Genomic DNA, 55294 nt, shown 5'->3' on the forward strand with positions numbered 1-55294 from the left:
AGCTGCCGTCCACCAATATCGACCTGAGCCTGCCACCGGAAATGGTCCGCCAGCTGCAACCCATTGGCACGGTCCCGATCGTCAAGCGCGCCCCCTTGCTGCCGCCGTTGTTTGGCGAAAAACCCAAGGAAGAAAGCAAGTTCCAACTCAATGGCCGGCTGATTTCCAACGAAATGCAATTGCAGCTGCGCAATGAAGAACGCCGTGAAGTCGAAGGCGCAGCCCTGGAATTCCAGTTCATTCAGTAAAACCCGACGGCAGGTGTGACCCAGCGGCCTGACGCTTTGTCGCAAGACTGATCAGTCACGCGTATTTGCGCGAAAAACCCCTTTATGGCCAATTTCAAACGGCTGTTTAAGCGGGTACTCTAGTCCCCGTCCTTCCACACTCCCGAGGAGCTTGTCGTCATGAAATGCCGAGAAGGCTGTGGCGCCTGCTGCATTGCCCCTTCCATTAGTACACCGATTCCCGGCATGCCCCATGGCAAGCCCGCGGGCGAACGTTGTGTGCAACTGTCTGCCGATAATCTGTGCAGTCTCTTCGGCCAGCCCGAGCGTCCTGCCGTCTGCGGTGCGTTTCAGGCCGATATCGAGGTCTGCGGCAGCAGCCAGGAACAAGCCATCACGTTGATCGGCTGGTGGGAGAAAATGACCGCGGCGTAGTGTGTTCAACGAACGGAACGTCAACAATAAGGAACAAGACTATGGGTTCGCTGCATCGTATCGCTGTGTTGTGTGGACTGAGCACTTTAATGGCCTGCACGATGGTTCAGGCCGAAGACTGGAAAGTTGTCAAGAACGAAGACGGGATCAAGATCTCCCTGAGTGAAGTGTCGGGCTCCGATTACAAGTCCTATCAGGGCGTTACCCTGATGAAGACCACTGTCGCCAAACTGCGGGCGCTGCAGGACGACGTGGTCGGGGCCTGTGCCTGGATCCACGAGTGCAAGAGCCAGAAGTTGCTCAAGCACGAAGGTGACCAGAGCTGGACCTACAGCCAGTTCAATACCCCATGGCCGGTGACTGCGCGTGATTCGGTGCTGCATATCACCACGGTCGTGGGTGCCGATGGCAGCCTGACCCGCAACCTGGAAGGCCTGCCGAACTACATTCCGGAAGAAAAGGGGTATGTCCGGGTGACCGAGGTCAAAGGCTTCTGGAAGTTTGTGCCCAAGGGCGATCAGGTCGAAGTGATCTATCAAGTGCACACCGAGCCAGGTGGCAGTGTCCCGGCGATGGTCGCCAACAAGTTTGTGGTCGATGCACCCTTCAATACCCTCAAGGCCCTCAAGGAACGTGCCGAGAAGTAAGCACCGATTCCAGGGCATCGCAACAACAGGGTTGGCCATGCCAGCCCTGTTGCCAGTCGCCGGTTAAAACCAGCCTGAAAACGCCAGGTCGGCCACGGGGGCCGGCAGGTCTGGCCAGCCGGGTGCACGGGTATGCAGTACTTTGACTCGGATGACATCCAGCTCTTTGATGTAGGTGCGGATCTGCTCTTTGGTCAGCGTGTCCTCGGTTTCATGTTCCGGGAATACACCGCCGCTCTTCAGGGCGCCGTACCTTAATACGCCTTTGTCGCCCTCTGCCGACATCACCAGCACAGCGCCATACTTGATGACGCTGGAAACCGTGGTGACGTATTCCTTTCCTGTTTCAAACATGCTTCTCTCCTTGAAGTCGGTTGTTCAAAAAAACAGTTGTTGGGTTTAATGTGCCGTGCGCTCGTTGCCAGTTCAGTGTGGGCGCTGCGCAGCGTTAGAGTGAAGTTGTCGTGGCGTGCGGGGTGGTAATTAGTTACCTGCACGGGCCAATCTTCGGGGGACAGGGAACGAATGCCCGAAGGCCTGGGTCGAGATGGGAGTAAGCCCATTTACGGGTTTTATCGAGGAGGCACCGATGCAAAAGTGGGAAGTCACCTTTGTGGATGATCATGGTGTGCAAAGCGTCGAACGCTTCGACTGCGAGTACGAACCTGACATGGAAAAGGCTGCGCAATTGATTCGTGCCAAACTTCTCCCGGTCTCGGCCGAGCTGGATCTCAATGACCTGGAAGGTCGCACTGACGACCCAACGCTCAAGAGCCTCAAAGATCAGAACAGCATTCAAATCCTCAGCATCTCCCCGATCCCATAAACCCTTCTGTAACCAGGCCTTGGCACGCGCTCCGAGTTGGGGCTACTCTGCAAGCGAGATCAGCGAATGGATCGCTAAGGTCTGGTCTTGTCAGCTACATGCTTGTTTCCCGGCGGCAATCTGATTGCCGTAGCGCCTGCACCATTCGGTTGCAGGCGCGGGGAGTACGGAAAGTCTATCCATTGGAAGTAGGAGGACGTTTCATGAGCACAGCCTATCAAGAAGACATCAGCAGCAGCGTGCTGCGCCGCATGAAAGAAGGCGGTTTTGATTTTTCAAGGTTCCATCCCATCGAGTTCTACGCCATTTTCCCCGACGAGGAGGGGGCACGCAGGGCGGCAGGGCAGTTTCGCGGTGAGTCCTTGAATGCACAGATCAGTGTGCGCGACGACGGGGCCTGGTACCTGGAGCTGAGCAAGGTGATGTACGCCACCTATGGCGGCATCGGCGATTTTGAACAGGACTTCGAGGCGGTGGTCGAGCCTTTGGGGGGAATCATCGAAGGTTGGGGCGTCAAGCAGGAGGTACGAGGGCAACTCGCATAACACTATGAAGAGCGACAACACTCAGCGACGGCTGACCCTTGGGGTCGGCCGTTTTCATTTGGGCCGGAGCAAACGCCAGGCAAAAAAAAGCCACCTGAGCAGGTGGCCTAAAGGGAAGAGGGGTAGCCAGCAAGCGAGCAGTGCCGCTTGCTGCGTGATGGGCCAATTATCCGCGAGCCCGGGCGGGCGGTGAAATGAACTATGGCTATGCTGCTAATAGCCATAAGCATTGCTTCGCAATGAAGCGCGGACGATCAGGCGGGGGTGTTTGCTGCACGGGATTGGTGCAAAGCCTTCGGGGTGATAAACCAACTGATTGATATTAAAGGGTTTATGCCGCTGGCACGGGCCTTGCGAAGCCAAGGTGTCCGGGTGACAAGGAGTACGGCATGATCCGCACCTATTTTGATGAGATGTACGATGCCAGCGGCCAGGTCCGCGCGCATTATCGAGAATTCGCCCGTTGGCTGGCGGAAACGCCTGACGAGCTGCTGGCTCAACGCCGACGCGAGGCCGATCTGTTGTTTCATCGCGCCGGGATAACGTTCACCCTCTATGGCGACGAGCAGGGCACCGAACGCCTGATACCCTTCGACACCATTCCGCGCAGCATCCCTGCCAGCGAGTGGCGGATCGTCGAGCGCGGCTGCATCCAGCGGGTCAAGGCGTTGAACATGTTCCTCGCCGACCTCTATCACGAGCAGCGCATCATCAAGGCCGGCATCATTCCGGCCGAGCAGGTGCTGGCGAACGAACAGTACCAACTGGCCATGCAGGGCCTGGACCTGCACCGCGACATCTATTCGCACATCTCCGGGGTCGACCTGGTGCGCGATGGCGACGGCAGTTACTACGTGCTGGAGGACAACCTGCGCACCCCCAGCGGGGTGAGCTACATGCTCGAAGACCGCAAGATGATGATGCGCCTGTTCCCCGAGCTGTTCGCGGCCCAGCGCATCGCGCCCATCGATCACTACCCCAACCTGCTGCTCGACACCCTCAAAAGCTCCAGCCCCCTCGATAACCCCAGCGTGGTGGTGCTGACGCCGGGACGCTTCAACAGTGCGTTCTTCGAGCACGCTTTCCTGGCCCGGGAAATGGGCGTGGAGCTGGTGGAAGGTGCGGACCTGTTCGTGCGTGACGACAAAGTCTTCATGCGCACCACCGATGGCCCCAAGGCCGTCGATGTGATCTACCGACGGCTCGACGACGCCTTCCTCGACCCGCTGGCGTTCAACCCGGACTCGATGCTCGGGGTTCCTGGCCTGCTGGCCTCCTATCGCAGCGGCAATGTGGTGTTGGCCAACGCCATTGGCACCGGCGTGGCGGATGACAAGTCGGTGTATCCGTTCGTCACCGAGATGATCCGTTTCTACCTTGACGAGGAGCCGATCCTGAAAAACGTGCCGACCTGGCAGTGTCGCAATCCGGCAGAGCTGTCCCACGTGTTGGCCAACCTGCCCGAGCTGGTGGTCAAGGAAACCCAGGGCTCCGGCGGCTACGGGATGTTGGTCGGGCCGGCGGCGACGGCGGCCGAGATCGAACAGTTCCGTGCGCGAATCAAGGCCAAGCCCCATGCCTATATCGCCCAGCCGACGTTATCCCTGTCGACCTGTCCGACCTTCGTCGAGAACGGCATCGCCCCGCGGCACATCGACCTGCGTCCGTTCGTGTTGTCGGGCCGTGAAACCCGGGTGGTGCCCGGTGGCCTGACCCGCGTCGCCCTGCGCGAGGGCTCCCTGGTGGTCAATTCCTCCCAGGGTGGCGGTACCAAGGACACCTGGGTTGTCGAGGATTAAAGGAAGCTTGCCATGTTGAGTAGAACTGCCTCGGATCTGTATTGGATGTCGCGTTACCTGGAGCGGGCGGAAAACCTCGCGCGGATGCTCGACATCAGTTATTCGCTGTCGCTGATGCCACAGGATGGCCGCGGCGATGGCCTGCACGAACTGGCGATGCCCTTGCTGATCACCGGCACGCTGGATGACTACCTGGAGCGCCATGGCGCGTTGCACGCTGAGCGCCTGTTGCACTTCTTCGCCCTGGATGCCGCCAACCCGGCCAGTATCTACAGCTGCCTCGGGGCCGCGCGAGCCAGCGCCCATGCGGTGCGTGGCCGGATCACCGCCGACATGTGGGAAAACATCAACGCCACCTGGCTGGAAATTCGCGGCATTGCCGAGCAGGGCCTGGGGCGTTATGGCATGAGCCGGTTTTGCGAGTGGATCAAGGAGCGCTCCCATCTGTTTCGCGGGGCTTCCTACGGCACCATCATGCGCAACGATGCGTTTCGCTTCATTCGCCTGGGCACCTTCATCGAGCGCGCCGACAACACCTTGCGTCTGCTGGATGCACGCTACGAAATGGCCGGCGACCAGGGCGAGGCGGTCAGCGATGGCACCGCCCACGCTTATTACCAGTGGAGTGCGTTGTTGCGGGCCTTGTCGTCATTCGAGGCCTACACCGAAATCTACCGCGACGCGCCCGGTGCCCGGCAGGTCGCCGAACTGTTGCTGCTGCGCGCCGATGTCCCCCGTTCGTTGCGCGCCTGCACCGAGGAAATCGACCAGATACTCGCCCAGTTGCCGGGCGCCAATGGCCGTCCGGCCCAGCGCCTGGCGGCCGAAATAGACGCGCGTCTGCGCTACACCGGTATCCAGGAAATCCTCGACGAAGGCCTGCATGCCTGGTTGACCGAGTTCATCCCGCTGGTACGCCAGCTGGGCAACGCCATACACAGTTCCTACCTGGAGGCTGCATGAGACTTTCCATAAGCCACGAGACCACCTATCACTACGAGGATCAGGTGCGGGCGAGCATCCAGTATGTGCGGTTGACCCCCCACGACAGCGAGCGCCAGCACGTACTCAGTTGGCAGCTGGAGTTGCCGCGGCCGGTGCGTGCACAGCTCGACCCGTTCGGCAACATCCTGCATGTGCTGACCCTGGATGAGCCCCACGATGCCATCATCATCGGGGCGCGAGGGCAGGTGGACATCGATGAGTTGCGCGAGGCCGAGCACGAGAGCCAATCGGCCCTGCCATTCCTGCGCTTCACCCGCCTGACCGAGGCCGACGAGGCCCTGCAAGCCTTCGCCGCACAGCAGTGTCAACAGCGTCGCGACCGCAGCGCGCTGATCGACCTGATGCATGGCCTGAACCAGTACATCACCTACACCCCGGGCGCCACCGAAGTGCAAACCAGCGCCGCGCAAGCCTTCGCCGGCCGTGCCGGGGTCTGTCAGGACCACGCCCACAGCTTCATTGCCTGTGCCCGCAGCCTGGGGATTCCGGCGCGTTATGTGTCGGGCTACCTGTACAGCGAAAACAGCGAGCACCTGGCCAGCCATGCGTGGGCCGAAGCGTGGCTGGACGACGCCTGGTACAGTTTTGACGTGACCAACCAACTGGCCCGTCCCGAGCGCCACCTGAAGCTGGCGGTGGGCCTGGACTACCTCGACGCCTGTCCGGTACGCGGCATGCGCCGTGGTGGTGGCTTTGAACAGATGCACGCCAAGGTGTTCGTCTCGCCACTGCCGGCCCCGGTGATGTCGGTGCAGCAGCAGTAGGCGGCGGTAGCCCATCGCGATCAGACGGAACGCCGCCCGACTCGCTCCCACCAGGACTTTTGATCACCCCAAGAGCCAATGTGGGAGCGAGCTTGCTCGCGATGGGCCCATCTGTCAGGGCTTCACCTTGCGCCCTGCCATGTGCCGCAAATACGCCACCAACTGCGTCAACGCCTCATCTGGCAACACCGCCTGGGAGAACCCCGGCATCTTCGCCTGAGGCCATTGGCGCAGGCTTTGCGGGTCGCGGATATAACGCTCGAGAAACGGCGCGCCAAAATACTCGGTAGGGCTGAAGGGGATGTTCAGGTCCGGTCCGAACTGCGCGTCACCCGCGCCGTTGAGGCGGTGGCAGGCCAGGCAGTTTTTCTGGAACAGGGCAAAGCCCCGGTTGACCGGGTCATGGGCGGGGAGGGCTGGGTCCGGCAGCAGGGCCGGGAAGCGCTCGGCGACGGCGGCCAGGCGCTTGATGGTCGCCACCTGGAAAGGCCATTGTTCCGGGCTGATCCCAGCGGCCTGGGGGTGGGTCCACACCAGGTAGAACGGACCGGCGCTCGGTTTGCCGGGGGCCAGCGCCGGCCAGGGGTGCGCCGGGTCTTCAATGGCCAGCCAGGCCTGGGCGCCCTGTGTCGTGAGCAAGGGAGCCGCCGCCAGTTCGGCGGCAAATCCATCCAGGGCCACGGCCTGCAGGTGGTGCTCGGCCTTGACGCCCGTCAGCAGCGCCGCCAGTGGCACCGCGCGATAGTCCATGTCGCGCTTATAGGAAACGTCGTCAGCAACACGGATGGTTTGCGACTGCGGATGGTGCAACAGTTCCTCGGTCTGCCAGGTGCGGCTGTCAGGGCCCAGGTCGAGCGCCAGCTGTGCGGCATGTAAGGGCGAGCCGAGTAGCAGGGCTCCAAGCAGAATCAAGGCTTTCACGTCATTGCCATCCGGTAGTGGTCATGCCGCCAAGGTTGGCACACGCACACGAGTCCGAACAGTAAGGTGCCGCAAACCCTTGGCGCTGGATCAGCCAATCACCTTGGTCAGGTTGGGCAGAATCAACAGCAGGGTGGTGGCGAATAGAATGAGCCCGGCTTGCCGCACTTTCGATTGTTTGAACATGGCTGACCGCCTTTTTTGTTATTTCCTGAGCGTCGAATGCTTGCCTGCAAATGTCCATCGGCAAAGCGCTGTAGGGTCCAGCTAACGGGCGCCTCGGCAAAACCCGACGACAACCTCGTAAGCTTTACCTTAGGGGCCGCGCGGGCTATGACTTAGATCCATTTCATATCAGCTCATCATCAAAAACATCTAAAAAGGCATGAGGCTTATTGCCAGCTGCTTTGCCGCCCTTTTGCTAGACAGTTCGCTGACCTGAAACGGTTAACCCGATAGCTGACTACCGTTCGTCTGAGCGTGAGCGTCAAGGCCGTTGAGCGTATCGGTCATTGAATCCTTCGCCCCGCAGCCTAAGGTGGACACTCATTGATCTTTTACCTGCCCGGCAGTACGAGGATGTCATGACCCAAGCTTTGATTTTCGATGCGATACGCACGCCCCGTGGCCGCGGCAAGGCCGATGGTGCCTTGCACAGCGTCAAGCCGGTGAACCTGCTGGCGGGCCTGCTGAGGGCGCTGCAGCAACGGACCGAGCTCGACACCAGCCAGGTCGATGACATCGTGCTCGGGTGTGTGACGCCGGTGGGCGACCAAGGCGCCGACCTCGCCAAGACCGCCGCGCTGGTGGCCGATTGGGATGTCAGCGTCGCCGGCGTACAGATCAACCGCTTCTGCGCCTCGGGCCTGGAGGCGGTGAACCTGGGGGCGATGAAAGTGCGCTCCGGATTCGAAGACCTGGTGGTGGTCGGCGGTGTCGAATCCATGTCGCGGGTGCCGATGGGCAGCGACGGCGGCGCCTGGGCGCTGGACCCGCAAACCAACCTGCACACTCACTTCACCCCGCAAGGCGTGGGCGCCGACCTGATTGCCACGCTCGAAGGTTTCAGTCGCGAGGAGGTCGACACGTTCGCCCTGCAGTCACAACTCAAGGCCGCCCGGGCACGTGCCGCAGGCGCGTTCAACAAGTCATTGGTCCCGGTGCTGGACCAGAACGGCATCGTGCTGCTTGAACAGGACGAATTCATCCGCGCCGACACCACCCTCGAAGGCCTGGGCAAACTCAAACCGAGCTTCGAGATGATCGGGCAGATGGGCTTCGACGCCACCGCATTGCGGGTCTACAGCCACGTGGAGCGGATCCGCCACGTGCATACCCCGGGCAACAGTTCCGGAATCGTCGATGGGGCGGCGTTGATGCTGATCGGCTCCGAAGCCAAGGGCAAGGCGCTGGGCCTGCAGCCACGGGCGCGGATCGTCGCCACCGCAGTCACCAGCACCGACCCGACCATCATGCTCACCGGCCCCGCCCCGGCGACCCGCAAGGCCCTGGCCAAGGCCGGGCTGCGGGTCGAAGACATCGACCTGTTCGAGGTCAACGAAGCCTTTGCCTCGGTGGTGCTCAAGTTCATCAAGGACATGGCCATCGATCCCGCCAGGGTCAACGTCAACGGCGGCTCGATTGCCATGGGCCACCCGCTGGGCGCTACCGGCTGCGCGATTCTCGGCACGTTGCTCGATGAACTGGAAGCGCGTCAGCAGCGTTATGGCCTGGCCACGCTCTGTGTCGGTGGCGGCATGGGTATCGCCACCATCATCGAACGCCTCTGAGCCCCTGACTTCAAGGAAACATGTTCATGACTGATGCCATTCGTTACGAAAAAGGTCAGGACCGGATCGTGATCCTGACCATGGATATGCCGGGCCAGAGCGCCAACACCATGAATGCGCGGTACCGCGAGGCCATGGCCGCCTGTGTCGCGCGGCTGCTCGCCGAGCAGGACAGCATCGCCGGGGTCATCCTCACCTCAGCCAAGAAAACCTTTTTTGCCGGTGGCGACCTCAACGAACTGATCAAGGTCGGCAAGCCCGAGGCCAAGGCGTTCTACGCCATGGTCCTGGAGCTCAAAAGCCAGCTGCGCAGCCTGGAGACCCTGGGTAAACCGGTGGTCGCGGCGATCAACGGCGCGGCGTTGGGCGGTGGCTGGGAAATCTGCCTGGCCTGTCACCACCGGGTTGCCCTGGACCACAGTGCGGTGCAGATCGGCCTGCCGGAAGTGACCCTCGGCCTGTTGCCGGGCGGTGGCGGGGTGGTGCGCATGGTGCGCCTGCTGGGCCTGGAGAAAGCCTTGCCGTACCTGCTCGAAGGCAAGAAAGTCCGCGCCCAGCAAGCACTGCAAGCCGGGCTGATCGATGAGTTGGCGCTGGATCATGCGGACTTGCTGGCCAAGGCCCGGGCCTGGATCCTGGCCAATCCGGCGGCGGTGCAGCGCTGGGACGTCAAGGGGTACCAGATCCCCGGTGGTACGCCGGCCCATCCCAAGGTTGCACAGATGCTGGCCATCGCCCCGTCGATCCTGCGTAGCAAAACCCAGGGTTGCCTGCCGGCGCCGGAGAAGATCCTCTGTGCGGCTGTCGAGGGCGCCCAGGTGGATTTCGCCACGGCACAGCTGATCGAAACCCGTTACTTCACCGAACTCACCACCGGCCAGGTGGCGAAGAACATGATCGGCACCTTCTGGTTCCAGCTCAATCAGATCAATGCCGGCGGTTCGCGGCCAGGGGGGGGGGCGCCGTACCAGACGCGCAAGGTCGGGGTGCTGGGTGCGGGCATGATGGGCGCCGGTATCGCCTACGTCAGTGCGGTGGCGGGCATCGAGGTGGTGCTCAAGGACATCAACCTGGCAGCGGCCGAGAAGGGCAAGGCCCACTCGGCGACGTTGCTTGAGCAGAAGGTCGCCCGCGGCCAGTTGAGCGCCGAGCAACGCGACGCCACGCTGGCGCGGATCACGCCCACCGAACAGGATGCCGACCTGGCCGGTTGCGACCTGGTGATCGAAGCCGTATTCGAAGATCGCGAACTCAAGGCCCGGGTCTCGGCGGCCGCCCAGGCAGTGGTCGGTGCCGACGCGGTGATCGCCTCCAACACCTCGACCCTGCCCATCGGCGGCCTGGCGCGGGCAGTGCCGGACCAGGGCAAATTCATCGGCCTGCACTTCTTCAGTCCGGTGGAAAAAATGCCCCTGGTGGAAATCATCAAGGGTGCCCACACCCGCGATGAAACCCTGGCCCGGGGGTTCGATTTTGTCCTGCAAATCAACAAAACCCCGATTGTGGTCAACGACAGCCGGGGCTTCTTCACTTCGCGGGTATTTGGCACCTTCACCCACGAAGGCATTGCCATGCTTGGCGAAGGTATCGCCGCGCCGATGATCGAAACCGAAGCCCGCAAGGCCGGGATGCCGATTGGGCCCCTGGCGATCTCCGACGAGGTCTCCCTGAGCCTGATGAGCCATATCCGCCAGCAGACGGCCAAGGACCTGCAAGCCGAAGGCAAGCCACTGCCAGAGCATCCGGCGTTTGCCGTGATCGACCAGTTACTCAACGAGTACAAGCGGGCGGGCAAGGCCGCTGGCGGTGGTTTCTACGACTACCCGGCCGGCGCACCAAAACACCTGTGGGCGCAGCTGAAAACCCGTTTCGAGCGGGCTGACGGGCAGATTTCGCCACAGGACGTGCGCGATCGCCTGTTGTTTGTGCAGGCCATCGAGACCGTGCGCTGTGTGGAAGAGGGCGTGCTGATGTCGACCGCCGACGCCAACATCGGTTCGATTTTCGGCATCGGCTTTGCCCCATGGACGGGCGGGGCCCTGCAGTTCATCAACCAGTACGGGGTCAAGGATTTTGTTGCCCGTGCCCGCTACCTTGCCGAACAGTACGGTGAGCGCTTTGCGCCGCCGGCGCTGTTGCTGGAAAAAGCGGCCAAGGGTGAGCTGTTCTGAAGCGTTGAGGGTGCATCTCGGGGCTTGCCTTGCCAGGGGGTTTCAAGGCAGGCTCTGGGGTGTCAAATATTCCCATCATCGTGTCAGGTATTTTTTATGTCGCTACGCATCTGCATTCTGGAAACCGACATCCTGCGTCCAGAACTGGTCGATCAATACCAGGGTTACGGGCAGATGTTCCAGCGCCTGTTTTCCCAGCAACCGATCGCCGCCGAGTTCACCGTGTACAACGTGATGCAGGGCGAGTACCCCAGCGATGACCTGACATTCGACGCCTACCTGGTCACCGGCAGCAAGGCCGATTCGTTCGGTACCGATCCCTGGATCGAAACCCTCAGGACTTACCTGCTGACGCGCTATGAGCGCGGCGACAAACTGCTGGGCGTGTGCTTCGGCCATCAATTGCTGGCGCTGCTACTGGGGGGCAAGAGCGAGCGCGCAAGCCAGGGCTGGGGCGTGGGTACCCACAACTACAAAATGGCGGCCAAGGCCCCCTGGATGAGCCCGGTGCGCGAGGAGTTGACGTTGCTGATCAGCCACCAGGACCAGGTCACCGCGCTGCCGGCGAATGCCACAGTGATCGCTTCCAGCGATTTCTGCCCCTATGCCGCGTATCACATCAACGACCAGGTGTTGTGTTTCCAGGGCCACCCCGAGTTCATCCACGACTACTCGCGGGCGTTGCTGGACATTCGCCAGCAGTTTCTTGGCGAGCAGATCTACCAGCAAGGCGTGGCCAGCCTGGCCCAGGACCACCACGGCAGCACCGTGGCCGAGTGGATGATGCGGTTTGTCGCGCACAAGCCTGACACCCAGGCGTCCTGAGCACAGCGGTTAGCGCGGGGGTGGGTCATCCCGCCCTCAGTCTGAACCGCGACTGAACGCCCCCCCGCAACATCCAGATTCAAGGTTTACCCTGCTCAACGCGAGGCGTAAGCTGCGCGCGTTTTCATCCAATACGGAGACCCACAGTGGGTATTTGTTCGAGCGACAGTCGTCGGCCGGTTACGACAACCGGCACCGTCTCGGCAAGATAACGCGCAACCCGCTTGTGCCGTTGTCTCGCCGATAAACAGCGAGCAGCGGTTTCCTCCGATCACGGCCAGTCCTGGCCGTCGTGCGACACCCCTCTCATCGACACTGAACAGCCTGTGCTGGCCACCTGGGGTGGACATGACCGGCTGTCGACGTGCCAGTCTTTTGTCCGGCGCGTCCCCCCTGTCCTGGTTTTTACCGGGGCAGCGTTCGGTCGTACCGGCTTGATGGTCTTCCTGCACTTGGCAACCCAGTCAGGAAATCTACCTATGCAAGCACTCAACAACATCAATCTCGACTCACTGGTCGACACCCTGGTCAGCCTCAGCGCCGCCTTCATCCTGGGAGGGTTGATCGGCTTCGAGCGCCAGTACCGCCAACGCACGGCGGGTCTTCGCACCAACGTGCTGGTGGCCGTCGGCGCGGCCATATTTGTCGACATGGCCAACCGCCTGGCCGGCGCCGAGGGGGCCGTGCGCGTGGTGGCCTATGTGGTCTCCGGGATCGGCTTTCTCGGTGCTGGGGTGATCATGCGTGAAGAGGGCAATGTCCGCGGGCTGAATACCGCCGCGACGCTCTGGGCTTCGGCGGCAGTCGGCGCCTGTGCCGGTGCCGACCTGGTGCTCGAAGCGCTGCTGGGCACCTTGTTCGTGCTGGCGGCGAACACCTTGCTGCGGCCGATCGTCAATAACATCAATCGTCAGCCACTGGACGTGGTTTCGGCCGAAGTGACCAACATCGTCTACGTCATCGCCCAACGCTCCCGGCAAAAAGCTGTATTTGCCCTGCTCGAAGCCGAGCTGGAACGCAGCAACTACCCGGCCAGCGATGTCGACGTGCATGCCTTTGGCAGCGATGAAGTGGAAATCGAAGCGACCCTGGCCACCACCTCGGTAGACGGCGACGAACTGGACGCCCTGGTGGCGCGCTTGAGCCTGTCACCGCTGGTGCAACAAGCCTTCTGGAGCCCGAGCACCACCGAGTAATGGGGCCGCCCCGTGCACTGGGCGGGGAATGTTGCGGCCAGACGGGATATCATGGCGTTTTGCTTGGTCTGCAGGGGTCCCATGTACAAGGCATTGATCGTGGACGATCACCCGTTCATTCGGTCTTCAGTCAGGGTGCTGCTGGAGCAAGAGCAGTTTGCCGTGGTGGCCGAGGCGGGCAACGGTGCCGATGCCGTGCAACTGGCGCGCGAGCACTCGCCCGACCTGGTGCTGCTGGACATCGCCATGCCCAAGCTGGACGGCCTGGAGGTCATCAGCCGGATCAGCGCCCTGCGCCTGCCGATTAGAATCCTCGTGCTGACCTCCCAGGCCCCGCAGTTCTATGCCATGCGCTGCATGAAAGCGGGCGCCGCCGGCTACCTGTGCAAGACCGATGACGTCGACGAACTGCGCAAGGCCCTTGCCGCGGTGATGCACGGCTACACGTTTTTCCCCAACCTGGCGGACAGTTCGGTACGCCGCAGCGACGGCCAGACCAGCGAGTTGGAACTGATCCAGAGCCTGACCGACCGGGAGCTGAGCATTCTCCAGCAACTGTCCAACGGCTTGAGCAACAAGCAGATCGCCGAGGCAATGCTGCTGAGCAACAAGACCGTGAGCACCTACAAGACCCGCCTGATCGAGAAACTCAACGTCAAGTCGGTGGTGTACCTGGCGGCCTTCGCCAAACGTAATAACCTGCTGTAGATGAGGTCCATGGGAAGGTACCTGGGCGCCCTTGGCGTCGTGCTTGTCGTGTTCGCCAGCGCTGTACTGGCGGCCGAGCCGTTGACCTACAAGCTGCTGGGGCGCTCCACGGTCGAGGGGTATCAGGTCGATCTCGACGACAGCGACCGGCGCTGGTTACGCAGCCAGGGCACGCTGGTGCTCGGGGCATCGGAGCCGGAGTACCCACCCTTTGGCATCACCAGCAATGGCCGCGATTTTGAAGGCATCACCGCCGACTATGCGCAGTTGCTCGGGCAGTTACTGGGAGTCGAGGTCAACGTCCGCAGCTACGGCTCGCGGGGTGACGTGATCGCGGCACTCAAGGCGCACCAGATCGATTTTCTCGGCACCTCCAACGGCTTTGAGGTAGCCGATCCGCAGGTGGTGCTGTCCAATGCCTATGCCGACGACCAGCCGACCCTGGTCAGCCGTATCGATGCGCCCCGTGAAGTCACGCCGGACCTGGCGGGCAAGCGCTTGGCCATGGTCTATTACTACCAGCCCCCCGAACAGGTGCAGGCGTTCTACCCCAAGGCGCAGTTGCAACTGTACCCCTCGACCCTGAGTGCGATCGGCGCGGTCGCGTTTGGCCAGGCGGATGTCTACATCGGCGACGCCATCGGTGCCAACTACCTGATTCTGAAAAACTACCTGAACAACGTTCAGTTGGTCGATTTCTCGCGCATGGAGGTCAACGATTTTTCCTTCGCCCTGGCCCGGGACAACCCGCGCTTGTTGCGCATCATCAATGCCGCATTGGCTGCTATTCCCGCGGAAGAACGGCAGACCATCCTGCGGCGCTGGCATGCCGGCAGCGCCAGTCTCTCGGGGAAAAATCGAGTGCAGTTTACGGCCAGCGAACAGCGCTGGATGGACGCTCATCCCCGGGTGCGGGTGGCCGTCGACAGCAGCTTTGTACCGCTGTCGTTCTACAGCAGCGAGGGTGAGTTTCGTGGGGTAACGGCCGATCTGCTGGCCAAGATCAGCCTGCGCAGCGGCTTGAAGTTCGACATTCAACAAGGTTTTGCGGTGCCGGAGCTGGTCCAGCGGATCGAGTCGGGCCAGGCCGATCTGCTGGTGTCCCTGACCCCCAGTGCCGAGCGAGATGGCAAGCTGCGTTTCACCCGCCCTTATCTCAATACCCCCTACGTGCTGGTCAGCCGCACGGCCGACAATACGGCGGCGACCCTGGATGAACTGGACGGTCGGCGCCTGGTCCTGACCCAGGGCAGCGCGGTCAAGGACATGATCGCCACGCGTTATCCGGGCATTCATTTGCGCGAGGCGGACAATGCCCTGCAGGCCATGGCCATGGTGACCCGCGGCGAGGTGGATGCTGCGGTCAGCTCGCTGATCACCGCGCGCTACATGATTTCCTGGCAGTACCGCGATCAATTGCAGATCACCAGCACCGTCGGCACGTCTGCGGCCTATATGGCTTTTGCCACGGCGCGCGAGGCGCAGGAACTGCATTCGATCCTGGACAAAACGATGTTCAGCATCCCCCCGGAAGAAATGGACGAACTGACCAATCGCTGGCGCAGCGAGGTGGTGGTCGATGACAGTTACTGGCAGCGCTACCGTTCGACGATCATCCAGGGGTTTGCCATTGCCGGCCTGCTGTTGGTGGTGGCGCTGGTCTGGATCGGCTACCTGCGCCGCCTGATTCATAAACGCGAGCAGGCCGAGCGGGCGCTTGGCGATCAACTGGAGTTCATGCGCGTGTTGATCGATGGCACACCGCACCCGATCTATGTGCGCGATCGCCAGGGCTGCCTGATGGTTTGCAACAATGCCTATCTGCAGGTGTTCGGGGTTGAGCGCGAGTCGGTCGTCGGCAAGACTGTGATCGCCGGCAAGCTCAAGAGTGTGGTCGAGGCCAGGGTTTTTCACGAAGAATATCTGCAGGTGATGGCGCAGGGGCTGCCGCGGGTGCTCGACCGGCAACTGACTCTGTCGGCCACGGATGTGCGCACCATCTATCACTGGATGTTGCCCTACCGGGGCAGCGATGGCCGGGTCAACGGCATGATCGGGGGCTGGATCGACGTCAGCGAGCGCCAGCAGTTGCTGGAGCAGTTGCGCGAAGCCAAGGACGAGGCGGACGAGGCCAATCGGGCCAAGACTACCTTCCTGGCGACCATGAGCCACGAGATCCGCACCCCGATGAATGTGGTGATCGGCATGCTTGAGCTGGCAATGAAAAAGGCCGAGCAGGGGATCACGGACCGTTTTGCCGTCGAGGTGGCCTCAGGGGCCGCGCGGGGCCTGCTGGAGTTGATTGGCGACATCCTCGACATCTCGCGTATCGAGTCCGGCCACCTGTCGCTGGCCCCCGAGCGCGCCAATTTGCGCGCCCTGGTGGAGTCGGGCGCTCGGATTTTCGAAGGCCTGGCCCGGCAGAAGCAATTGCACCTGCACCTGGAGGTGGATGCCGCCGCCAATCAGGATGTGTTGATCGACCCGCTGCGCTTCAAGCAGATCATTTCCAACCTGCTGAGCAATGCCATCAAGTTCACTGAGCAGGGCCAGGTGCGCCTGCGTGTGCAGGTCACCCCGGACGGTGACAGCCAGGGGCTGACGGTGGTCGTCCGGGTGGAAGATTCCGGCAGCGGGATCTGCCTGGCAGACCAGCAACGCCTGTTCAACCCCTTCAGCCAGGCCAGCAACAACCTGCAGCCGGCACGCAGCGGCTCCGGCCTGGGCTTGATGATCAGTCGCACGCTGTGCGAAATGATGGGCGGCACCCTGCACCTGTCCAGCGTGCTGGGCCAGGGCACACAGATTGAAGTGAGCTTGCGCTTGCCGGTTCTCGAGCCCCTGGCCGCCCGCCTTGACGACAAGCAAATGCCCGCGGCGCAGGGCCAGGTGCTGAATATCCTGGTGATTGATGACTACCCGGCCAATCGCCTGTTGTTGTCCCAGCAACTGACTTACCTGGGGCATCGGGTCAAGGAGGCGCAGGACGGCGCCCACGGCTTGTGTGTCTGGCGTAGCCAGCATTTCGATGTGGTCATCACCGACTGCAACATGCCACTGATGAACGGCTATGAATTGACCCAGGCGATTCGCGCCGAAGAACGCGCCAGGGGGCTCGAACCCGGTCTGATCCTGGGCTTTACCGCCAACGCGCAGCCGGAGGAAAAGGTCCGCTGCCGCGAGGCAGGGATGGATGGCTGCCTGTTCAAGCCCATCAGCCTGCGGGACTTGAGCGCGTGCCTGGCCAGCGTGGCCCCGGACACCGTGCCGGTACCGACCCTCGAGGAGCGTCGCGAACCCACCGATGCCATCGATCTGGACAACCTCGAACAGTTGACCCGCGGTGACCGCGCATTGATCAGGAGCCTGCTGGGCGATCTGGCCAGTAGCAACGAAGAGGACATGTCGCGGCTACTGAAGTTGTTCACCCGCCATGATGTCAACGGTTTGGCAGACCTGGCCCACCGGGTCAAAGGTGGGGCGCGGATCATCAAGGCGCAAGGCCTGATTCACTGTTGTGAGCGTCTCGAGGCGGCCTGCGAGGGGGGCAATGAGGTGCAACTGACGGCGGCGGTGGATGCCCTGCAGCAGGCCATGGAGCGCCTGGGCGAGACCCTGGAACAACAGGTGGGCTGAAGGGCAAGGGGTTACACAGGTTTGAATGGGGGAATGGGCAACTCTGGGAAATTTCCTACAAGTTTTAGGACGTTTCCTAATTAAGTTCGGGAAGCGGGCGGCGATAATCAGGCAACTTTTCATGAAGCGGGCCGCCCAAATGATACTGCCGATCAGGGTTCTGGTACTCGAGGATCACCCCTTTGTACGCGCCGTAGCCGTCAAAATGCTCACGCAGTTGGGCTGCGAGGCTGTGTTCCAGGCCAGCGATGGCGCGCAAGCACTGGCGGTCCTGGAGGAGGTGGGGGCTGTGGACATCGCCCTGTGCGACCTGTGCATGGAGGGCATGGATGGCCTGGAGTTCTTCCGCCAGGTGGGGCAGTCAGGGTTGGTCGGCTCCATCATCATCAGCAGTTCACTGTCGGCGGACCTGCGCCGCGCAGTGCGCCAGATCGTCGCATTGTCCGGGCTCAGGCTGCTGGGTGATGTCGGCAAACCCTTGCACCCACAGGCGCTGGGCCAGTTGCTGGAAAAACACTTGATCAGCCCCCGAGAAGAGCAGGCGCCGCAGCCTGCGCCCCCACCGGCGTGTGCCAACGAGGTACGCCAGGCCCTGCAGGATGGTCAACTCCAGCCCTACTACCAGCCGAAAGTCGACCTGTTGAGCGGTGCGGTCCGTGGCGTGGAAGTGCTGGTGCGCTGGCTTCACCCGTTTCGTGGCGTGCTGTCGCCCGTGGCGTTCCTGCCCGAACTTGAGCGTGCCGGCTTGTTGGACTCGCTGCTTTTTACCCAGATTGACCAGGCCCTGACCCTGCAACGCCAGGCGCGCGAGCAGGGCTTCGCCTTCAACGTGGCGTTCAACCTGCACGCCCAGCAACTGGCCAATCCGCAACTGGTGCCCACCATCCGCGGCATTCTTGCGCTGCAGGGCACACCCGGCTCGAGGCTGACGTTCGAGCTGACTGAAAGTGGCCTGCTCGAAGCCCCGGCCACCAGCCTGGAGAGCCTGGTGCGCTTGCGCATGATGGGGTGCCAGCTGTCGATCGATGACTTCGGCGCGGGCTTTTCCTCGTTGCAGCGCCTGTGTCAGTTACCGTTCAACGAGATCAAGCTGGACGCCGAGTTTGTCCGCACCTTTGAGGATCAGCCACGTTGCCGGGCGGTGATCAGCAGCACCCTGGCCCTGGGGGAGGCCTTGGGCATGTCGGTGGTGATCGAAGGGGTGGAAACCTGGGAGCAGCGCCAGCAGTTGCTCGATCTGGGCTGCACCCAGGCCCAGGGTTATTTGTTTGCCCGCCCCATGAGTGGCCCCGATCTGTTGCGCTGGCTGCAGGTGTCTGCGGTCTCGCAACAAAAAACCTGATCGAGAATGGAACTGTTTCTTTAGGAATAGTCCTACAGAAACGTCGCGGTATTGCCCTTAGTCTTGCAGGCTCTTGAAAGGGCTGGTTAAAGACCGGTCGCACTGTCTTTGCAGAGTTAGTCAACCATGCCAAATAAAGCCTTACGCATCCTGATCGCCGATGAGCAGCACTTTCATCGCATGAAAATCGAACGTGGCCTGAACCAGCTCGGTTACTACCGGATCGCCCCCGTGCACGCGCTCGAAGAGTTGCTCACTGTTGTGGAGTACGGCTGCGAACCCTTCGACCTGGTCATCCTCAGTGCCAGCCTGGCCACGGCTTGCGGGCTGGACCCGCTGGGTTTGTGCCAGGACAACCTGCAGATCCGCCATGCCTTGATCTACGATACCGAGCAGGCTGGATTGCCCGCCCATGGGCCCGTGGCACCGCGCAAGGTGCTGCTCCACCAGGCCCGTCTCCCCGACCAGGAAACCCTGGAAAGCCTGATGCTGCGGGTCGATACCCCCGTACCGCTGTCCGAGCGTGGACACAGTTGGCAGCGCGACAGTTTGCGTGCCTGAGCAGCCTTGATCCGGGCCACCGTTCGTCGGAACTGTCAGATCTGACAGGTAGTCCGGGCATTCCCCTTCGTGCAATAGTCGTCGCGCAGCCGTAGCGCCAGCGTTGGCGCACGCCGTGTACCTTAGGAACCACCCATGAGCTCACTGTTGATCATCGATGATCATCCAGTTATTCGTGCCGCTCTGAAAATGATGCTTGGCGCCCTCAAGGACACCCACAACCGGACGGTCTTGCGGACCATCCTGGAGGCCTCCAACGGGGTTGAGGGCCTGCAGATGGTTCGTCAGCACGCGCCCTCTCTGCTGGTGCTCGACCTCAATATGCCAGGGCTCAGCGGGCTGGACTTTCTCCTTCGCCTGCAGCGTGAGCGCATCCCCACGCGGGCGGTGGTGTTCACTGCCAACGAGCCGCGGTTTTACATGGAACGCTGCATTCGGGCTGGCGCCATGGGCTTCGTCGAAAAAACCAATGACCTGCAGGAGCTGCGCAAAGCCGTTCAAGCACTGCTCAGTGGCTACACTTACTTCCCCCGGCTGGATACCAGCACGGTGAATCTGAGCAAGGTGCAAGTCGACGAGCAGCAGATGATCGACACGCTCTCGGACCGTGAGCTGAACATATTCCAGGCGCTCGCCCGGGGGGTTACCAACAAGGAAATCGCCGAGCGCCTGCACCTGAGCCACAAGACGGTCAGCACTTACAGGACCCGCTTGATCGAAAAACTCAACGTGAAATCCGTCGTCCACCTGAGGGATTTCGCCAAGCGCAATCATCTGATCTGAAGGGCCATCGACATGCGTGCCTGGCTGCTGCTGGTGACGTTGCTCAACTTGTGCTGGTCGGTGAGCAGTCCCGCCGCCGAGCCGCAACCCTTGCAGTTGTTGGGGCGTTCGAGTGTCGACGGCTACCGGGTCGAGTTGGCGGCCACCGACTGGCACTGGCTGAGGACCCAGGGCCGTTTGCGGCTGGGGGCTTCGGCACCGGATTACCCGCCCTTCGAAAACACGATCAATGGGAATAATTTCGAGGGCATCACCGCCGATTTTGCCAGGCTGATCGGTCAGTTGCTGCATATCCGGGTGGAGGTCCAGCGCTACGACTCGCGCCAGGCCGTGATTGCCGCGCTGAAGCAGGGCGAGATCGACCTGCTGGGGGCCGCCAATGGGTTTGAAGCGGCCGACCGGCAGTTGGTGATGTCCCGAGCCTACGCCGAGGACGCGCCCATCCTGGTGACCCGCCGGGGCGACAGTATGCGCCTGGCGCCGGATCTGGCGAACCTGCGGGTGGCAATGCTCGACCATTACCTGCCGCCGCAGACGATCAGGGCCGCGTATCCCAAGGCGCACCTGGAGCTGTATCGCTCGACCCTGAGCGCCGTCGGCGCGGTGGCGTTCGGCGGTGCGGATGTGTACCTGGGTGACTCCATCAGCGCCAGCTACCTGATCAACAACCACTACCTGAGCAACGTGCAACTGGCCCAATTCGCGCGCCTGGAAGTCAACCCGTTCGGCTTTGCCCTGAGTGTCGACAACCCGCGGTTGCGACGCATCATCGACGCCGCGCTGGCGGCGATCCCCGAGCAGGAGCGCACCCGCATCTTGCGCCGCTGGAGCGCCGGCAGCAGTTTCGGCGACAGCCAACGGGTGCAATTGAGCGCGAGCGAGCAACGTTGGCTGGAGCAACATCCCCAGGTCAAGGTCGGCTTCATGCGCAACTTTGCGCCGCTGTCGTATGAAGACGAAAATGCGCAATTTGCCGGGCTCGGCGCCCAGGTCCTGGACCGCATCAGCCTGCGCACCGGGCTGAAATTCCAGGCGCTGGGGGGGAACTCCCTCGATGGCCAGATCGCCCGGCTCAAGGCCGGCGAGCTGGACATGTTGGCCGGAATCACCCCGACCCTCGAACGCCAGGCCCTGATGCAGTTCACCCGGCCATACCTGATCAACCCCTATGTGCTGGTCTGCGCGATCGGCAACAAGACCCCGGTCACGCTCAAGGATCTGGCGGGCAAGCGGGTGGCGGTGGTCAGCCGTAACCCGCAACGTGAGTTGATCCGTCGTCATGCCCCCAGCGTGCGCTTCATCGAAGTGGACAGTCCCGCCCAGGCGATGGCGCTGGTGGCCAGCGGCGGGGCGGAGGCGGCGTTGAATACGCTGATCAGCGCGCGCTACATCATTGCCCGGCGCTACCGTGACACGCTTCAGGTGGCCAGTACCGTGGGCGCCGAACCGGTGCACATCAGCTTTACCACGCCGCGTGGGGCGGTCGAACTGCATTCGATCCTGAACAAGGCATTACTCAGTATCGCTCCGGAAGAAATGGACGAATTGGCCAACCGCTGGCGTACTGGGCTGCCGGTCGACGACAGCTATTGGTCACGCTACCGCACCCCGATCATCCAAGGGTTTGTGGCCGCCAGCCTGCTGTTACTGGTGGCGCTGGGCTGGATCACCTATCAGCGGCAGTTGATCCGCAAGCGCCAAGTGCTGCTGGATCAAGTGCAGCAGGCCAGGGCCGCCGCTGACGACGCCAACCGCGCCAAGACCACGTTCCTGGCCACCATGAGCCACGAAATCCGCACGCCGATGAACGCGCTGATCGGCATGTTGGAGCTGGCGAGCAAAAGTGCCGAACAGGGGGTGACCGACCGCGTCGCGATCGAGGTCGCATCCAGTGCCGCGCAGCACTTGCTGGAGCTGATTGGCGACATCCTCGACATCTCGCGGATCGAGTCCGGGCATTTGACCCTGGTGCCGGAGCGGACCAACCTGCGGCTGCTGGTGACATCGGTGAGTGCGGTATTCGAAGGCCTGGCACGGCAGAAAAACCTGGCGTGGCAGGTGGAACTGGACGTGCGCTGCCAGCGCGATGTGTTGATCGATCCGATGCGCTTCAAACAGGTCCTGTCCAACCTGTTGAGCAACGCCATCAAGTTCACCCACACCGGGCACATTCGCCTGATGCTGCGGGTGGTGCCTGGCACCATTGCCGGGCATGTGGCGGTCACGGTGCTGGTCGAGGACAGCGGGATCGGCATCAGCCACGCCGACCAGCAGCGCCTGTTCAGCCCCTTTGTGCAGGCGGGCCAGGGCGCGCAGGACGGGCGCAGTGGCTCGGGCCTGGGCCTGGTGATCAGCCGCTCCTTGTGCGAGCGGATGGCCGGATGCCTGCAACTGAGCAGTGTGCTGGGCAGCGGGACCCGGGTTGAAATTGCCCTCGATCTGCCGACGCTGCCCCCCTTGAGCGAGTCGTCGCTCGGTAGCGAAACCACGACGACGAAGCCAGGACGTTCGTTGACTGTGCTGGTGGTGGATGACTACCCGGCCAATCGCCAGTTGCTCGCCCAGCAGTTGAGCCATCTGGGGCATCGGGTGCAGTTGGCCAAAGACGGTATAGAGGGGCTGCAATCCTGGTGTGAGCAGGTGTTTGACGTGGTGATCAGCGACGTCAACATGCCGGCACTCAACGGATATGAATTGGCGGCGGCGATCCGCGACGAGGAGCGCCGCCTGGGATTGCCTCCCTGCCTGATCCTGGGCTTTACCGCCAACGCCCAACCCGAGGAAAAGATCCGTTGCCAGGAGGCCGGGATGGATGACTGCCTGTTCAAGCCGATTGGCCTGCGCGCCCTCGATACGGCCCTTGCGCGGGGCACCCCGAACACCGACGAGCCGTGGCCGCCCACGCCCACGCCAATGGCCGATGCCGCGCCGGATATCGACCTCAGTGGGCTGCGGCAGATGGACGGGGATGATCCGGCGATGATCGAGCATCTGCTGGCTCTACTGGCGATCAGCAATGCGCAAGACATGGCGCGGCTGCAGGTGCTTGATGCAGAAGACGACGTGCAGGGCCTGCTGACGCTGGCTCACCGCATCAGGGGCGGGGCAACGATGGTCAGGGCCCACCACCTGATCCGTGGTTGCGAGCTGCTTGAGGCCGCCTGCCTGGCGTCCGACAGCGCGGCCCTGGCGCAGGCAGTGCAAGGTCTGAGATCGGCCATGCAGCGTCTGGATCAGCACCTCAAGGACCTGAACCGCGCGACTTAATCCCAGTGCGGTGCGATGCCCTTGGGGCTGGTCAGGCGCTGGCCGCGCTCCAGTCCGGCGATCAGTGTCATTTCGGCGTCACTTAACGTCAGCCCAACCGCGCCCAGGTTGCTTTGCAGGTTGGCCCGTCGGGTCGATGAAGGAATCACCGCGTACCCCAGTTGCATGGCCCAGGCCAGAGTCACTTGCGCGGCCGTCGCCTGGTGCTGCCGGGTGATCTGGTTAATCACCGGGTCATTGAGGATTTCGCCGTAGGCCAGGGTCATGTAGGAGGTGATCTGAATACCATGGCGCTGGGAAAACTCCACCACCTTGCGGTTTTGCAGGTAGGGGTGCAGCTCGATCTGGTGGGTCGCAATGTTTTGCGCACCTACGGCGTCTATGGCTTGCTGCATCAGCTCGACGGTGAAGTTGGAAATCCCGATTTGCCGGGTCAGGCCCAGCTCCCGGGCTTGCAGCAGGGCGCTCATGAATTCCTCCACCGGCACCTGGTTTTCCGGAGACGGCCAGTGGATCAGCGTCAGGTCCAGGTAATCGGTCTTGAGCTTGCGCAAGCTGTCCTTGAGGCTGGCGATCAAGCTGTCCTTGGCGAAGTTGGCGATCCAGATCTTGCTGGTGATGAACAGCGCTTGCCGGGCAATGCCACTGGCGGCGATGGCTTCGCCGACATCGGCTTCGTTGTCGTAGATCTGCGCGGTGTCGATGGCCCGGTAGCCCAGTTCCAGGGCGGTGCTGAGCGAGTCGATGAGCACCTGGCCCTGCAGGCGAAACGTACCGAGGCCGAAGGCGGGAACAGACATGGGTGACTCCAGGAGGTGAGGGCGGGAATGGCCGTGAGTATCCCGCGCTCAGCCCTGGAGAAAAACCGCTGTGCCGGCAAAGCATTGTTTACTGAAAGTCATGAATGGGACGAGCAGCTTGAAGCTACAAGCGTGCAGCTGCTCCTACGCGATATCGCTGTGGCTGAATTCTTCTCCCAGGAAGTCGATCAGGGCCCGCACCGAGGGCAGCAAGCCGCGGCGCGAGGGGAAGATCGCGTGGACAATCCCGCACTTGGGCGCCCAGCCCGGCACCAGTTCGATCAGGCGCCCGGCCGCCAGGTCGTCGCGCACCACCACCGCTGGCAAGTGGGCGACGCCCAGGCCTTGCAGCACGGCGGTGCGCAGGGCGATCAGGTCGTCGGTCACCAGGCGTGGGTGATGGCGGATCAGCGCAGTGGCGTCTTGCGGGCCGAACAGTTCCCACTGGTATTCCCGTTGTGCCGCGCCCCAGTGCAGGCTGGGCAGGCCGCTCAGGTCGGCGGGCGAGGCGGGCGCCGACAACCGCTGGGCAAACGCCGGGCTGCCCACCAGCACCTGGGTGCTGTTGCCCAGCACTTTCATCACCAGGTCGGTGTTTTCCAGGGGCGGAAAACGCACTCGCAGGGCGATATCAAACCCCTCGTGGATCAAGTCGACGCGGCGGTTGGTGCTCTCGATGAACAACTCCACCAGAGGGTACTTGAGCATGTAGCGCGTCAGCATTGGCCCGACCCAGGAGTTCAGTAGCGCGGTTGGGCAACTGATGCGCACCAGGCCCTGGGGTTCGGAGCGGTTGCGTTCGATCAGTTCGGCGGCGCTTTCCGCTTCCACGCGCATGGCCAGGCATCGCTGGTAATAAGCCTGGCCGATTTCGGTGAGCGAGCAATGCCGGCTGGAGCGATGGATCAGGCGCACCCCGAGGCGCTCCTCAAGCTGGGCAATCCGCCGGCTGAGCTTGGATTTGGGCATGTCCAGGGCGCGCCCCGCCGCGGCAAATCCGCCGTGTTCAACCACCTCGGTGAAGTAATACAGGGTGTTCAGGTCTTCCACTATCGTTCCTCAAATAGAACGCTAAGAGCGATTTTTGCAGTCTATCCCATCAAAGGTGGCGGATTTAAGCTTTGTCCATGTTCTGACTCACCCCATTCGGAGGCACCATGAAAAACATCATCGGTATCTACACCAGCCCCAAAACGCACTGGGTGGGCGATGGTTTCCCGGTTCGCACACTGTTTTCCTACGACAACCTGGGCAAGCACATCAGCCCATTCCTGTTGCTCGACCATGCCGGTCCTGCGCAATTCACCCCCACCAGTGCCCGGCGCGGCGTTGGCCAGCACCCGCACCGCGGTTTCGAAACCGTGACCATCGTCTACGACGGCGAAGTGGAGCACCGCGACTCCACCGGCAGCGGCGGCAAGATTGGCCCAGGCGAGGTGCAATGGATGACCGCGGCCTCCGGGATCCTGCACGAGGAGTACCACTCCGAGGCGTTCGCCAAGACGGGCGGCACCCTGGAGATGGTCCAGCTGTGGGTCAACTTGCCCGCCAAGGACAAAATGGCCGAAGCCGGCTACCAGACTATCCTCGATGCAGACATCCCCAGCATCGCCCTGAAGAACAAGGCCGGCAGCCTGCGTCTGATTGCCGGTGAGTTCGACGGTCACAAGGGGCCGGCGCGCACTTTCACCCCGATCGACGTCTGGGACATCCGCCTGAATGCCGGCAAGGTGCTCAACCTGGACCTGCACGAAGGTCGCAACACCGCCCTGGTGGTGCTGCGCGGCACGGTTCAGGTCAACGGCCAGGAGCTGGTGCGTCAAGGGCAGTTGGCGCTGTTCGAACGCAATGGCGACCAACTTAGCCTGGAAGCCAACAACGATGCCGTGGTGCTGCTGCTCAGCGGTGAGGCGATCGACGAGCCGATCGTCGGTCACGGCCCGTTCGTGATGAACACCGAACAAGAGATTCACCAGGCGTTCGCCGACTTCCAGTCCGGACGCTTCGGCCAGATGCAGGGTTAAGCAGTACCGGTTCAACCACCCGCTCTACACAGGATGCGTAGGCCGGTTCCTGGGCCAGGGATGGCTGTTGCCTAAACGAAAGAGGAAACGCACATGAGCACCCACAACGCGGCCAACTTCAACGGCCTGAAACCGACCATCGACCCCAACGACAGCGCGCTGCTGTTGATCGACCACCAAAGTGGCCTGTTCCAGATCGTCAAGGACATGGACGTGCCGCAACTGCGTGCCAACGCCATTGCCCTGGCCAAGGCGGCGACCTTGTTGAAGATGCCGGTGATCACCACTGCCTCGGTACCTCAGGGGCCGAACGGGCCGCTGATTCCGGAAATTCATCAAGAGGCACCGCACGCCCGGTACGTGGCGCGCAAAGGTGAAATCAACGCCTGGGACAATCCTGAATTTCGCGCGGCGGTCGAAGCTACCGGCAAGAAAACCCTGGTCATCGCGGGCACCTTGACCAGCGTCTGCTTGGCGTTCCCGTCGATCGCGGCGGTGCATGAAGGCTACAAGGTGTTTGCGGTGGTCGACGCTTCCGGTAACCACTCGAAACTGGCCACTGATCTGACCATTGCCCGCTTGGCGCAAGCAGGGGTGGTGCCGATCGACATCATGGCTACGCTATCTGAGCTGCAAGGCTCGTGGAACCGTCCAGATGCCGAGCAGTGGGCGGCTGTCTACGCCCAGGCCATGCCGCATTATCAATTGCTGATCGAGAGCTACATCAAGGCTCAACAAGTGGCGAACGAACACGAAGTGCTGGACTCCCAGCGCTAACCGGGTACCCCCACGCCGACATTCACTCGGCATCGATAACACGCGAGGACTACTGCAATGACTACTTCTTACAAGCGTCTGGACAAGGATAACGCCGCCGTTCTGTTGGTGGATCACCAGGCAGGCCTGCTGTCGCTGGTACGCGACATCGACCCCGATCGTTTCAAGAACAACGTGTTGGCGCTGGCCGACCTGGCCAAGTACTTCAAGCTGCCGACCATCCTGACCACCAGTTTTGAAACCGGCCCCAACGGTCCGCTGGTACCCGAGCTCAAGGCACTGTTCCCGGATGCGCCGTACATTGCGCGTCCTGGCCAGATCAACGCCTGGGACAACGAAGACTTCGTCAAGGCAATCAAGGCCACTGGCAAGAAGCAACTGATCATCGCCGGTGTGGTGACTGAAGTCTGTGTGGCGTTCCCGGCTCTCTCGGCCCTGGCCGAAGGTTTTGAGGTGTTCGTGGTGACGGATGCGTCCGGTACCTTCAACGAATTGACCCGGCAATCGGCCTGGGATCGCATGTCGTCCTCAGGCGCCCAACTGATGACCTGGTTCGGCCTGGCGTGCGAGCTGCATCGCGACTGGCGCAATGATGTGGAAGGGCTGGGCACCTTGTTCTCCAACCACATCCCGGACTACCGCAACCTGATGACCAGCTACAACACCCTGACCAACAGCAAGTAACCTTGCCCGGGTGGCGTACCCCGATTCCGTACGCCATCCCTCACCCCCTGTAGGAGCAAGCTTGCTCCTACAGGTTTTTCTGCGGTCCCTTCTTTGCCTGCCCTCAATTGCTCCTACACTGTGCCCAATCCGTGCAGTCGTCACGGCATTGGCTTGGCTGGAGTGGTTCGATACTGTCCTTTTTTACTGATCATCCGCTGATCATCCGCTGATCTGCGCCTTGGCCCTGATTCTTCTCGACATGCTGTTGTGGCGGTTGCTCAGCGCCAGTAGCAGCTATTGGAAGCTGTTGGTGCGGGTGCTGATTTTTTCGCTGTTCAGCATGGTGCTGTTCAACGAAGGCCTGAACCCGCTGCAGACCGCGCCCTGGCCGGACAATGTGCCGTTGCACCTGGCGGCGCCCGGCCTGCAGATCGGCTGGTGGCTGTTCGCTGCGAGAACCCTGACGGTGCTGATCGGCGCGCTGATGATGCAGCGCGTCGGGCATACCGGGCGATTGTTGCAGGACCTGCTCGGCGCGGTGATTTTCCTGATTGCGGTGATTGCCGCGCTGGCCTATGTCCTCGACCTGCCGGTCAAGGGGGTATTGGCCACCTCCGGGGCGGTGGCGATCATTGTCGGCCTGGCGCTGCAAAGTACCCTCAGTGACGTGTTCTCGGGGATCGTGCTCAACACCACCAAACCCTATCAACTCGACGACTGGATCTCCATCGACGGCATGGAAGGCCGGGTCATCGACATCGACTGGCGTGCCACGCGCCTGCAGACCTCCCAGGGCAGCATGGCGGTGATTCCCAACTCCCTGGCGGCCAAGGCCAAGATCATCAACTTCAGCCGCCCGAGCGACATTTTCGGCATTGCGGTCAGCGTGCAGGTCAGCCCCCATGCCCGCCCGCAAACAGTGATCGAAGCATTGGAGCGGGCGATGCAGGGGGGCCGGCAATTGCTCGCGAAACCTGCCCCCAGCGTGGCGCTGAAAAGTGCCGGCAGCAGCGAAGCGATGCGCGCCTTGCTCGACTACCGCCTGCACAGCGCCCAGAACCTGACCCAGGAAGTGCCGAAAGTGCTGGCGAAAAAAGGCTTTCTACAGTGGTTGCGGCATCGACCCTAGTCGTCGGTCAATGTGGGGGGCGTCAGCCAATCGGCGAGCAGAGTTCCACCAGCGTGCCATCCGGGCAGCGCACGTAGGACACGGTTTGCCCCCAGGGTTTGTGCACCGGGACGGCGATTTCCCGGGCACCGGCCTGCAATGCACGGGCGTGGGCCGCCGGCACGTCGTCGGTAACCAGGGCCACTTCCATGCCCAGTGGTTTGGCCGAGGCATGGGCCGAGACGTGGCCAGTGCTGAAGTTCATGCTGGCCAGTTCATCGGCGGCAAAGGCCAGGGCGGTTTCGCCGGTTTCCAGTTCGCCGTAGGTGCCCGACTCATGGATAAACCGGGTGGCCAGGCCGAAGGCCGAGGAGAAAAATTCGAGGGACGCGCGAACGTCGGGGACGTAGATAATCAGGTAGCCGAACTTCATCGTTGAACACTCCTTGTTGTGCCGGTTGGCGGGCGAATCTAGCACGAGACAACGCTGGCCTGCGCGGACGTTGTAGACCTTGCCGCTCAGGCACCCCCGCTGTTCCTTTAAAAACTCAAGATTCCAGCCAGACGTGCCGATGCAGTCTTTATCCCCTAAGGAGCATTGATCATGAACCGCAAGCAACTGTTGCTCGGAATCAGTTTGTACGCTGCATTCAATGGCCTGTGTATGGCGGCCAGCGCGCCCTCCCAGGGCGTTATCCGCTTTCAGGGGGCGATTGTCGAACCCGCTTGCACCTCGGGTACAGACACGGGTGCCGTCGTGGCGCTGACGGGGTGCTCGGCACAGAGCCGGGGGACGACTATCGAGGCGCAACGCCTGGTTCCGGTCAGCCAGGTCACGGCCCTCGACGCTTCGGCAGTCAAGGTCAAGTTGTTGGCCGAGACGGGCCGGGACAGCCGGTCCGCTCGGGCAATTACCTGATCACCCTGAGCATGCCTTGAGAGCGAGCACTGAGAGGATGAGTGGTCTGGGCGGTGCATTGCCGGCATTAATAGGAAGCATTACTATTCACGCCCTCGCCACCACAGCGCACCGTAATGACCCCCAAGCTGCCCCGCAGACCCGGATTTTTCGAGCACTACGAAGAGTTGGTCGGTACCTGGACACGCCGGCTGCGCAACCGTGCGTCAGCCGAGGACCTGGCCCACGACACCTTCGTGCGGGTGCTGGAATCCGACTCGAGCCAGGTGCAGCAACCACGGGCCTATTTGCACCAGACCGCGCGCAATATCGCGGTCGATGGTTATCGGCGTGAGGACCGGCGGGGCGCCATGGAGTCCGAGGCGATTGATCTTCGTGGGGCGTCGAGTGACGACCCGGAGCACTACATGCACGCGATCCAGCTGGCTGACTGCATCGAGCGGGCGCTGTCCGAGTTGCCCGCCAACTGTCGCAAGGTGTTCATCTGGCAGAAGCTCGAAGGACTGACCCAGGCGGAAATCGCCGAACGCCTGGGACTGTCTAAAAACATGGTGGAAAAGTATATGATCCGCACCCTGCGGCATCTACGCGAGCGCCTCGACGGGGCCGCGCCATGAACGGCCAACCCTTTCCAGCCACCGCCCGACAGGACCTTCCATGATCGATACCCGTGATTGCGCGTGCGGGCAGACCACGGTACGCGACGAGGCGGCGCTGTGGTTTACCCGTGTGCAGGATGCACCGCTGAGCCCAGGCGACCAGCAACGGTTTAGCGCCTGGCTGGCGCAACACCCTCAGCACCGCGACGAATATCAACTGCTGCAAGGCCTGTGGAATGCCACCGAGCTGGTGCCCAAGGCGCGCTTGCAAGCCCTGTGCGCAACCCCGCCCACGCGGATCCAGCGCCGGCCGCTGTTGCAATACGCGGTAGCGGCCAGTGTGCTGGCGGTGGCGGTGGGTTTCGGCCTGGTCAATGGCCTGGGTGGCCCGGCCAGCTACCGTGCGGAGTTTTCCACCGCCTTGGGCGAGCGACGCCAGGTGAGCTTGCCGGACGGCTCGCTGATCGAGCTGAACAGTCGCAGCCAGGTCCGGGTGAATTTCCAGGGGGACCAACGGGGCATCGAACTGACCCAGGGCGAAGCCATGTTCCACGTCGAGCACGACAGCCGCCGGCCGTTCGTGGTGGTGGCGGGTGCGGGCAAGGTGACGGTGACCGGCACTCGCTTTGATGTACGCCGCGACACTCAGCAAACGCGGGTGGTGGTGGAGCAGGGCCAGGTCAAGGTTCAGGGGCGCGACCGTGATGTCGTCAACCTCACGGCGGGGTTGGCAACCCGGATTGACGCGCAGGGTCGGGTCGCTCCGGCCCAGGCGGTCGATGCCCCGGCGCTGACCGCCTGGCGCAGCGGCAAGCTGGTGTTCAACGATGCCCGCCTCAGTGAAGTGGCAGCGGAAGTCTCGCGTTATCGGGAGCGGCCGTTGACCGTGGGCAGTGCAGCGGTGGGCAATCTGCGTCTGACCAGCGTGTTCAAGTCCGACAACACCGAAGCCTTGCTCAAGGCCTTGCCGAGCATCCTGCCGGTGGCGATCCGTACCCACGATGACGGCAGCCAGGAAATAATTGCGCGATAGATTCAGGTTTTTTTCGAGTTCTTCGTCTTCTTGTCCAACTGCAACTGGTTTGCATTAACAGCCGCACCTATTTGTGATCAACAGGACAAGGTTCGACGTGAAAACCCCCCGCGCGAAAAACAACAATCCCGCCACGCTTTCTTCCCGTTGGCTGCCCCTGGCGCTGGCGCTGGCCGTCAACGCCGGCATGCCGCTGGCGTACGCCGAATCGGCGGCTGGCACTCTCCACATTCAGGCGCAACCCCTGGGAGCGGCCCTGAGCCAACTGGGTCAGCAAACCTCCCTGCAGGTGTTTTTCGATCCGCAACTCGTGGCCGGCAAGCAGGCGCCGGCGGTGGAGGGCAACCTGTCGCCGGAGCAAGCCTTGCGCCAGTTGCTGCAGGGCAGCGGCCTGGAGTATTCGATCGACCAGGGTTCGGTCACCCTGAGCCCGGCCGCCACGTCGGCGTCCGGATCGGGGCCGCTGGAACTGGGGGTCACCGACATCACCGTGGTCGGCGACTGGCTGGCCGACGCCAACGCGGCCGTGGTGCAGAACCACCCCGGAGCGCGCACGGTGATCCGTCGCGAAGCCATGGTCGAGCAGGGCGCCATGACCGTCGGCGACGTGCTCAAGCGCGTGCCTGGGGTACAGGTCCAGGACGCCAACGGCACGGGTGGCAGTGACATCTCCCTGAACGTTGGCGTGCGTGGCCTGACCTCGCGCCTGTCACCGCGCTCCACGGTGTTGATCGATGGGGTCCCGGCCGCCTTCGCCCCTTACGGCCAGCCGCAGCTGTCGATGGCGCCGATCTCCTCCGGCAACCTCGACAGTATCGACGTGGTGCGGGGCGCCGGTTCGGTTCGTTATGGCCCACAGAACGTCGGCGGGGTGATCAACTTCGTTACCCGCGCCATCCCGGAGAAAGCCACCGGGGAAATCGGCAGCACCCTGGAAACTTCCCAACGCGGTGGCTGGAAGCACATCGACACAGCGTTTCTGGGCGGCACAGCGGACAACGGCATCGGCGTGGCGCTGCTGTACTCCGGGGTCAACGGCAACGGCTACCGGGAGAGCAACAACGGCAACGATATCGACGACGTGATCCTCAAGACTCACTGGGCCCCCACCGATGTCGACGATTTCTCGCTGAACTTCCACTACTACGACGCCAAGGCCGACATGCCCGGCGGGCTGACCCAGCAGCAGTACGACGAAGATCCCTACCAGTCGGTGCGCGACCACGACAACTTCGCCGGTCGGCGCAAGGACGTGTCCTTCAAGTGGGCACGGCTGATCGACGATCGCACCCAGGCCGAAGTGCTGACCTATTACTCCGACAGTTTTCGCGGCAGCACCATCGCCGCCCGCGACCAGAAAACCTTGAGTTCCTACCCGCGCACCTACTACACCTTCGGCATCGAGCCACGGGTGTCCCGTGTGTTCGATGTCGGCCCGACGTCCCAGGAAGTCAGTGTGGGTTATCGCTACCTCAAGGAGGGCATGCACGAACAGGCCAGCCGCCTGGCGCTGGTGAACAACCAGCCGGTGCAGACCCCGACCTCCGACGGCCACGTCTACCAGGACCGCACCGGCGGCACCGAAGCCAACGCCTTCTACGTCGACAACAAAATCGATGTCGGCAACTGGACCGTGACCCCGGGTATTCGTTTTGAAGACATCCGCACCGAGTGGCACGATCGCCCGGTGCTCGATACGTCGGGCAAGCCGGTGCAGGAGAAACGCCGCAGCATCGACAGCCATGAACCGCTGCCGGCCTTGAGCGTGATGTATCACCTGTCCGATGCCTGGAAGCTGTTCGCCAACTACGAAACCTCGTTCGGCGCCTTGCAGTACTTCCAACTGGGCCAGGGCGGTTCGGGTGATCAGACCGCCAGCGGCCTGACCCCGGAAAAGGCCAAGACCTACGAAATCGGTACGCGCTACAACGATGACGCGTGGGGCGGTGAAGTGACGCTGTTCTACATCGACTTCGACGAAGAGCTGCAATACATCAGCAACGATGCCGGCTGGACCAACCTGGGCGCCACCACCCACCAGGGCATTGAAGCCTCGGTGCACTACGACATGGCCGCGCTCGACCCACGGTTCGATGGCCTGAGCGCCAATGCCGGCGTCACCTACACCCGTGCCGTGTATGAAGGCGAGATCCCCGGCTTCAAGGGCCGTGACCTGCCGTTCTACTCCCGGCAGGTGGCCACCGTCGGCCTGCGTTACGACGTCAACCGCTGGACCTACAACGTCGATGCGTTCGCCCAGTCCAAGCAGCACTCACCGGGCACCGCGGTGAATGCCGATGGCAGTTTCAGCGGCGACTACATCACCGAAGGCACCGCCGACGGTCAGTACGGCGACATTCCGGGTTACGTGACCTGGAACGTGCGTGGCGGCTATGACTTTGGCGCCCAACTGTCGAACCTGAAGCTCGGCGCCGGGGTGAAAAACCTCTTCGACAAGCAGTACTTCACCCGCTCCAGCGACAACAATGCGGGCATGTACGTCGGTGCGCCACGGACTTTCTTCGTCCAGGCCAGCGTTGGTTTCTGATAGACCGCAGTGCTTTCATCGCGAGCAGGCTCGCTCCCGCAAACGAGCCAGCTCGCGATGCTGTCACACCTTCAACACTTTCCCACCAATGGCCACCGCCACCAGCAACAGCGCCATCAAGCCAAAGGCAAAACTCAGGCTGCTGGCGTGGGCGACGAAGCCGATCACTGCGGGGCCGGCGAGAATGCCGGCATAGCCCAGGGTGGTGATAGCCGGTATGGCGATGCTTTCGGGCATCACCGTCTGTTTGCCGACCGCGGTGTACAGCACCGGCACAATGTTCGAACAGCCCACGCCCAGCAGTGCATAGCCCACCAAGGCCGCTTCCCAGCTCGGGGCGAAGGTCGCCAGGAACAAGCCCGCGGCGGCGGTCAAGCCACCGAACACAATCACCCGGGTAGCGCCCAGGCGCCGGACAATCCGGTCGCCGGTCAGGCGTCCGATGGTCATGGTCAGGGCGAACGCCGCATAGCCCAATCCCGCATAGGCGGTGTCGATTCCACGCTCCTGGGCGAGGAACACCGCGCTCCAGTCCAATGCCGCGCCTTCGGCCAGGAACACGATGAAGCACATGCCGCCAATGAACAGCACGATTCCGTGGGGCACTGCAAACGCCGGGCCGGAACGTTCGCTGCCGTAGGTCAGCAGATGGGGTGCGGCCTTGAACAGCGCCGCCAGCAGCATGACGATGACCACGGCCATCGCCCCCAACGGGGAGATCCCCAGGCCGAGCAGGGCGCTGACCCCGGCCGCGCCGACAATCCCGCCGAGGCTGAACATCCCATGAAAACCCGACATCATGGTTTTGCCGCTGGCGCGCTCGACAATCACCGCCTGCAGGTTGGTCGTCGAGTCCACCGTGCCCAGGCCGGCACCGAACAGGAACAGCGCCGCGATCAGCAGGGGCACCGTGGACACCGTCGCCAGCAACGGCAGCGCCAGGCAGATCAACAGCGTGCCGGCGGTCAGCACCCGCCGACAGCCGAAGCGCGTCGCCAGCACACCGGCCAGCGGCATCGCCAGGATCGAACCCACCCCCAGGCTCAGCAGCAGCAAGCCGAGGGTCCCTTCATCCAGCCCGGCCCGTGCCTTGGCGTAGGGCACCAGCGGCGCCCACGCGGCAATGCCAAAACCGGCGATGAAGAACGCGATGCGGGTCGACATCTGCTCGAGGCGCCCAGGGATTACCTGGGCGGGTGACGTGATGGCGGTCATGGAAAATCCTTGGTCTTTCAATGGATGCGGCAACAGGGCCACATCCTTGCATATCAATGACCGTCAGACGACCTCGGGGTTCTGCGCCTGGCATGGGGTATCGGCCAATTGCTCAAGGAGAAAGGCGACGAACAGGCGAATCTTTTGCGACAGGTGACGATTGCTGGCGTACAGGGCGTAGATGCTGCGGCTTGCCATCGAATGCTGCGGCAGTATCCGCTGCAATTGTCCGCTGGCCAGCAAGGGCAGGGCGATGAACGAGGGCAGCGCGCCCACCCCAAGGCCGGCCACCAGCATGTCGCTGAGCAGCAGGCTGTTGTCCACCGTCAAGCGCACCGGCAAGGTCAGTCGCGTCTGCCCGTCGGGGCCTTCCAGGTGCCAACGGCCGGGATGCTCACTGAGCCGGTAAGCCAGGCAGCTGTGGTGCAACAGTTCTTCGGCGACGCTCGGTGTACCGTGGGTGTGCAGGTAGGCGGGGGCGGCGCAGATGATTTGCTCCACCGCTCCCAGGCGCCGCGCCACCAGCGTCGAGTCCAGCAGTTGATGGCGGATGCGCAGGGAGACGTCAAAACCTTCGCTGACCATATCCAGCAGGTGGTCGTCGAGGGTCAACTCGACCTTGAGCAAGGGGTAGCGCTGCATGAACTTCACCAGCAATGGCGACAGGACCTTGAGGCCAAACGACAGCGGCGCATTGACCCGCAAGCAGCCTGCTGGCTCGCGGGCGTGGGCCTGGGTGGACTGCTCCAGCGCGTCGAGTTCGTCGAGCAGGTGGCAGCACTCGCGGAAGTAACCTTCACCTGCTTCCGACAGGCTCATGCGCCGGGTTGTACGCAGAATCAACAGGCTGCCCAGGCGTGCTTCCAGTTGCCGGACCTGCTTGCTGACAGCCGCCGTCGATTGATTGAGATCCACGGCTGCCTTGCTGAAGCTGCCTCGCTCGATCACCCGCCGGAACGTGCGCATGGCCAGCAGTACGTCCATATTGTTTCCTCCCTGTTGAATATGTTTCAAGCAATCGCCAGATTATCCACGAGTCATTGCTCAATACCATGGTCACCTCGATCTTCAGGGAGTTGTGCCATGATCCGTCTTACCCCGCTCAAACGATTTGTCCGTCACGCCACTTTGCCGCTCATGGTGAGCCTGTCCGCTGGCGCGGCACTGGCCGCCGAGGTAGGTGTCAGCCCTTGGGGGCCGAGTGATGAAATCGGCCGGCTGAATCTGATGACCCCGCAATCGCGGGTCGCGATCATGGCGCGGGTCAGCGGGGCCCAGGCTTACGATCTGGCGGTCGATTACTTCGTCGGCATGCCCAGTTGGCAGGCAGCGGGTGATCCGCCGTATCAAATGTGGATGACCCATACCCCCCATGGCAACGTGATTGCCGACCCGATGAACGTCGGTGAGGTGATGAACCGGCATGTCAGCTATAGCGGTTCGGCGGTGTCGATGTATGCGCACATGGGCACGCACATCGATGCCCTCAACCACTTCGGCCTGGACGGCAAGATCTGGAACGGCTTTCGCGCCGATCAACACCTGGGCGATCGTGGCTGGAATGTCACCGGCGCGGAAAAGCTCCCGCCGATCATTGCCCGCGGCGTGTTGATCGACGTCGCGGCGGCCAAAGGCCTGGAGATGTTGCCCGACAGCTACCGGGTCACCCGCGAGGATTTGCGCCAGGCACTGAAGGTGCAGAAAGTCGCCCTGGAAAAGGGCGATGTGGTACTGATCCGCACCGGCCGTATGCGCGACTATGACAACGCCCAGGCATACATGGCCAACCCGCCGGGCTTGAGCCTGGACGCCGCGAAGTTCCTGGTCGAGGAGGGCGAAGCGATGGTCGTCGGTGCCGATAACCTGAGCTTTGAAACCTTCCCTTCGGAAGTCGAGGGCAACTACCTGCCGCTGCACACCTACCTGCTGGCCATGCAGGGCGCGCCGATCCTCGAATTGGTCAACCTGGAAGGCCTGTCCCGGGACAAGGTTTATCAGTTTGCCTTTATCGGCGCCTCATTGAAGCTGCGCGGGGCCGATGCCGCGCCGATCCGGCCGGTGGCATTGCCGATCAACTGAGGTGGTTCTGTCACGCAGAGGGTAGAGTAGCCACACGCTTCATGCCCCTGCTCAGGATGCCTCCATGACCCCTTTGTTTGATGCTCGCGGCAACCGTTATGGGGTTGTCAGCCCCTCTCAATTGCGTCAGCGCGGCATCGAGCTGCCGGCGGACGCACGCCAGGCGGCGCACACCCGCGCCACCTGGAGCCTGGCAGCCATCGAGGCCTGTTGCAGTTGGGCGCCGGGCACGCGGCCAGCCGGGTCCAAGGCGCATCGCAGTGATGGTTTGCTGGTCGGCCCGTTTCAGCAGGCCGCCCCCTTTGACCTGTTGATCGTCAACACCGACGGGACCCTGGCCGAGCGCAGCGGCAATGGCTTGACGATCTTCGCCCAGGCGCTCACCGAGCAAGGCTTGATGCCTGCCGAGGGTCGCTGTCTGCTCAAGGTCCATCATGACCAGGCCAACACCCCGTCGCCTGTGCAAACCACGGTGCAAGCGGCCGAGGTCGAGGGTGTGCAAGGGTTCTGGCTGGACCTGGGCAAGCCTGAGTTCGGCCCGTCGGCAGTGGATGCTCACGGGGTGACCGCGGCGCTGCTCAATCAACGACCGTTGAGCCATGTGCCGCCGCTCGCCGGGATTAATCCTCAGTGGCGACACAGTCAATTCGTGCGCATCGGCAACCCCCATTGCGTGACGCTGGTGACCCAGGCGCACGGGCTGCCGAGCAACCCGCAGATGGCCGCCCCCGGCCTGGCTGACGACCTGACCCGCATTGCCTTTGCCCCACCCAGCGGCGGGGGCCAGCCCTGTGCCGCCGGGGTCAATCTGCAATGGGCAATGCGCGAATCGGCCAATCGCCTCACTGCCCGGGTGTTCGAGCGCGGCGAAGGCCCTACCGCGTCTTCCGGCACCAGCGCCAGCGCGGTGGCCTGTGCGGCGTGGAGTGTCGGCTGGGTGACCGCGGGCACGGTGGCGGTGGTGATGCCCGGCGGCACGGCCCCGGTGTTGCTCCTAGAGCAGGACGGTGAATTGAGCCGGGTCAGCTTGTTCGGGACGGCGTGCTTGATCCGTTGAATTCAGATCCGCCATCGCGAGCAAGCCCGTTCGCCGGATTGATGTGGGGCCTTGGCGTCAATACCCCTACAACGCCGAGCCAAACATCTCGATCACCGGCATCTGGCGTTTCATCAACACCTTACCGCCGCGGATCGAGTACAACGGCAGTCCCTGGCTGCGGATCACTTCGTAATCGCTGTCGGCCGACAGGATCAGCAGGTTGGCCGGCCGTCCTGGTTCCAGCCCGTAGCGGTCACCCAGGGCCATGGCCTTGGCGCTGTTGTCCGTCACCAGGTCCAGCGAACTTTGCAGGTTGCGGTAGCCGAGCATGTGGCAGATGTGCAGGCCGGCTTCCAGGACCCGCAGGATGTTGCCATTGCCCAGTGGGTACCAGGGGTCGACGATGGAATCCTGGCCGAAGCACACGTTCATGCCGGCTTCGAGCAACTCGTTGACCCGGGTCACGCCCCGGCGTTTCGGGAAATTGTCGAAGCGCCCCTGCAAGTGAATGCTCTCGGTCGGGCAGGAGACAAAACTGATCCCCGAGTGTCCCAGCAGGCGAAACAACTTGGCGCAGTAGGCGTTGTCGTAGGAGCCCATGGCTGTGGTGTGGCTGGCGGTCACCCGCGCACCCATGTCGCGGCTGCGGGCTTCTTCGGCCAGCACTTCAAGAAAGCGCGAATGCGGGTCGTCGGTTTCGTCGCAATGCACGTCCACCAGGCAGCCGGTGCGTTCGGCCAGGTCCATCAGGAACTTCACCGAGCTGACGCCCTGGTCGCGGGTGTATTCGAAATGCGGGATCCCGCCCACCACGTCGGCGCCCAGGCGAATCGCCTCCTCCATCAGCTCGCGGCCGTTGCGGTAGGACTCGATGCCTTCCTGGGGAAAGGCGACGATCTGCAGGTCGATCAGGTGCCGGCTCTCTTCGCGCACTTCGAGCATGGCCTTGAGCGCGGTCAGTTGCGGGTCGGTGACATCGACGTGGGTGCGCACATGCTGGATGCCATGGGCGGCGAGGGCGTCGATGGTTTTTTTCGCCCGGGTCTTGGTGTCTTCCTGGGTGATGGTGGCCTTGCGCTCGCCCCAGCATTCGATGCCTTCGAACAGGGTGCCGCTCATGTTCCAGCGCGGCTCACCGGCGGTCAGCGTGGCGTCGAGGTGAATGTGCGGCTCGACGAAGGGCGGCACCACCAGGTTGCCCCCCGCGTCGAGGTCGTCGGGGCCCAGGGTCGGTGCCTCGGTCTGGCGGGCGATTCCGCAAATCAGACCGTTTTCCAGGTGCAGTTCATGCAAGCCTTCACGGTTGCGCAGGCGGGCGTTGATGATGTGCATCAGGCGAATCCCTTTATCGATCGGGTAGTGCTGCGCTGGAGGTGCGGGTCCCCAGGACGCAGGTCAATGCCACATACGTTAGCGCGGCAGCGCCAATTCCTACCAGTGGCGCGACCCACGGCGAGCCGAACGCGGCGACAGTGCCGACCCCATAAGCGCCGAGTCCCGCCCAGTTGAAGGCCGGCAGCCGGGTATCGGCCAGGCGTGGGTAGTGGCCTCGATAACGGTAGAAGAAGTCCGCCATGATCACCCCGCCAATTGGCGGAATCACCGTGCCCAGCAGAATCAGGTACGGCACCAGCATGTCGTACATGCCCAGCAACGCCAGCAGGGTGCCGATCACGGCGCCGGCCAGGGTCACGGTTTTGCGCCGCCGGGTGCGCAGCAGGTTGCAGCCGGCGACGGCGAAGTTGTAGATGGTGTTGTCCTGGGTGCTCCAGATATTGAGCAGCAGCATGGCCATCGCGGCCATGGCGAACCCTTGCAACAGCAGGACCTCGACCACATCCGGTTGCTGATAGACGATGGCCCCGTAGGCGCCGATCAGGACCATCAGGCCATTACCGAGGAAAAAGCCGATCAGGCTCGCCAGCACCGCGATCCGGGCGGAGCGGGAGAAACGGGTCCAGTTGGTGGCCTGGGTCGCGCCGCTGACGAAGGTACCGAACACCAGGGTGATGGCGGTCGACCAGTCCAGGTGGGTGCTTGGCACCACCGCCAGTAGTGCGTCGAGGCCGCCGATCTGCTGTGTGGCGACCCACATCGACAGCATCAACAGCAGCATCATGGCCGGCACCGCGATGTAGGAAAGGATTTCCAGGCCGCGATAGCCGACGTAGGCCGTGGCGCAGAACGCCAGGCCGAACAGCACCATCAGTCCCAGCACCGTGCCGTCGCCCAGGCTCAAGTACTTGCCCAGCACCACGGCGGCCGTGGCCGTGCCCCAGGCATACCAGCCGATCTGGGTGAACCCTAGGATCAGGTCGCTGAGTTTGCTGCCCAGCTCACCAAAGCAAAAGCGCCCCATCAGCACCGAATTGAGGCCGCTCTTGAAGGCGATGTAGCCCAGGCCCGCGGCATACATGCCCAGCAGCAGGTTGCCGAGGACAATCACCGCGAGCATCTCGCTAAAACTGAACGCCACCCCGAGCTTGCCGCCGGCAAACATGGTCGCGGTAAAAAAGGTAAAGCCCAGCAGCACCATGGCCGTCGACATCAGGCCCTTGCGGGCATGCATCGGCACTTCACTGAGGGGGTAGTCATTGCCCGGATCGTTCTGCGTCATGTGGCGTTCCTTGCGAGAGAGGAGGACGCGGGGGTGTTGCAGTGCTCGTGCCAACGCAGCGGTTGGCCCTGTTACTTATAGTCCAAGGTCCGCGGTGCGGCAGTGGTGACGCGCGAAAACGGTGCGGCACCCGCATTCGCCCTCTCTATGTGGGCGATTCCCAGGCATAAAAAAACCACCGGGGACGGTGGTTTTTTCGACTGCCAGGCTCACTCGCCGCGGTAGATGCAACCGCTGGTGCAGGTCTCGTGGATGCGGATTGCACTGAGTTCCGGCAGCAGCGGCTTGAGTTCATTCCAGATGAACTTGGCCAGCACTTCACTGGTCGGGTTTTCCAGGCCGGGGATGTCGTTCAGGTAGTTATGGTCCAGGCGCTCGTACAGCGGCTTGAAGATCGCCTTGATTTCCGAGAAGTCACGGATCCAGCCAGTGTGCGGGTCGAGGTCACCGCTCAGGTGAATCGCCACTTTGAACGAGTGGCCGTGCAGGCGCCCGCACTTGTGGCCGTCCGGAACGTGGGGCAGACGGTGGGCGGACTCGAAGGTGAATTCTTTGAAAATTTCCACGGTTGGACCTGTAGGGCTTGATATACGGGGGTTCTGGAGTTTGGTCAGTCGCTGGTGTACTGATCAATGTACTGATTGGTCGTTGCTGGGGGTCACAGCGGTCATCCATTGCGAGATTGCCGACTGGCGCCAAGCGACCGAGTTGGGACCTATTCTAACCTGTTTTGGGAAGGTGCCTTCCCTGATGCGACGATAAACCGTGTTACGGCCCAGGCCAGTGGTGTGAAGCACCTCGTCGAGGCGCAGGAAGCGATCAATTTTTTCTGCTACTGCCATGATGATGCTCCGGGCCGCGCGTGGCGGCAGAAGGTGGGGGAGGGTTTATTCGTCGTCGGAGTCAGGGTCGTCGTCACCGTCATGGCTGACGCTAATTGGGAGTTTGCCAAGGCGCTCCAATGCCAGGACGAGTCCGATGCGCAAGCCCTTGGCCATATCTTTTGTGAGCATGATCTCGACCGGGTCATCGGTACCAAGCTGAAGGGTGACGCCTTCTTTGGCGTTGTCGCTGATCAGATGCAACTGATCGGCTTGGCGCTTATGCCACCCAAGCAATGCCTCGATCATCTCGCCGACATCCTGCGGGGCGTTGACCGATCCCTCCAGCGCACAGGTGATCAGCTTTTTAAGTTCCTCCTTTTCTTCTTCGGCCCGATCGAGCTGATCGTCGGCGGCGAAGGGACCGCCCACCATTGACCAGCTACTGGCGAATACCTGGGCTTGTTCCATGATGGCTTTAAGGGTTTTCTCAGACATGCGGATTCCTCGCCCGCCTTTCACCGGCAGGCTGGTAGGTGGAAGAGGGGTTACTTGCGGCGCTGGAAGTCAGTGCAGCGGACGATCACCGTCTGCCCGTCGCTGGAAAGCGGCGGCATGGTGCTGAATGGAAGGTGGTTGCAATTGCGGTGGGCATGGGTGCAGGTGCGACACATGCCGCCTTTTGGTTGATAGGTCATCGCCGCGGGCCCTTGTAGCAGTACACGTAGGCGAACCAGGCGAGGGCGATCATGGCGTCACCTCTGAGGCCTCTGGAATATCCTCGAACTTGTAAGTCTTGATGACGCGTTCTTCGACGCCGGAGACCTTGATGAATTTTGCCTCTTCAACCCAGGGGTAGGCGTCTGGGTTGCCGTGCTTGCCGCCGCCGCTCATCTCACAAAAGGCGAGAGCACGGCCGTCTGGCAGGATGAAGGCCTTCACATCGACCTCGTAGTTGCGCTCCCAGCTGTAGTGGCACCAAGATGGAACACCGGGGGCGTCCACTGCGCTGTAACGCACCTCGTTGACCGCATCATCGTGCGAGCTCTCATCGTAAAGCTGATCCAGATCCTCGCCGGACATGGACGCCAAATCTTCAAGGGAAACGAGGCCATTTGGTGCATCGCGCAGGCTGTCGTACTTGTAGCCGAAAGCATTGATTCCGTGATGCATCACCAGCAGCTTGGCCATCTGGCGCGCAGTGAGCGTGTTCAGTGAGTGGTGGATGTTTGCATCGAGCATAGGGGTTCCTTGCCGCTATAGCGGCTGACTTTGAAGGGGGAGGGAGTAGATTTGCTGGTGGAGTACAGATGTACTCTTGTCGGGATTAGGCCGATTCGATGGCTGGGTGTGTCTCGTTCCAACGTTCGAAGGCTTCCTGCGTCGTAGCTGCTTCGATCTTCTCGTCGCACTGGTTGCACGCCGCCACACCGCCAGAGGCGCCGACATCGCGGTGCCCTTGCTTGCACGGGTTCATATGCCAGTCATCATCCTTTATGGATTCTGGTTCTGGATATTCAGGGCGGGCCGGCGGATAGGCAGGAGCGGTCATCGCCTGGTCAATGGCTGCGCGAAGATTCTCGCTGTAGTTCTCGCCAATGACGCGCTCGAACGGCTTATCCATCCAATGGCCGACGACCTCGATGTTGATGTTGCTATCGCCGGCGTCGCCGTTAGGGCTGCTGTCGAAGCGGACATCCCAGCAATTCGATTCCAGCGCGTCCAGCCGGTGCTTGTCGCGTTCCAGTTCATCAATCCGCTGATCCGCTGCGTTCAGGCGCAGCTGCAGGGCGTCACGCTCGCGGATTGCCTGGGCATGCTTGCCGCGCCAGTGCAGCACTGCATCCAGTTCCTCTTTCGATTGGTTCAAGTTGCTCATGGGGCGTCCTATGCCGGGGTATGCCCGGGCGGTGGAGAGTGGTGAGGGATCAGCTACAGTTCAGCGATCAACCAGTGGAGGTGGTCATGAAGTGCATTATCTGCGGGGCAAAAGTTCAAAATTGGGATATCGCCCAAGGTGGGATAGGTTCGGATTGCGCAGAGTGCAGCCGCTATGACATCAGCGGCACAGTGCTGGAACTTAGAGCCAAAGGTCACCATCGATTCGATGTGGAGCAGACGCGTCATTGGCTCGTCGGTCAGCGAGAAGCTCATCCAGATGAGGTGCCAATGATCAAGTCAGGCAACGAACGATGGGCTCTTTGATCAGGCTGCAAGCCGCTGGTAAAGCTCGATGATGTCGGCGGCATTGGCGCTGACCAGTGCTTCGGCCTCATCTGGACATACACTGTTGCCGATCAATCGGACCTGGTCCGTCTTGTTGATGTCGCGCCATTCTTCAGCGCCGGTGACCGGGTCGACGAATAACCCACGATCGATGATGTAGTCCTTGTCGAAGCCCTGGGCTGCCTTGAGCTCAGGCGGCTGCAGCATGCGCAGGGTGATGTCGACCAGCACATAACCACCGACCATGACAAGGTCCGCCGGGTCTTTGAAGTGCTCCGGCAGATGTTCATGCATGAAGGCAGCGCAACGGCGGGCACCTTCCAGCTGCGTTGGCGTCAGGGTGTCCGGCACCTGCACGACCTCGACCAGTGCAACGCGGTCCTTCGTTGGAAGGGTGTGCATCGGCTCTGTGAGCGAGATGCCGTCCTTCTCGTTGCCGTAGTACTTCACCAGGTACGCGTTGACCAGCCGCTGGTTGGCGCCGGATTGGCAGATGGTCGAGATTGGGTCGTAGGCCGAACGGCCGTCGCCTTTGTAGTACCCGCCATTCGCCTGTTCGAAAAATGCGGCCGATACCGCGTGATGCCCGGTGCCGGTGGCGACCACGCCAAGCGGGCCGTCAACGCCAGCACCGACCGAACCTTTCCGCAACGTCACCATGTTCGCCGCAGCCATCGCGAAGTGGCCACCTTTCACTTGAGCTACTTGAGTGCGTAGTGGCTCCTGAACGTCGAAGTTTCGCTGTGAGGATCCATTGGCACACTCGGTGAGGAATGGCGCCGCTACCGGCTGTACCAGTGCGTGATGCGTGCCGCCGGTGCTGATGGTCGATAACGCCTCGTCGACGCCGTGGGTGCTGGTGTGCGAGTCCGATGTTCCTCGCATCGGCACAATTAACGGCTTCGCGCTGGTCATCACATGCCGCCAGCAGCCCTTGGCCACGCGGCGCATGGTGTTCATCGCCATCGGCTTGTCACGGAAGATCGTGCGGCCGAGGTTGCTCCAGTCGATGCACTCGGCAGCGGTGCGCCAAGGCTGCTGCTTCGCCGTCGGCACTTTGTGGCGCGTTGGTGCCGGCCAGACAATCGGCTTTCCGTCGCTGCGCGCCACCAGGTACAGACGTTTCCGAATTGTCGGGGCATTGGCGTTTGCCGCGATACGTTCGCGCCATTCGACGTTGTAGCCTAGGCCGCGAACAAGGGCTTCCACTGGAACGAACTCTCCGATCGATTCAAGAATTTCCGGCATGTCGGGGTGATCGGCCGGGAGCCCGGTGCTGAGCGCGGCAATAAACGATTTGAAGGTGCGACCGCGCTCGGCCTTGATTGGCTGGCCCTCCTCATTAACCGGGCCCCAGTCGCAGAACTCTTCGACGTTCTCCAGGAACATCAGGCGCGGCCGGGTTGCGTGCGCCCACCGGACAACAACCCATGCCAGTCCACGAACCTTGCGATCACGCGGCGCACCGCCCTTGGCCTTGCTGTGATGCCGGCAATCAGGCGAGGCCCAGAGAATGCCAACCGGCTGGCCGCTGGTGGCATGGACCGGATCCACTTCGAACACGTCAGCGACATAGTGCGCCGTCTGCGGGTGGTTGGCGCGGTGAACCGCCAGGGCGATCGGGTTGTGGTTTACCGCGACATCTGGCTCCCGGTACGCCCGGGCTATCCCGGTGCTTGCACCGCCGCCACCGGCGAACAGGTCCACCACCAGTTCCTTTTCGAATGGCAGGCCCATGCTTGGCTGACGGTTGATGAACTGGGGCAATTTCTGCTGAGCGGACATAGGGGATCCTCGCCGGCTGGCGTGATTCGTTGAAGTGGGGTATTTGTGTTCGGCCCGGCATGGAGCCGGATCAAGGAGAAGCAGATGAGCAACGAAGAAATGCGCGACGATGAATTCCATCCAACCTGTCCAAAGTGCTCAGGTATTAATTTCACAGCGATTTCTAACCGCTACGTTGGACGCACTTCAGAAGCGATCAGCATGATTATCTGCGCGGATCTGAAATGTCAGGCGGTGGTGGGCGTTCTTCCTAAAGCGGAAGTATTCCCGGAGTAACTGCATTGGCCACCCTCACCGGCGTTCAGCGCAATAGGTGAGGGCGGGTCAGGCGGCCTTGCGCTGATTCAGCACCTGCAGGCGCGCAGCTTCAAACTCGCTCGCCACGATCTCGGCAGCACCTACGATGTGCTCGCCGTCTTCCTTCAGCTGGAATCCGAGGTTGAGATAAATGGCGCCTTCATGCTTGAAGAACACGCCGCCGCTCAACCACACGCTACCCCAGTCCACGCCAAGCGCCTTCCATACGTCGTCCTTACTGATGCGCGCAGGGCAGTGCTCTTGCCACAAGCCAGCTAACCGTTCGTGCTCGGCGTTGTATGCCGCTCTCGCTTCTTTCGTGGCGCCCTTCTCTGGTTTGGCCGCATTCCGCAGGGCGCGATAGCCATATTCGTCCGGGCGTCGCCAATGCACGTCAAGGTCTCGGCTGTCGCTGATCTTCACGCCGCCGACATAGCTGTCACTGCCGGAATACATCGGGGAGCCTGGGCCGCCGAACACATCCTTGAGCGCCTCGCGCTTGCGGTCGAATTCGGCTCGCTTGGCGTCCCATGCATCGATGGCGGCCAGTGCCGGGGCGGCATTGGTCTTGTAGAAGTAGCTGCTCATGGCAATCTCCGTTGCAGGCGCCGCCCTCCGTGACCGGTGGTGGCAATTTGGTTTGGGTTGGGGTATTACGGATGGCCCGGCATGGAGCCGGATGCGGAGCTTCGCAATGGCAAAAAAGGAAAGGCGTACCAGGGCCGAGCGACATAAGCAGAAACATCAGTTCGACGATCTTGCTGCATTGCTTGAGGCAACTCCGGTCGAATATCGAGCCAAACTCTACGAGAAGCTAGAGCGGGAGCGAATTGCTGAGTCGATGGCGAAGTCTGGAAAGAAGAATCGTGGAGGCTGGCCGTTTGTTTCTGGGAGCTTCGAGAGCGGCAGCAAGAAGTGATGGTCTAAGCAGCCTGTCACTGCATCCGTTAATGGTTTTCTCCATGCATGCGTCGCCCCCCGTGGCCGGATGCGGCATGGTGGCAATTTGAGTTTGCGTGGTGTATACGAGACGGCTTTTCGCAAGGAGGGCAAGCGATGAAAAAACTTCAAGCTTGGATGGCTAGGCAATGTAAATTTTGGTCAAGTCAGTCAGTCGAATGGTGGGTGAAACGGGCAACTGTAGGTTGGGGCCTAGTGATATTTTTTATCATTTGCTCTCGATATAAAGAGTTGATGAATCTTGGACTCAACGAGTTGGGCGATTTTTTCGCTGGGATGTTCGGGCCTGTCGCCTTTGGATGGTTGGTTCTCGGTTATACCCAGCAAGGCAGAGAACTAAAATTGAGCTCGAAAGCTTTGCGCATGCAGACTAAGGAACTCAATGACTCTGTTAAGCAGCAAACTGCAATGGTAGAAGCACAAAAAATTAGCCTGGAAAACCATGAGAGGTCTCTCGAGCCCCTATTGGTTTTGACTCATGTAGAAACCCATCTGGTAAATAACCACGGTTATGAAACATTTCGGCTGGACAATACCGCGGCCTATTGCGAGAGCGTCAGAATGGAGTCAGCGTGCAATGGGCTCAGGCTAATGAGTCAGCCACTCCCGACTATGATGACTGGCGATACTGAGGTGTTTAGCGTTCAGCCTATAGCTGGAAAATCACAGATTGAAATAACAATTTATTACACAAAGATCAGTGGCTTAGAGAACTCGCAATCCTTCATTGTGAAAAAGTTCATTCAGGAGGATGGGGATAGAATATTCATCGAAAAGTTGCCGTTCACTAGGCGAGAAGCTGTCGCTGCGGCTAGTTAGCAAGGATACGTAGGACCTAGCACTTCATCCCCCGGGTCCTGCTGAATCATCAGCAGGCTCTTGCGATGGAAAGCGAGCGACACGTTTTCAGGTATTACGTATTCGTGTCGCGGCGGAGCCAGCAGTGGGGCGGACTTTTGAGGCCCTAACGCATGAAGATGATGAATCATCAGCGTGATGGCCTCGCCCTGTTCTTCGATGCCACTCCAACCCATCAGTTCAGCGAGTGCTTGGCGTGTGCCGGCCATGCAATGCAGCCTGATTTCTTCCTCGCCGCGAGTCTTTCGCCTCGCCGCGGTCTTGGCCGATCGGTCTTTCTGTGCGGCAGCCATGGCCGGCCTCCTGTAAATCGCTGGCCGGCAGATCCAGCCAGGTTTGTCGTTTGCGTTGCTGGATGCGGGCTATGCGGCGCATGAAGTGCTGCCTTGATGAGCCTTGGGGTAGTCGATGCCGTGGGCGGTGATGATCCGCTCGAAGGCTTTGTTGCCGATGGCCAGCCTGCCGCAGCACTGGCGCCGGGTGATGCCCAGTTCAAGGAACGCCCTGATCCGCTCGGCATACTTTGCGTCTCGGGCCCTGACCTGTTCTTGCCGGTGGGCGTCGTTAGCACCGCCGCGTGTTGCCTTCTTGAACTTGAACCCGTACTCCTGGGACATACTCAAGAGGGTGCGCCTGCCGATGCTCAATGCCTGGGCGACTTCGGTCTGGGTATGGGTAGCGGCCAGCGCTATTATCTGGTCGGCCTTCGTCCTGCGCTTTTCTTCTCGGATGCTGAGCGGGGCCGGTACTGGATCCGCCTCAACTCGCCGCCGAACAAACGGCTTGGGCGTCGGCGGCATCTGGTTGCTGTAGGTGATGGGCTTTGGTTTGTAGCCGATCGGCTCGGCTACTTTGATCTGGCCGCCGCTGGCCAGGAACTGGGCGACCTGGGCCGCCAGTTCGTTCGACTTGGGCCGAAGCTGCTCGACCAGACTGAGGTGATTGCTGATCATGCTCAAGCTCCTAATCTATGGGCTTGCGCCCGCGCTTTGTCCGCGACCTCATCAACCATGCGATTCAGTTCCAGGTTGAACTGGACAAGCTCTTTGTGCAGGTTGGCGATGTAGTCTTCGTCGCGGTAAATCGTCTCGATGTAGAGCTGACACTCTTCATCTTGACGAGAATCGAACGACAGAAAATCCCACCACTTCCGTCCCGTGACGAACATGCAGCCCTGGACCTGCGGCATGTGTTCTTCGGGCATGCCTTCGAGCCAAGTCCTGACATGTATTGCCTCGTTGAAAGGGCATTTCGACTCAGTGCCACCGTCATCGTTGATCAGGCCGTCTGGCGAGCATCCGAGCCAGTCGTACTTCGGATGAACGATGAACTCTGACGGCACGACGATGTTGCCGGTCAGCATTTCGTAGGCATCCTGAGCTTTCTGTTCTTCGGTGTGACCCCACTTCATGGAAGCGCTGCTGACGTTGTGCTTGGACTTCTTTGCCAGACGCTCGAAGCACAGTTCGCGCATGTATGAGGTGCGCGCGCCCATAGGCTCGCGCTTCCCATTTTTGTCAGGCTTCCCCCAGGCCATCACGTCTTTAAACCGGCTGGCGGTTACCCGACCAGACCGGTCCGCATGCCACTTTTCAGTGCCCTGAAGTTCCGTTCTCACTATGCCGCTTCCTCGGCCTGAGTCAGGTCTTCGCTGGTTCCGGTCATATCGGTAAAGTCGCCATCAACGGTTGCCGCCATGTTCTTCAGCGCTTCGTGGCACTCCAGTCCGATCGCTGCACGTTGCTTAGGCTTGAGACCTGCCCAGGCTGTCGCATAGGCGTCGATGTCTTGCCGCTTCGCGACAACCAAAAGGTCTGCGAATACTCCGTCTATTTCCGGCGAGGGGGATTTCGGGCCGAACGAAACACCAGCAGCGGCAGCGGTATTTGAAGCCTGCTTCGCGGGGGTGATATCGATTTCGCCGCCGTATGAGTCTTCGAACTCATCGGGTGTATAGACGCCGAGGATGACGTCAGGGCAGAAAAGTCGAGCCCACTTTTTAGTCACTAAATAGGCAATCTGCTGCTTCGGATCTTCCGCCCAAAGCGTCGAGTTCCGGGTGCGGACCTGAGTGAGCAGAAGCTCCAGAATGCGGGGTTCGTCTTCGCCATTGAAGGTTGCCCAGACCCTGATTCCGAGGCCTTTCTCGTCGTCAAAGTTCCAGGCAGGAACGCGGTATTTCTTGAACTCGCCGGTGTCCTCGTCCTTCTTGGTTTTGCTGGTGACTTCGCGCATCTTCCCGATGACGTTTTCCCATGCGCCGAACCACTCGAAGTTCAAGCGACCTTTGACGGGTGCCTTGGCGGTGATCACTGCGTTGACGAGCTGCGCTTCGTAGCTCAGCGCGCCGCCGTTGACGATGAACGTCTTCTGCGCAACAGCGAAAGGGTTCATCTGCCACTGCATCGCTTGCAGCACTACCGCCATGCAGTCAGCCTGATTGCCCTTCAGATGCTTGGGGACTGTTGTCACGCCCTTCGACATCATCATTGCGAGGTCGCTCATCGACTTCATGGTGCCTGGATCGAGGATGAGCGCTGCCGCGTTGTGCGAAGGATCGTGGTAAGTGGCGAGGCCCGTTGGTGCTTGAGTGTCTGAGTCGGTCATTGCGCTCTCCGTGGTCGACAATGAATGTGTCGGCCTTTAGATGGAAAGGTGGTTAGAAGCGGATGGCGCGAAGCCAGGCGCGAGCAGTGTCGAGGTCCACGTCGAAACCAAGGGCTACGACCTCGACAATGTCGTCAACCAATGGGGCGGTCGTAGTCACGCCTTCGGATTCAGCAGCAGCTGCATGTGCGCTGATAGGCGTGACTTCGGCCTTCTCTCCGACCACTGGGGCAGCCGCTGGGGTGGCTGACGCTGGCGCTGCGGCCTGGGCGCGCAGACGGGCCAGTTCTTCCTGGTCACGTTGATACTGTGCGTCGCGTTCGCGCTGCTGGCGCTGTTGCTCTTCCTGCTGCTCGCGCTGTTGGCGTTGCTGCACTTCCATGTCGCGACGCTGCTGGTCCAGATCGTCCTGCTGTTTCTTCAAACGCTGGCGGTCTTCCTCGGCGCGTTGCTTGCGCAGCTCCTCAGCTTCGGCGTCGGCAATGCGCTGCTTTTCGCGCAGTTCGTCGAGTTGTTTCTGCTGGGCCAGCAGCTTGGCGGCAGCCTCTTCTCGCTCAACGGCAGACTTGTGCAGCGTTTCTAGCTGTTCAATAGCGTTGTCCCGAGCGATTGTGCCTTCAGCTTCGAACTCGGCATATTCTTCCGGCAGAATCACCGACTCCTTGACGCCTTGCAGGATGTTCGCGACATCGGCAGCGCTACGGCTTGCATATGCAGCAGCGACAGAGCTGAAACGGGTGATTTTTGCCCGGATGGCTTCCACACGCTCAGCCTCGATACGCTCGCGCTCGGCTTTCGCATCAGCGACGCGCTTTTCTTCGGCCTTGATTGCTTCATCAACGGGCGCTTCGATTGCCAACACTCGATCCTTCAGCGCCTCGCCGAATTCCTTCACCTGGTTGACGCGAGCCTGGGCGTCCTTGACCTTCTGCTGGTACGGAATCAGCGCCGTCTTGGTGGTGTTGGCCAAGGCATAGCGCACATCTCGTATATCGACCCGAACTTCCTTCGCATTCGCCAAACCTTCGCTGGTCGAGCAATCAACAACCAGCTTTGCGTAAGTGGTTTCCAGACGAACGATCTGTTCTTCGTGCGGCCGGTATTCGGCGATGTCGGTGACGGCAACCGAAGGGACAACAGAGTTTTGTGCGTCTTCAGCTTCGCCCATTTCGAGCGAGTCTTGTGTGAGTGCTTGTTTATTTGCGGACATGACTATTCCTTACCGCGCGGTGCGCAGCGTTTGAAGGTGTGGGTTATTGAGTGATGCGATCGGCGAGAGCGCTGAGCAGCATCAGTAGGGCAAAAAGGGTTAGGGCGGGGAAAGAGCCGCGCCAGATCAGTAGGCGGCGCGCCCGCTGGTGAGTCGTCACGACACCCTCGCAATCAACATGCCGCGGCGCGTGCTGATCTTGATGCGCTGCGGTAGATCAGCGACCAGAAAAAAGCCCTGCCGCTGCAGGGCTTCGGCCATTGCTTTGGCGTTACGAGCGATGATGGTCATGCTGCAGCTCCCTGCGTGATCGAAGCGTTGTAGGTGTCGTAGATCTGGTCGATGCGTGCCCGGTAATGCCGGTGCTCATCGTCGTCGATGGCGCGCAACATGTAGGCGAGGGTGATGACTGATGTCGCTGCCGAGCTGGCGTTGGGCTTGCCGAGGTCGCGAATCATGTTGTTGATCTCACCCTCGATCCAGGTAACCGCCGTCTGGTGGTCGCGTTGCTGCTGGCTCATGTCTTTTCTCCATTCATGCCGAAGAAGTCCCCGATTTGTTCAACTGCTGCGTTGATGCGCTTGGCAGTAGCTTTGCGCTCCGCAAGTTGCAGTGCCGCGCGGGTCGCCTGGGCTTCAGTTCGCACCAGCGCTGCGGCCTCGTAATCGTGGAAGTCTTCTTCGCTCGGGGCTTTGGTGCGACCCCATTGGTCGAAACGGCGGTCCCACTCTCGAGCCTGGGCACTGTCTGCATAGCTGGTGGACATGGTCGCCTCCAGAGTGGCGGGTGTTGATCCAACAAAACTCGGCTGCACTCATCCATTCCGCTTGTTGCCGTTGGGCGCGGAGGGGAGTGCATGCGGGTGGTGTCGGAGGGTATAAGTGGAAATACGATTTCAATAAGGATGTTTCTATGTCGTTGCTGGATCTTGATTCGATCTCGAGGGCTTTGCCTCACCCTTGGAAGTCCGCTGTGGTTGGGCGGGTAGGGGAGTCCAACATCAAAGTTCTTCGTATGGATGAAATGCCCTCTGCCGCCGAGGTTCATGACTACACCGAAGGCTTGTTAGTCATCTCGGGGCAACTGTTGCTAGGAGTTCAAGGTGAAGTGATCACCGTAGTGGCAGGGCAGATGTACCTGGCAGGTGCAGGTGTCCCTCACGAAGTGTTGCCTGGAAGCCACGGGACCTTAGTCATAGTGGATGTTTGATAGGTAGCAGGCGCCCGGCTCTACCCGGGATGTGTCGGGTCTGGACTGCCTCGCAAGATTTCTCAGGCTTGCCAGAAGGTCACTCGAGGTAGTGCTGTTCACTCAAGAAAAAGCCGCTTACCCCGAAGAGGAAGAAGCGGCGTTTTTTCTAGGCTTCGCTGCAGTACCGGAAGTCAAAAGCATTTGGTATGCGGCTTAAACCAACAGCATTACTGAGGCACGTTGGGCGTTGTAAAGCGTGCAGATTGACTCAAGGGGTTTTCGGGTACTGGGCTTTAATTGCTTGAACACGTTCCTTCATTTCACCGGCTGCTTCACCTCCCTTCCACAAAGCATCCAGCTGGTCCGCCAATGATGGATACGCGGCTTCACGCAGGCCCTGATAATCGTTGCTACGACGGACACTTCCTTGCGCGTCGAATGCGAGATCAATGTCCTCTTCAATCGCGCGATCAGGAAGGGGGTTTGTAGTGACTTCAACGTACTGAATCTTGTAGTCCCAGTCTTCTGGCGCGGGCATCGGACCGGGGAAGGGGTTGGTTACAACTTCCTCGCGCTCAATTTTATAATCCCAGTCACCGACGTTGATAATCTGCCCATCAAGCGTAATTACTTTACTCATTTTGCTGCCCACCCTGTATTCCCAGTCCCTGATTGTTTGACCCATAGCGTGAGGTTGGCACCTCCGCCTCGCGCGACGTAAATGGACCCAGGCCCCGCAGTCAGATTTCCCTCTGGAGAGCCAATTCCGCTGGAGAGGGTGCAAGAAGATGTCTCAATGTTGTATCGAAGTGCCCGGACGCTGGCATAACGTCGAGCAATGGTCCCCAAATCATCAGTACTGTCATTGAGCGGACGCTGAGGTTGATAGGTGACCGTTTCGGTAGGCGTAATAGCAATCTTCGTGGCGCCGTCGACCGTGAAGCGCATCGATGCGGCACCGGCGGAGTTGAGGCGCAGCTCACCAGGTGACACCGCGCTATCCGTGGTGTACATCAGGATACCCGCGCCCCCGGCAGAAGTGCCATCGCCGGCAATGACTTGCCCCCATGACGATTCAGGCATAGCGGACATGCGCATCGCCAACCGCTTGGTATTGTTGGCACCTTCCCGCGCATCGTAGATGCTGAACGTATAGTTGAAATGGTAATCCAGAGCATTACGGTAGGTGTCAGTGTCCTCCTCGTGAAGCTTCACGCTCCAAGGGTTGCCATAGGGAACAGAGCTGTGAAGGTTCATGCCCGCCCCCTGTGGAAATGGTGCGACGCTGGGAGCGAAAGAGTACTGTGAGTTCAGCGGTTGCTCGCCCAGATCACCCTTAGGCGGTGTCACCGCGTAAATGCATTTGGAGCGTCGGGTCGTGCGGCCGATGGCGTAGGCGGTTGTGCTATCCCACTCGCCCGCAGTCGCAGCCTTGCTCGTGCGAACCCAACGAAGTTGGTCGATGTTTGGCTGATTGCCAATATTGTTCGATTGAATGTTGTGATAATTCCGCCCGCGATAAGACACGATGTCGCCAGGCTCCCCCCAGTAATCAACGAAGGTGACAAACAATTGATTGCCGGCGACGGAAAGCCCTTCGGGTTCGAAGGATTTCGGCAGGCCCAATACGGGGTCGCCATCCATCAGTTGTGAATGCGTGTACTGTCCACCGGACCCATCAAAGAACACCGTGCGGACAAGCTCCCCGGTGAGCTTGTGAATGTTGATGCCTTTTCGGGACCAAACCGCCCCCGACCCCCACATGACGTAGATGTACTTGCCGTCACATGTTTCACCTTGCCAGGCCGTTGCCCCTGAGGTCTGCATCACAGTAAGTGATGTGGGCTTGAACAAAGGTTCAGCATCCAATGGATTGGCCATAGCCTCCACTTTCAGGCGGTCGTATACAAACAGCGTTCGCCCGCCGGCGCCACCGCTGTAGTTCACAGCTGAGATAATGACGTACTTACCGCAGGTACTGATTTGGGTGCAGCCTTTACCGTACTGCTCATAACGGTGACCACTTCCGGGGGCTCCGAATACCACGAAGCTTTGCACATCGGAGTCACGCTGGTTTTTGCCTTTCCATGGCATCTTCGACCAACCCTTGCCAACCCCAGCCCCAAGATTGACGGTGCCTACCGGTGCTCGGTTTGATGAGTACAGCCATAGCGTGCCGTTCTCCTTGATCGCCGACAAATGCGCATGGGAGTTGGTAATCGGCGGGGTAATGTTTGCGGGAGCAATAGCAACAATGCGCCCATCGTCATACTTCGGCATCTTGACGATTCGCACCTGCTCATCAGGCCCCCAATCCTGGCCGCTGCCCACGGACTGACTGATAAAAAACGATTCCTCGCCCGTGACCGGATCTCGCCAGAAGGCCAGCCCTTGAGGTGCGAATTGGCTCCCCCGATAGATCTCGGTGTTGGTGACACCATCATTGAAGCCGTAAAGCGGCTCCATC

The 55294-nt window shown here is 61.3% G+C and carries 59 protein-coding genes and 1 pseudogene (2 of these 60 running past the window's edge); 33 read left to right on the plus strand and 27 right to left on the minus strand.

The genetic code is table 11. The features are described 5' to 3' along the window. The 3 genes from AACY45_RS08560 to AACY45_RS08570 form a co-directional block, all read left to right on the plus strand. Nucleotides 1–248 carry the final stretch of a translation initiation factor 2 gene (locus AACY45_RS08560; protein WP_339545053.1) on the plus strand. It extends 256 nt beyond the left edge of the window, so only the last 248 of its 504 coding nucleotides appear in the window; its start codon lies beyond the left edge, outside the window; the stop codon is at nt 246–248. A 159-nt stretch (nt 249–407) separates the two neighbouring features. After that, nucleotides 408–662 carry a YkgJ family cysteine cluster protein gene (locus AACY45_RS08565; RefSeq protein WP_339545054.1) on the plus strand — a complete coding sequence of 85 codons (255 nt, stop codon included), beginning with the start codon at nt 408–410 and terminating at the stop codon, nt 660–662. Between the two features lie 41 nt (nt 663–703). Beyond that, a complete protein-coding gene (locus tag AACY45_RS08570) occupies nt 704–1309 on the plus strand; it encodes an START domain-containing protein (RefSeq protein WP_339545055.1) in 606 nt (201 codons plus the stop codon). 63 nt (nt 1310–1372) lie between these two features. On the opposite strand, the gene AACY45_RS08575 is transcribed toward AACY45_RS08570, so the two are convergent. Further along, nucleotides 1373–1663, minus strand: a complete 291-nt coding sequence (locus tag AACY45_RS08575) for a hypothetical protein (protein WP_339545056.1) — start codon at nt 1661–1663, stop codon at nt 1373–1375. 235 nt (nt 1664–1898) lie between these two features. On the opposite strand from AACY45_RS08575, the gene AACY45_RS08580 reads away from it, so the two are divergent. The 5 genes from AACY45_RS08580 (at nt 1899) to AACY45_RS08600 (ending at nt 6248) form a co-directional block, all read left to right on the plus strand. Continuing rightward, on the plus strand, nt 1899–2135 hold the full coding sequence (locus AACY45_RS08580) for a hypothetical protein (RefSeq protein ID WP_339545058.1): 237 nt from the start codon (nt 1899–1901) through the stop codon (nt 2133–2135). A 203-nt stretch (nt 2136–2338) separates the two neighbouring features. Then, a complete protein-coding gene (locus tag AACY45_RS08585; RefSeq protein ID WP_095167696.1) occupies nt 2339–2680 on the plus strand; it encodes a ribonuclease E inhibitor RraB in 342 nt (113 codons plus the stop codon). Nucleotides 2681–3069: 389 nt separating this feature from the next. Next, the gene (locus AACY45_RS08590) at nt 3070–4479 is read left to right on the plus strand and encodes a circularly permuted type 2 ATP-grasp protein (RefSeq protein WP_339545059.1); all 1410 of its coding nucleotides are present in this window, start codon (nt 3070–3072) and stop codon (nt 4477–4479) included. Nucleotides 4480–4491: 12 nt separating this feature from the next. After that, nucleotides 4492–5442 (plus strand): alpha-E domain-containing protein, encoded by a 951-nt coding sequence (locus AACY45_RS08595; protein WP_339545060.1) that lies wholly within the window; start codon nt 4492–4494, stop codon nt 5440–5442. Then, nucleotides 5439–6248, plus strand: a complete 810-nt coding sequence (locus AACY45_RS08600; protein ID WP_339545061.1) for a transglutaminase family protein — start codon at nt 5439–5441, stop codon at nt 6246–6248. The genes AACY45_RS08595 and AACY45_RS08600 overlap by 4 nt, the downstream gene beginning before the upstream one ends. A gap of 114 nt (nt 6249–6362) precedes the next feature. On the opposite strand, the gene AACY45_RS08605 is transcribed toward AACY45_RS08600, so the two are convergent. After that, complete coding sequence (locus AACY45_RS08605) at nt 6363–7169, minus strand: c-type cytochrome (RefSeq protein ID WP_339545062.1); 807 nt, start codon at nt 7167–7169, stop codon at nt 6363–6365. Between the two features lie 584 nt (nt 7170–7753). Here AACY45_RS08605 and AACY45_RS08610 point away from each other — a divergent pair. The 10 genes from AACY45_RS08610 (at nt 7754) to AACY45_RS08655 (ending at nt 23448) form a co-directional block, all read left to right on the plus strand. Further along, nucleotides 7754–8959 carry an acetyl-CoA C-acetyltransferase gene (locus AACY45_RS08610; protein ID WP_339545063.1) on the plus strand — a complete coding sequence of 402 codons (1206 nt, stop codon included), beginning with the start codon at nt 7754–7756 and terminating at the stop codon, nt 8957–8959. 26 nt (nt 8960–8985) lie between these two features. Then, on the plus strand, nt 8986–11130 hold the full coding sequence (locus AACY45_RS08615; RefSeq protein ID WP_339545064.1) for a 3-hydroxyacyl-CoA dehydrogenase NAD-binding domain-containing protein: 2145 nt from the start codon (nt 8986–8988) through the stop codon (nt 11128–11130). Between the two features lie 96 nt (nt 11131–11226). Then, on the plus strand, nt 11227–11955 hold the full coding sequence (locus tag AACY45_RS08620) for an amidotransferase (protein WP_339545065.1): 729 nt from the start codon (nt 11227–11229) through the stop codon (nt 11953–11955). 479 nt (nt 11956–12434) lie between these two features. Beyond that, nucleotides 12435–13151: an MgtC/SapB family protein gene (locus AACY45_RS08625; RefSeq protein WP_339545066.1), complete on the plus strand. Its 717-nt coding sequence runs from the start codon at nt 12435–12437 to the stop codon at nt 13149–13151. 81 nt (nt 13152–13232) lie between these two features. Continuing rightward, a complete protein-coding gene (locus AACY45_RS08630; protein WP_339545068.1) occupies nt 13233–13859 on the plus strand; it encodes a response regulator transcription factor in 627 nt (208 codons plus the stop codon). A gap of 9 nt (nt 13860–13868) precedes the next feature. Then, nucleotides 13869–17495, plus strand: a complete 3627-nt coding sequence (locus tag AACY45_RS08635; protein ID WP_339545069.1) for a transporter substrate-binding domain-containing protein — start codon at nt 13869–13871, stop codon at nt 17493–17495. A gap of 121 nt (nt 17496–17616) precedes the next feature. Further along, entirely contained in the window at nt 17617–18837 is a 1221-nt protein-coding gene (locus AACY45_RS08640; protein ID WP_339545070.1) for an EAL domain-containing response regulator, read from the plus strand. 126 nt (nt 18838–18963) lie between these two features. After that, nucleotides 18964–19398 carry a response regulator gene (locus AACY45_RS08645; protein WP_339545071.1) on the plus strand — a complete coding sequence of 145 codons (435 nt, stop codon included), beginning with the start codon at nt 18964–18966 and terminating at the stop codon, nt 19396–19398. Between the two features lie 135 nt (nt 19399–19533). Next, nucleotides 19534–20181, plus strand: a complete 648-nt coding sequence (locus AACY45_RS08650) for a response regulator transcription factor (protein ID WP_339545072.1) — start codon at nt 19534–19536, stop codon at nt 20179–20181. A 12-nt stretch (nt 20182–20193) separates the two neighbouring features. Next, nucleotides 20194–23448, plus strand: coding sequence for a transporter substrate-binding domain-containing protein (locus AACY45_RS08655; protein ID WP_339545073.1), 3255 nt, complete (start codon nt 20194–20196; stop codon nt 23446–23448). Here the strand turns inward: AACY45_RS08655 and dkgB are convergent. After that, nucleotides 23445–24248 carry a 2,5-didehydrogluconate reductase DkgB gene (gene dkgB / locus AACY45_RS08660; RefSeq protein WP_339545074.1) on the minus strand — a complete coding sequence of 268 codons (804 nt, stop codon included), beginning with the start codon at nt 24246–24248 and terminating at the stop codon, nt 23445–23447. The two genes, AACY45_RS08655 and dkgB, sit on opposite strands and share 4 nt — an antisense overlap. A gap of 144 nt (nt 24249–24392) precedes the next feature. Next, the gene (locus AACY45_RS08665; RefSeq protein WP_339545235.1) at nt 24393–25301 is read right to left on the minus strand and encodes a LysR substrate-binding domain-containing protein; all 909 of its coding nucleotides are present in this window, start codon (nt 25299–25301) and stop codon (nt 24393–24395) included. 104 nt (nt 25302–25405) lie between these two features. Between AACY45_RS08665 and AACY45_RS08670 the strand changes: the two genes are divergently transcribed. The 4 genes and pseudogenes from AACY45_RS08670 to AACY45_RS08685 form a co-directional block, all read left to right on the plus strand. Then, nucleotides 25406–26272 carry a pirin family protein gene (locus AACY45_RS08670; RefSeq protein ID WP_339545075.1) on the plus strand — a complete coding sequence of 289 codons (867 nt, stop codon included), beginning with the start codon at nt 25406–25408 and terminating at the stop codon, nt 26270–26272. A gap of 93 nt (nt 26273–26365) precedes the next feature. Next, nucleotides 26366–27049 carry an isochorismatase family protein gene (locus AACY45_RS08675; RefSeq protein ID WP_095078858.1) on the plus strand — a complete coding sequence of 228 codons (684 nt, stop codon included), beginning with the start codon at nt 26366–26368 and terminating at the stop codon, nt 27047–27049. Between the two features lie 57 nt (nt 27050–27106). Further along, complete coding sequence (gene ycaC / locus AACY45_RS08680; RefSeq protein WP_095167725.1) at nt 27107–27733, plus strand: isochorismate family cysteine hydrolase YcaC; 627 nt, start codon at nt 27107–27109, stop codon at nt 27731–27733. A gap of 241 nt (nt 27734–27974) precedes the next feature. Next, nucleotides 27975–28727 (plus strand): annotated as a pseudogene (locus tag AACY45_RS08685) (mechanosensitive ion channel family protein); the annotation flags it as partial. A gap of 139 nt (nt 28728–28866) precedes the next feature. Here AACY45_RS08685 and AACY45_RS08690 read toward each other — a convergent pair. Further along, on the minus strand, nt 28867–29256 hold the full coding sequence (locus AACY45_RS08690) for a VOC family protein (RefSeq protein ID WP_339545076.1): 390 nt from the start codon (nt 29254–29256) through the stop codon (nt 28867–28869). A gap of 171 nt (nt 29257–29427) precedes the next feature. Here AACY45_RS08690 and AACY45_RS08695 point away from each other — a divergent pair, with 171 nt between their 5' ends. The 4 genes from AACY45_RS08695 to AACY45_RS08710 all read left to right on the plus strand — a co-directional run bounded on the left by AACY45_RS08695 (nt 29428) and on the right by AACY45_RS08710 (nt 33922). Further along, nucleotides 29428–29742: a type 1 fimbrial protein gene (locus tag AACY45_RS08695; protein WP_339545077.1), complete on the plus strand. Its 315-nt coding sequence runs from the start codon at nt 29428–29430 to the stop codon at nt 29740–29742. A 116-nt stretch (nt 29743–29858) separates the two neighbouring features. Further along, entirely contained in the window at nt 29859–30359 is a 501-nt protein-coding gene (locus AACY45_RS08700; RefSeq protein ID WP_339545078.1) for a sigma-70 family RNA polymerase sigma factor, read from the plus strand. Between the two features lie 40 nt (nt 30360–30399). Next, complete coding sequence (locus AACY45_RS08705; protein ID WP_339545079.1) at nt 30400–31374, plus strand: FecR family protein; 975 nt, start codon at nt 30400–30402, stop codon at nt 31372–31374. Nucleotides 31375–31471: 97 nt separating this feature from the next. After that, complete coding sequence (locus AACY45_RS08710; protein WP_339545080.1) at nt 31472–33922, plus strand: TonB-dependent siderophore receptor; 2451 nt, start codon at nt 31472–31474, stop codon at nt 33920–33922. Nucleotides 33923–33985: 63 nt separating this feature from the next. On the opposite strand, the gene AACY45_RS08715 is transcribed toward AACY45_RS08710, so the two are convergent. Then, complete coding sequence (locus tag AACY45_RS08715; RefSeq protein WP_339545081.1) at nt 33986–35137, minus strand: MFS transporter; 1152 nt, start codon at nt 35135–35137, stop codon at nt 33986–33988. Between the two features lie 63 nt (nt 35138–35200). Then, entirely contained in the window at nt 35201–36121 is a 921-nt protein-coding gene (locus AACY45_RS08720; RefSeq protein ID WP_339545082.1) for a LysR family transcriptional regulator, read from the minus strand. Nucleotides 36122–36274: 153 nt separating this feature from the next. Between AACY45_RS08720 and AACY45_RS08725 the strand changes: the two genes are divergently transcribed. Together AACY45_RS08725 and AACY45_RS08730 are read left to right on the plus strand one after the other, a co-directional pair. Further along, nucleotides 36275–37216 (plus strand): cyclase family protein, encoded by a 942-nt coding sequence (locus AACY45_RS08725; RefSeq protein WP_339545236.1) that lies wholly within the window; start codon nt 36275–36277, stop codon nt 37214–37216. Nucleotides 37217–37280: 64 nt separating this feature from the next. Then, nucleotides 37281–38273 carry a diaminopimelate epimerase gene (locus AACY45_RS08730; RefSeq protein WP_339545083.1) on the plus strand — a complete coding sequence of 331 codons (993 nt, stop codon included), beginning with the start codon at nt 37281–37283 and terminating at the stop codon, nt 38271–38273. Between the two features lie 66 nt (nt 38274–38339). Here the strand turns inward: AACY45_RS08730 and codA are convergent, their stop codons facing one another. The 8 genes from codA to AACY45_RS08770 form a co-directional block, all read right to left on the minus strand. Then, the gene (gene codA, locus AACY45_RS08735) at nt 38340–39587 is read right to left on the minus strand and encodes a cytosine deaminase (RefSeq protein ID WP_339545084.1); all 1248 of its coding nucleotides are present in this window, start codon (nt 39585–39587) and stop codon (nt 38340–38342) included. Nucleotides 39588–39600: 13 nt separating this feature from the next. After that, nucleotides 39601–40872 (minus strand): cytosine permease, encoded by a 1272-nt coding sequence (gene codB, locus AACY45_RS08740; RefSeq protein WP_339545086.1) that lies wholly within the window; start codon nt 40870–40872, stop codon nt 39601–39603. Between the two features lie 209 nt (nt 40873–41081). Next, the gene (gene queD, locus AACY45_RS08745; RefSeq protein WP_007955941.1) at nt 41082–41438 is read right to left on the minus strand and encodes a 6-carboxytetrahydropterin synthase QueD; all 357 of its coding nucleotides are present in this window, start codon (nt 41436–41438) and stop codon (nt 41082–41084) included. Nucleotides 41439–41501: 63 nt separating this feature from the next. Continuing rightward, nucleotides 41502–41714, minus strand: coding sequence for a helix-turn-helix transcriptional regulator (locus AACY45_RS08750; protein WP_302098596.1), 213 nt, complete (start codon nt 41712–41714; stop codon nt 41502–41504). Nucleotides 41715–41759: 45 nt separating this feature from the next. Then, nucleotides 41760–42191, minus strand: coding sequence for a hypothetical protein (locus AACY45_RS08755; protein WP_339545087.1), 432 nt, complete (start codon nt 42189–42191; stop codon nt 41760–41762). A gap of 50 nt (nt 42192–42241) precedes the next feature. Beyond that, on the minus strand, nt 42242–42391 hold the full coding sequence (locus AACY45_RS08760; protein WP_339545088.1) for a hypothetical protein: 150 nt from the start codon (nt 42389–42391) through the stop codon (nt 42242–42244). Nucleotides 42392–42440: 49 nt separating this feature from the next. Then, complete coding sequence (locus AACY45_RS08765) at nt 42441–42935, minus strand: hypothetical protein (protein ID WP_339545089.1); 495 nt, start codon at nt 42933–42935, stop codon at nt 42441–42443. An 85-nt stretch (nt 42936–43020) separates the two neighbouring features. Continuing rightward, on the minus strand, nt 43021–43572 hold the full coding sequence (locus AACY45_RS08770; RefSeq protein WP_339545090.1) for a hypothetical protein: 552 nt from the start codon (nt 43570–43572) through the stop codon (nt 43021–43023). An 86-nt stretch (nt 43573–43658) separates the two neighbouring features. Between AACY45_RS08770 and AACY45_RS08775 the strand changes: the two genes are divergently transcribed. Continuing rightward, entirely contained in the window at nt 43659–43898 is a 240-nt protein-coding gene (locus AACY45_RS08775; protein ID WP_339545091.1) for a hypothetical protein, read from the plus strand. Here the strand turns inward: AACY45_RS08775 and AACY45_RS08780 are convergent, their stop codons facing one another. Further along, a complete protein-coding gene (locus AACY45_RS08780; RefSeq protein WP_339545092.1) occupies nt 43899–45704 on the minus strand; it encodes a DNA cytosine methyltransferase in 1806 nt (601 codons plus the stop codon). Between the two features lie 84 nt (nt 45705–45788). On the opposite strand from AACY45_RS08780, the gene AACY45_RS08785 reads away from it, so the two are divergent. Continuing rightward, entirely contained in the window at nt 45789–45980 is a 192-nt protein-coding gene (locus AACY45_RS08785) for a hypothetical protein (protein ID WP_339545093.1), read from the plus strand. Between the two features lie 48 nt (nt 45981–46028). Here AACY45_RS08785 and AACY45_RS08790 read toward each other — a convergent pair whose 3' ends face one another. Beyond that, nucleotides 46029–46589: a hypothetical protein gene (locus tag AACY45_RS08790; RefSeq protein WP_339545094.1), complete on the minus strand. Its 561-nt coding sequence runs from the start codon at nt 46587–46589 to the stop codon at nt 46029–46031. Between AACY45_RS08790 and AACY45_RS08795 the strand changes: the two genes are divergently transcribed. Both AACY45_RS08795 and AACY45_RS08800 read left to right on the plus strand, forming a co-directional pair. Further along, on the plus strand, nt 46588–46920 hold the full coding sequence (locus tag AACY45_RS08795; protein WP_339545095.1) for a hypothetical protein: 333 nt from the start codon (nt 46588–46590) through the stop codon (nt 46918–46920). The genes AACY45_RS08790 and AACY45_RS08795 overlap by 2 nt on opposite strands. 137 nt (nt 46921–47057) lie before the next feature. After that, a complete protein-coding gene (locus AACY45_RS08800) occupies nt 47058–47780 on the plus strand; it encodes a hypothetical protein (protein WP_339545096.1) in 723 nt (240 codons plus the stop codon). Here the strand turns inward: AACY45_RS08800 and AACY45_RS08805 are convergent. The 8 genes from AACY45_RS08805 to AACY45_RS08840 form a co-directional block, all read right to left on the minus strand. Beyond that, nucleotides 47777–48112: a hypothetical protein gene (locus tag AACY45_RS08805; RefSeq protein WP_339545097.1), complete on the minus strand. Its 336-nt coding sequence runs from the start codon at nt 48110–48112 to the stop codon at nt 47777–47779. The two genes, AACY45_RS08800 and AACY45_RS08805, sit on opposite strands and share 4 nt — an antisense overlap. A 69-nt stretch (nt 48113–48181) precedes the next feature. Continuing rightward, nucleotides 48182–48772 (minus strand): hypothetical protein, encoded by a 591-nt coding sequence (locus AACY45_RS08810; protein ID WP_339545098.1) that lies wholly within the window; start codon nt 48770–48772, stop codon nt 48182–48184. Between the two features lie 2 nt (nt 48773–48774). Next, nucleotides 48775–49437 (minus strand): lambda exonuclease family protein, encoded by a 663-nt coding sequence (locus AACY45_RS08815; protein ID WP_339545099.1) that lies wholly within the window; start codon nt 49435–49437, stop codon nt 48775–48777. Beyond that, complete coding sequence (locus AACY45_RS08820) at nt 49437–50426, minus strand: RecT family recombinase (RefSeq protein WP_339545100.1); 990 nt, start codon at nt 50424–50426, stop codon at nt 49437–49439. Before AACY45_RS08820 ends, AACY45_RS08815 begins: the two co-directional genes overlap by 1 nt. Nucleotides 50427–50478: 52 nt before the next feature. Next, nucleotides 50479–51636 carry a hypothetical protein gene (locus tag AACY45_RS08825; RefSeq protein ID WP_339545101.1) on the minus strand — a complete coding sequence of 386 codons (1158 nt, stop codon included), beginning with the start codon at nt 51634–51636 and terminating at the stop codon, nt 50479–50481. 156 nt (nt 51637–51792) lie between these two features. After that, nucleotides 51793–51927: a hypothetical protein gene (locus AACY45_RS08830; protein ID WP_339545102.1), complete on the minus strand. Its 135-nt coding sequence runs from the start codon at nt 51925–51927 to the stop codon at nt 51793–51795. Then, nucleotides 51924–52157 carry a hypothetical protein gene (locus AACY45_RS08835; RefSeq protein WP_339545103.1) on the minus strand — a complete coding sequence of 78 codons (234 nt, stop codon included), beginning with the start codon at nt 52155–52157 and terminating at the stop codon, nt 51924–51926. The genes AACY45_RS08830 and AACY45_RS08835 overlap by 4 nt, the downstream gene beginning before the upstream one ends. Continuing rightward, entirely contained in the window at nt 52154–52402 is a 249-nt protein-coding gene (locus tag AACY45_RS08840) for a hypothetical protein (RefSeq protein WP_339545105.1), read from the minus strand. The genes AACY45_RS08835 and AACY45_RS08840 overlap by 4 nt, the downstream gene beginning before the upstream one ends. A gap of 146 nt (nt 52403–52548) precedes the next feature. Here AACY45_RS08840 and AACY45_RS08845 point away from each other — a divergent pair, with 146 nt between their 5' ends. Then, on the plus strand, nt 52549–52845 hold the full coding sequence (locus AACY45_RS08845) for a cupin domain-containing protein (protein WP_339545106.1): 297 nt from the start codon (nt 52549–52551) through the stop codon (nt 52843–52845). A 250-nt stretch (nt 52846–53095) separates the two neighbouring features. Here the strand turns inward: AACY45_RS08845 and AACY45_RS08850 are convergent, their stop codons facing one another. Further along, nucleotides 53096–53467 (minus strand): hypothetical protein, encoded by a 372-nt coding sequence (locus AACY45_RS08850; protein WP_339545107.1) that lies wholly within the window; start codon nt 53465–53467, stop codon nt 53096–53098. Continuing rightward, on the minus strand, nt 53464–55294 hold the 3' portion of the coding sequence (locus tag AACY45_RS08855; RefSeq protein WP_339545109.1) for a hypothetical protein. 335 nt of this gene lie beyond the right edge of the window; 1831 of the gene's 2166 nt are visible here — the last part of the coding sequence; its start codon lies off the right edge, out of view; it ends in the stop codon at nt 53464–53466. Before AACY45_RS08855 ends, AACY45_RS08850 begins: the two co-directional genes overlap by 4 nt.

Origin of the sequence: Pseudomonas sp. RA_35y_Pfl2_P32 (assembly GCF_963970735.1) — a bacterium.
Classification (GTDB): domain Bacteria; phylum Pseudomonadota; class Gammaproteobacteria; order Pseudomonadales; family Pseudomonadaceae; genus Aquipseudomonas.

What these genes read in the sequence shown, in the direction of transcription:
- AACY45_RS08565 (WP_339545054.1), top strand. Translation starts at nt 408, where the DNA reads ATGAAATGCCGAGAAGGCTGTGGCGCCTGCTGCATTGCCCCTTCCATT.
- AACY45_RS08570 (WP_339545055.1), top strand. Translation starts at nt 704, where the DNA reads ATGGGTTCGCTGCATCGTATCGCTGTGTTGTGTGGACTGAGCACTTTA.
- AACY45_RS08575 (WP_339545056.1), bottom strand. Translation starts at nt 1,663, where the DNA reads ATGTTTGAAACAGGAAAGGAATACGTCACCACGGTTTCCAGCGTCATC.
- AACY45_RS08580 (WP_339545058.1), top strand. Translation starts at nt 1,899, where the DNA reads ATGCAAAAGTGGGAAGTCACCTTTGTGGATGATCATGGTGTGCAAAGC.
- AACY45_RS08585 (WP_095167696.1), top strand. Translation starts at nt 2,339, where the DNA reads ATGAGCACAGCCTATCAAGAAGACATCAGCAGCAGCGTGCTGCGCCGC.
- AACY45_RS08590 (WP_339545059.1), top strand. Translation starts at nt 3,070, where the DNA reads ATGATCCGCACCTATTTTGATGAGATGTACGATGCCAGCGGCCAGGTC.
- AACY45_RS08595 (WP_339545060.1), top strand. Translation starts at nt 4,492, where the DNA reads ATGTTGAGTAGAACTGCCTCGGATCTGTATTGGATGTCGCGTTACCTG.
- AACY45_RS08600 (WP_339545061.1), top strand. Translation starts at nt 5,439, where the DNA reads ATGAGACTTTCCATAAGCCACGAGACCACCTATCACTACGAGGATCAG.
- AACY45_RS08610 (WP_339545063.1), top strand. Translation starts at nt 7,754, where the DNA reads ATGACCCAAGCTTTGATTTTCGATGCGATACGCACGCCCCGTGGCCGC.
- AACY45_RS08615 (WP_339545064.1), top strand. Translation starts at nt 8,986, where the DNA reads ATGACTGATGCCATTCGTTACGAAAAAGGTCAGGACCGGATCGTGATC.
- AACY45_RS08620 (WP_339545065.1), top strand. Translation starts at nt 11,227, where the DNA reads ATGTCGCTACGCATCTGCATTCTGGAAACCGACATCCTGCGTCCAGAA.
- AACY45_RS08625 (WP_339545066.1), top strand. Translation starts at nt 12,435, where the DNA reads ATGCAAGCACTCAACAACATCAATCTCGACTCACTGGTCGACACCCTG.
- AACY45_RS08630 (WP_339545068.1), top strand. Translation starts at nt 13,233, where the DNA reads ATGTACAAGGCATTGATCGTGGACGATCACCCGTTCATTCGGTCTTCA.
- AACY45_RS08635 (WP_339545069.1), top strand. Translation starts at nt 13,869, where the DNA reads ATGGGAAGGTACCTGGGCGCCCTTGGCGTCGTGCTTGTCGTGTTCGCC.
- AACY45_RS08640 (WP_339545070.1), top strand. Translation starts at nt 17,617, where the DNA reads ATGAAGCGGGCCGCCCAAATGATACTGCCGATCAGGGTTCTGGTACTC.
- AACY45_RS08645 (WP_339545071.1), top strand. Translation starts at nt 18,964, where the DNA reads ATGCCAAATAAAGCCTTACGCATCCTGATCGCCGATGAGCAGCACTTT.
- AACY45_RS08650 (WP_339545072.1), top strand. Translation starts at nt 19,534, where the DNA reads ATGAGCTCACTGTTGATCATCGATGATCATCCAGTTATTCGTGCCGCT.
- AACY45_RS08655 (WP_339545073.1), top strand. Translation starts at nt 20,194, where the DNA reads ATGCGTGCCTGGCTGCTGCTGGTGACGTTGCTCAACTTGTGCTGGTCG.
- dkgB (WP_339545074.1), bottom strand. Translation starts at nt 24,248, where the DNA reads ATGTCTGTTCCCGCCTTCGGCCTCGGTACGTTTCGCCTGCAGGGCCAG.
- AACY45_RS08670 (WP_339545075.1), top strand. Translation starts at nt 25,406, where the DNA reads ATGAAAAACATCATCGGTATCTACACCAGCCCCAAAACGCACTGGGTG.
- AACY45_RS08675 (WP_095078858.1), top strand. Translation starts at nt 26,366, where the DNA reads ATGAGCACCCACAACGCGGCCAACTTCAACGGCCTGAAACCGACCATC.
- ycaC (WP_095167725.1), top strand. Translation starts at nt 27,107, where the DNA reads ATGACTACTTCTTACAAGCGTCTGGACAAGGATAACGCCGCCGTTCTG.
- AACY45_RS08690 (WP_339545076.1), bottom strand. Translation starts at nt 29,256, where the DNA reads ATGAAGTTCGGCTACCTGATTATCTACGTCCCCGACGTTCGCGCGTCC.
- AACY45_RS08695 (WP_339545077.1), top strand. Translation starts at nt 29,428, where the DNA reads ATGAACCGCAAGCAACTGTTGCTCGGAATCAGTTTGTACGCTGCATTC.
- AACY45_RS08700 (WP_339545078.1), top strand. Translation starts at nt 29,859, where the DNA reads ATGACCCCCAAGCTGCCCCGCAGACCCGGATTTTTCGAGCACTACGAA.
- AACY45_RS08705 (WP_339545079.1), top strand. Translation starts at nt 30,400, where the DNA reads ATGATCGATACCCGTGATTGCGCGTGCGGGCAGACCACGGTACGCGAC.
- AACY45_RS08715 (WP_339545081.1), bottom strand. Translation starts at nt 35,137, where the DNA reads ATGACCGCCATCACGTCACCCGCCCAGGTAATCCCTGGGCGCCTCGAG.
- AACY45_RS08720 (WP_339545082.1), bottom strand. Translation starts at nt 36,121, where the DNA reads ATGGACGTACTGCTGGCCATGCGCACGTTCCGGCGGGTGATCGAGCGA.
- AACY45_RS08725 (WP_339545236.1), top strand. Translation starts at nt 36,275, where the DNA reads ATGGTGAGCCTGTCCGCTGGCGCGGCACTGGCCGCCGAGGTAGGTGTC.
- AACY45_RS08730 (WP_339545083.1), top strand. Translation starts at nt 37,281, where the DNA reads ATGACCCCTTTGTTTGATGCTCGCGGCAACCGTTATGGGGTTGTCAGC.
- codA (WP_339545084.1), bottom strand. Translation starts at nt 39,587, where the DNA reads ATGCACATCATCAACGCCCGCCTGCGCAACCGTGAAGGCTTGCATGAA.
- codB (WP_339545086.1), bottom strand. Translation starts at nt 40,872, where the DNA reads ATGACGCAGAACGATCCGGGCAATGACTACCCCCTCAGTGAAGTGCCG.
- AACY45_RS08750 (WP_302098596.1), bottom strand. Translation starts at nt 41,714, where the DNA reads ATGGCAGTAGCAGAAAAAATTGATCGCTTCCTGCGCCTCGACGAGGTG.
- AACY45_RS08755 (WP_339545087.1), bottom strand. Translation starts at nt 42,191, where the DNA reads ATGTCTGAGAAAACCCTTAAAGCCATCATGGAACAAGCCCAGGTATTC.
- AACY45_RS08760 (WP_339545088.1), bottom strand. Translation starts at nt 42,391, where the DNA reads ATGACCTATCAACCAAAAGGCGGCATGTGTCGCACCTGCACCCATGCC.
- AACY45_RS08765 (WP_339545089.1), bottom strand. Translation starts at nt 42,935, where the DNA reads ATGCTCGATGCAAACATCCACCACTCACTGAACACGCTCACTGCGCGC.
- AACY45_RS08770 (WP_339545090.1), bottom strand. Translation starts at nt 43,572, where the DNA reads ATGAGCAACTTGAACCAATCGAAAGAGGAACTGGATGCAGTGCTGCAC.
- AACY45_RS08775 (WP_339545091.1), top strand. Translation starts at nt 43,659, where the DNA reads ATGAAGTGCATTATCTGCGGGGCAAAAGTTCAAAATTGGGATATCGCC.
- AACY45_RS08780 (WP_339545092.1), bottom strand. Translation starts at nt 45,704, where the DNA reads ATGTCCGCTCAGCAGAAATTGCCCCAGTTCATCAACCGTCAGCCAAGC.
- AACY45_RS08785 (WP_339545093.1), top strand. Translation starts at nt 45,789, where the DNA reads ATGAGCAACGAAGAAATGCGCGACGATGAATTCCATCCAACCTGTCCA.
- AACY45_RS08795 (WP_339545095.1), top strand. Translation starts at nt 46,588, where the DNA reads ATGGCAATCTCCGTTGCAGGCGCCGCCCTCCGTGACCGGTGGTGGCAA.
- AACY45_RS08790 (WP_339545094.1), bottom strand. Translation starts at nt 46,589, where the DNA reads ATGAGCAGCTACTTCTACAAGACCAATGCCGCCCCGGCACTGGCCGCC.
- AACY45_RS08800 (WP_339545096.1), top strand. Translation starts at nt 47,058, where the DNA reads ATGAAAAAACTTCAAGCTTGGATGGCTAGGCAATGTAAATTTTGGTCA.
- AACY45_RS08805 (WP_339545097.1), bottom strand. Translation starts at nt 48,112, where the DNA reads ATGGCTGCCGCACAGAAAGACCGATCGGCCAAGACCGCGGCGAGGCGA.
- AACY45_RS08810 (WP_339545098.1), bottom strand. Translation starts at nt 48,772, where the DNA reads ATGATCAGCAATCACCTCAGTCTGGTCGAGCAGCTTCGGCCCAAGTCG.
- AACY45_RS08820 (WP_339545100.1), bottom strand. Translation starts at nt 50,426, where the DNA reads ATGACCGACTCAGACACTCAAGCACCAACGGGCCTCGCCACTTACCAC.
- AACY45_RS08825 (WP_339545101.1), bottom strand. Translation starts at nt 51,636, where the DNA reads ATGTCCGCAAATAAACAAGCACTCACACAAGACTCGCTCGAAATGGGC.
- AACY45_RS08830 (WP_339545102.1), bottom strand. Translation starts at nt 51,927, where the DNA reads ATGACCATCATCGCTCGTAACGCCAAAGCAATGGCCGAAGCCCTGCAG.
- AACY45_RS08835 (WP_339545103.1), bottom strand. Translation starts at nt 52,157, where the DNA reads ATGAGCCAGCAGCAACGCGACCACCAGACGGCGGTTACCTGGATCGAG.
- AACY45_RS08840 (WP_339545105.1), bottom strand. Translation starts at nt 52,402, where the DNA reads ATGTCCACCAGCTATGCAGACAGTGCCCAGGCTCGAGAGTGGGACCGC.
- AACY45_RS08845 (WP_339545106.1), top strand. Translation starts at nt 52,549, where the DNA reads ATGTCGTTGCTGGATCTTGATTCGATCTCGAGGGCTTTGCCTCACCCT.
- AACY45_RS08850 (WP_339545107.1), bottom strand. Translation starts at nt 53,467, where the DNA reads ATGAGTAAAGTAATTACGCTTGATGGGCAGATTATCAACGTCGGTGAC.